Below are 54988 nucleotides of genomic sequence, written 5' to 3'. Positions count from 1 at the left end.
GTGACCTCGTCGATGTCGAACTTGATGATACCGTCGGTGAGTTCCAGTCGGACCATCTCGTCGCCGATCTCCGCGTCGTGGAGGTGGAGTTCGAGGGGTTGGTCGAATTCGCTTACGGCGACCATCAGTTCGCCGTTCTTTTCGAGCATCGCTTGCAAATCGTTTGCGTTCATACATCCATTGATACGGTAAGCACCCCGAAAAAGATTGTGTCCTCGGTGATCGAAACCCCGTCTGTCCGGCGTGCAGTCTGGCATCTGGTATGGTTGGGCTGGCCCAAATTGGCATGCCACGGCACTGTCACGTCTGCAAGCAATCAGAGGAATCGAGCCATCCAATGCCGTGGAATCTTTATATCGGTCACGGCAACCAGGGCATATGCCCCGCCGCTCCCGACTGACGCGTCTCTCCTGGCTCCTGGTCGGGATCGCGGCCGTCGCCATCGCGATCCGGCTGGTGGGACTTGGTGCCCGCGTGGCCCATCAGGACGAGGCACGGGTAGCCAGCTGGATCCTGCACTACATGGCCGTCGACGCCTGGGAGTACCGAGCCATCATTCACGGTCCGTTTCTTCCCCACGTCAATGGATTCGTCTTCAATCTGCTCGGGCCCTCGGACTTCTCGATGCGGCTGGTGGTCGCCATCGTCGGCGGCCTCTTGCCACTCTCGGCCTGGCTCCTCCGGGATCGGCTCACCCGGCTCGAAGTGCTTTTCGTCGGTGCCCTGCTCGCGCTCAACCCGATTCTCATCTACTACTCCCGATTCATGCGAAACGACGTTCTCCTCGGGGCCGTTGCCTTCCTGGCGTTTGCACTTGTCGTCCGGTCGATCGACACCGGCCACTCCCGGTATCTCGTCGCGGCCGGGATCGCCTTTGGATTCGCGATGACGACGAAGGAAAACGCCCTTCTCTATCCCGTAACCTGGGCCGGGGCGCTCGTCTTACTCTTGGACCACCGACTGTTCCTCGCTCGCTACCAGGAGCGTGACTGGTACCCCGTACTCAAACAGTCCCTTTGGCGGGCGATCAGCGCCCTCTGGCGGGTCAAATACGCCATTCTCGCCGGCGTTGTAGCCGGTGCAACGATCGTCGTCGCGTTTTACGCGCCGAAACCGGAGCTGTATCAGGCCCTGGGGGACCCCACGCAACTACCGTCCGTCCTTGACGCGGCAACGATTGGGACCTGGGAGAAGTTCACGGGCCTCTGGGGCGACACCGGCATGCAGGAACACTCCACTGTGGCCTTCCTGGGACACCTATTGTTGGTGCTTGCCGTCGGTGGATTGACCACTGTGATCTTCGGGGTCCTCGGCTTTTTGGCCGACCGGTACCGGAAGGGAGGGGCTCGGGACCTCGTCGCACTTGCCTTTTATTGGGGGATGGCAAGTCTCGTCGGCTATCCGATCGTCTCGGACATCAAAGCCGGCTGGACCGGTGTCCACGTGCTTATTCCCCTGACAATCCCGGCCGCGGTTGGACTCGCTGTGGTCTTCCGACGGGCGAAACGGGCCCTCCGTCGGGACGAAACGCGAACTGCAGCCGTTGCCATGATCCTGCTTCTGGGGGCTGGCCTTGTGACCGTGGGGGGCGGCGTCGCGGTCAACGCCGTCTATCCGGCTGATGACCGAAATCCAGTCGTTCAGTACGCCCAACCCGCCGGAGACATGAAACCAACTCTCGCCGAAATCGAGAGGGCCTCAGGGGAACAGGAGGGCATCGATGTGTTGTTCTACGGGGAAGAGTTCTACACCGAAGGCGAACTCGAGGAACCAGCCACACTGGACATCGACAGTGGGGGGTACGGTGGCTGGTTCGATCGGTTGCCCCTCCCGTGGTATCTCGAACAGTACGACGCCAGAGTCGGAAGCACCCTCGATGCAGATGACGTCGAACAGATGGACGCCCCCGTGGTCATCACAATCCAGGCGGACGCCTCCGACATCCGTCACAAACTCGATAACTACCGGGAGGTCACACACCAGGGATATCTGCACAGCCGACCGGTCGTGTTCTACATCCGGGAATAGGGTCGACGACCTTTTCTGTGGGGGTCGGGTAGTTCTGTAAGATGGAAAACCGGCAACTTGATGTCGTCGAAGTTCTGCTCACTGGAGTCTGTTATGACCGGAACGCGGAACTCGACGAGAACGACCTCCCCCCGGCAATCCGAACGGCTCTTTGGACCGGGGACGGGGTCAGTCGCCCCCCGAAACCTGACGAAGACGCCCTCGCGGAGGCGGTAGGCGTCGATGACCCCTGGGCCGAGATTTCCGGGTTGATGTTCACCGACCGTGACACCTTCTCCGGCACGATCTCCGTGACTGATGAGGAGATGCTCGAGGACTGGTACCTGGAGCGCGCAGATCGCGTGCGGTTCCAGAACAACCCGACCCTGGCCTACGAGTACCAGGACCATGCGGACCTGGCTCTGGATTACGAACAGGCCCGGGACGAGAACCGACCGGTGCACGCCGACCCCCAGTATATCGAGTCCCAACTTGACTCCTACTTCGACGAGGACGACGAGGAAATGCTCGACCTCGTGGAGGTGCGGGCCCCGGCGGAGATCGAAATCACGCTCGACCAGCTCGTGCTCACCCAGGACCAGTCCACCGAAGTTCGCAAAGTGGCCAAGGCGATCGAACACCGGGACTATCTCGCTGAGATCGGACTTCGAGAGATCGGGAAATTGCTCTTCGTCGGGCCGCCGGGGACGGGCAAGACCTCCGTCGCACGGGGGCTGGCCCACCAACTCGATCTGCCGTTCGTGGAGGTCAAACTCTCGATGATCACGAGCCAGTATCTCGGCGAGACGGCCAAGAACGTCGAGAAGGTCTTCGAGGTCGCAAAGCGACTCTCACCCTGTATTCTCTTCATCGACGAGTTCGACTTCGTGGCAAAAACACGGACCAGTGACGAACACGCCGCGATCAAACGGGCGGTGAACACACTGCTCAAGTCGATCGACGAAGTGAGCCTGATTCGTGACGACGTCCTCCTGATCGGCGCGACCAACCACCCGGACGAACTCGATACGGCCGCGTGGCGACGGTTCGACGAGATCCTGCACTTCCCCCGGCCGGACGAAACGATGCGAAAGGGCATCCTCGATCTCGTCGTCTCGGACATCGAAATCGAGGACTTCGATCCGGACGAGATCGCCGCCGAAACGAGCGGTTTGACCGGCAGCGATCTTCGATTAGTCCTCAGGGAAGCAGTGCTTTCCGCGCTCGTGTCCGACCGAACCACCCTGACACAGGAAGACCTTCTCGACGCAGTCGAGGACTTCGAAGAGCGGGATCACATGCGCAACCTCGAAACTATCGAGGAGGCGCTGGAAGGCGAAGGCGAACACGAACACGATCACGACCACGCCCCGACCCCATAGATGCGAGTGACTCTCCTGGGGACGGGAGACACGACTGGGACCCCTGTCCCGCGGTGTGACTGTCCGACCTGCACCCGATCCAGGGAAACCGGGCAGGAGCGCTCGCGGTTCTCTGTGCACGTGGAAAACGAGCGAACCGGCGAGAGTCTCTTGATCGATGCGAGTCCGGATTTCCGTGCCCAGTTTCTCGAGACGAGCGTGCCGTTGCCCGACGAGGCGGTGATTAGCCACGTTCACTTCGATCACCTCGACGGGTTGGGGAACGTCTACCGCCTCCTGCAGGAACTCCCGGTCCATGCGGCCAACGAAACAGATCCGGAAACGCGACAATCCGTCGCCGGAACCGTCTCCAGTCGGTATGGCTATCTCGACCAGCTAACGGTGCATCCGGAGACCCCGTTCGATCGATTCGAAGCGGCCGGGTTTTCGGTCACCCTCGTCCCGGTCGAACATCCGCCCCTTGTGAGCTATGGGCTTCGAATCGAGGGGGAGAACGCCATCCTCGCCCTTACCGGGGACACGAGTTTCGCGATTCCCGAGCGATCCAGGGCAGTGTTGCGGGGGGCTGATCTCCTGCTCGCCGAAGCGATCGTGCCGGCGGCGATGTGCGAGAAACATCCTCTGGGCGGGCGACACAAGAACGCAGACGGAGTGCCCCGCTCCTTCGGGACCAAACACATGACCCGGGAAGGCGCCCTGGAGATGGCCGAGGAACTCGATGCCGAGCAGGTCAAACTCGTTCACCTCTCGCATCGCTATCCTGCCGACGAGGCGTTCGGCCCGAAACTCGGGGTCGATGGGGACGTTTTCACACTGTGACTCCACGAATCAAACGAATGGGGTATCAGCATGCGTTTATGAGCGTCGTCCCTCTGTCGCTCCAAGACAGATGAATCGAGGCGAGAAAATTGGGGTCCTGTACATCGGATCTAACCCGACCACCGCAATAGCGGTCGCCGACAAGGTAGCGGTCGAAACCGGGGGCTCACAGTCACCCCAGTTACTGGCTCGGACACGGCCACAGAAGCACTCTCCAGAGAAGAACGACGGGCCAGGTCTCCCGAAAATGGAGCGAAACGTCCTGACGGGCCAGGACGAAATCACGCCACTCTATCACGGGAGCGGGCTCGGGTTGTGGTTGGTCAATCTCGTCGTCCGCCGGTCGGACGGCCAGATAACCGTCTTGGAGCCGGCAGCCGGCGGGACCCGAGTCACGATAGAACTGCCAGTCGCGAATTGATCTGACGGGTAAACCTCGACATCGTGACACCGCCAGAGCGCGGGGAAAACGTGATACAGACTTACAAGTCTGCCACCCCTCATTTAACCCGGTAATGGGAACTGCAGGCAGCAATCAGGACGATGGCTCCCTTGTCTACGTAAGTGCCGACCCTAGCCAGGCCGAGCAGTTCGCCCAAAAAATCGAAGCGGTGACCGGAATGACCGTCCTGACGCGTTCAACGGTCACCGGCGGTCTTGAAGCGCTTGCCACTCGGCCCGACCTTGCTTGTATCGTCAGTGACTACGATTTGCCCGATATCGACGGGATCGCATTCCTCCAGGCAGTTCGAGTCCAGTTTCCCGATTTTCCCTTCATCCTGTTCACAAGCGAAGGGAACGAACGGGTCGCCAGCAAGGCGATCACGGCACGGGTCACGGAGTATCTCATCAAAGAGCACTTTCAGGACCACTGGTCGGAGCTCGGAACACTGATCGCACAGTCGATCGGAACCCATCACACCCAACGGTCCATCACCGATCCGGAGGCCAGGGCAAAAGTCATTCTCGAAGCCGCACTGGACCCGATGGTGATCGTCCAGAACGAAACGTTCAGATATGCGAACGAAACCGCCCTCGAGTTATTCGAAGTGGACACGTTCTACGAGTTCGAGCGACGGTCAGTCGCCGAAATCGTCGCCCCGGACTCCGCAGCGATCACCACCGAAACCATCGAAGCGGTCCAAAGTGGAGCGCGTCGAGTCGAGCGGTTAGAGCAAACGATCGTCGGCCAGCAGGGGCGCAAAACTCCCGTCGAACTGACCGCGGTCTCGGTCGAATGGAACAACGCCCCGGCAGTCCTCCTGATCTTCCGCGACATCAGCGAGTTGCGAGCGAACCAATACGAACTGCGTCGCTTTCGGCGAGCGGTCGAAGCCGCTGGGCACGCGATTTACGTGACCGATGTAGACGGAACTATCGAGTACGCGAACCCGGCTTTCGAAGCCGTGACCGGCTACGAACCTGCAGAGGCCATCGGTAAAACCCCCCGCATTCTCAACTCGGGTGAGATGCCAGCGGCCTACTTCGAGAACCTGTGGGACACGATATTGGCCGGGGAGATCTGGGAAGAGAGCCTGATCAACCGACGGAAAGACGGTGAGTTGTATCACGCACACCAGACGATCGCGCCGATTACCGACCGGGACGGGACTCTCACGGCCTTTGTCGCCATTCAGACCGACATTTCCGAGCGAGAGCGTCTCCGGGAACGGCTCGAGGAATCGAAGGAACGCTACCAATCGCTGTTCAAGTCGATTCGGGATGCGATCCTCGTGTTTGATATGGATCGCCGGATCATCAACTGCAATCAGGGATTCACAGACCGCTTCGGGTACGAACTGTCCGAAATCGAAGGCGACCATGCAAAGTCCGTGTATGCGGGCGAGGCGGACTACGACGAGTTTCGTGAGGCGGTGAAGGGCCACATCGATGATCCGGATTTCACCCACACGGTCACCTATGAGAAGCAATCCGGCCAGACCTTCCCCGGGGAAACGAACGTGTTCTATCTCAGAAACGCCGACGACGAAATCGTCGGGTTCATCAGCATCATCCGGGACGTCTCGGACCGGCGCACTCGGCTCCACCAGTTGCAGATGATCGACCGGGTGCTCCAACACAATTTTCACAACGACATGAACGTCATCCAGGGGAACGCCGAACTGCTCAAAGACGCGGCCACGGAGGAGGATGTGGCACGTGCCTCACGGATTATCGAAACCGGTGATCAACTCTTGGAGACAGTCGAGAAAGAACGGCAGGTTACGAAGTTCCTCGCGGATCCGCCGGCCCGCAGCACAGTCGAGATCGGCTCTGTCATCACCCGGATCAAATCAGAGATCGAGTCACGCTATTCGAACGCGACCATCCGGTCGTCTCTGCAAGAGTCGGTCCGTGTCACTGCCAGTGCGGCCATCGGAACGGCAATCAAAGAGTTGCTCACAAATGCGATCAGTCATGCCGACGAAGAGACTCCGACAGCAACTGTTGCTGTGTGGGCAACTGACGAGACAGTAATCGTTGAAGTGACCGATTCGAATCCCACCATTCCCGAGATGGAACGGACAGTGCTCACCGGCGAGAAGCCAATCAGTGCGTTGTACCACGGCAGCGGGTTGGGATTGTGGCTCGTCAGTCTCGTCGTGGAGGACTCGAACGGCGTTCTCGAATTCGAGGAGAACGAACCACGGGGGAACATCATTCGTATCCGGCTCCCGCGGGCTGAAGTCGACTGACGGGAGCGTGCAGACCGTCCACCCCCGACCGACGTTAGGGGTCTCGAAACCGGTCCAGAAACGCCTGATAGCGGGCGGTTCCGGGTGGATCAGGCTCCCATGGCGTTCGCCGGGCACGTTCCGTCTCGCGGCCCAATTCGGGTTCCGGAGCGGATTCAAATCCCGGACAGTCCAAGCCACACTCCGCGGCCGGTTCGACAAGCCGGTCGGCCCACGAACAGCCAGGGAGGCCATCGGTCCCGGCAGCGGTCCAGGACTCGAATTTCGTACACCCTGGGGGCTCGAAGGTTCGCCATCCTTTCCCGTAGGCTCGTTCGGCGATGCGACGGCGCTGGCGGGTTTTTCCCACGGCAGAGACGTACTCGACGTCGTACTGGCCAGGCTGTTCCCGGCGAATCTCGAACCCCGGTCGTTCCGAATCGAGCACCGCAGGTTCGCGAACGACCTCGATTGCGGGCTCATCCGGGTGGACTCGCCAGATGCCGACCGGATCCGGAAGCCGGTGGCGGTGGGCGCGGGTGACGTGTGACGCCGTCGCGAGAATCACGGCGTCGAGTACCTGGAGGCTCACGTCGCGGCGAAGTTGGGCGGCGAGGTCCCCCGGTGTCCTCAGGTCGGGTTTGTTCTCGATCCCGACAAGTCCTGAGAACCAGTCCGGATACCGGGTCGCTTGCCGGGCCATTGTCTGGCCGCCCCGGCGAGAAATCTCGAAAAAATCCACCTCGGCTGCTCGCTCGGCCACCCGACTGGCGATCTCCGGCGGTGCGTCGATCGCCTTTGCAACCGACCGGCGTGACCCAACCTCGATGTCACTTTCAATAGCGAGTGGCGGGATCGTGCCCGGCGACAGGTCTACCCGCCGGTCGAACTCCGGACCCGGAGCCACGTAGACCAGATCCATAATGCGGGCCCCCGAACCCACGACGCTCGTACCCAGCTGACGGGCCAGGAGCCCGTTGGCCCCTATCTCGCGCAGCCCCGGCAGTCCGTCCCGTTCGAGGTGGGCCGAGAGCCGCAGTTCGAAATCGTATTCGCGCACACGTCCCGTAGCAAGTAGTGGGGTAAAAGCCGTTCCCACGGAGTAGCGAAACGCGGTTCTCCAGGCGCGTTATCAGTTCGTGTTGATCCCAAGCGGTTTGTACAACAAACACTGTCGCGTGTAGCCCGTCCAGAGGAAGACGAGGCCCACGACCACTAACAGCGCGCCGAGGATCGGCCCGAGCGCCTGGCCGAGGAGTGAGACGGCACCGATGATCGTCAAGAGCATACCCAAACCGATGCGAAGACTTTGATCCGTTCCACCGACGTTTGTTTCCATACCCCTCGATACCTGGGCAACGGACTTACCCCTTTTGCCATGACCACACCGGGACAGTTCCCGGCGCTGCTCGTGAATCGAGCCCGGAACAGCAGGTTTATCAGTCGTTCCTCGCGAAAACCGGACAAGATTACTTCGTGACCATGGAAGCTGACAACCGACAACCGGAGGTGAACATCGGACTCGTCGGGCACGTGGACCACGGGAAGACCACCCTGGTTCGGGCCCTCTCGGGCGAGTGGACGGACCAACACTCCGAGGAGCTCAAACGAGGCATCTCGATCAGACTCGGGTATGCAGATACGACGCTGCGTCGCTGCCCCGACGGTGACGGATCCGAGGCCTACACGGTCGCGGAGACCTGCCCGGAGCACGACGTCGAGACCGAGGTACTTCGAACAGTCTCGTTCGTGGACGCGCCGGGCCACGAAACCCTGATGGCGACGATGCTCTCAGGGGCCGCACTCATGGACGGAGCCGTTCTGGTCGTTTCGGCAACCGAGACCGTTCCACAACCCCAGACGGAGGAGCACCTAATGGCCCTAGACAGTATCGGCATCGAGAACATCGTCATCGCCCAGAACAAGATCGACCTTGTGGACGGGGAGACGGCCCGCGAAAACTACCAGCAGATCACGGAGTTCGTCGAAGGGACCGTGGCCGAAGGCGCCCCGATCGTCCCGATCAGTGCCGAACAGGAGATCAATATCGATCTCATTATCGAAGCGCTCCAAGAAACCATCCCCACGCCGGACCGTGATCCGGATGCGGATCCACGGATGTACGTCGCCCGGAGTTTCGACATCAACCGACCGGGGACCGAATGGGGCGAACTCAGCGGCGGGGTCATCGGCGGCAGTCTCGTGGAGGGCATCCTCGGTACGGACATGGAACTGGAGATCCGTCCTGGGCGGGAAGTCGAGGAGGGTGGCCAGACCGAATGGCGACCCGTGATCTCCACGGTTCGTTCGATCCAGTCCGGAGAGGAACTCGTCGATTCGGCCGCCCCCGGTGGCCTGCTCGGTGTCGGCACTGGCCTCGATCCAAGCCTCACCAAAGGTGACTCGCTCGCAGGCCAGGTCGCCGGCGAACCCGGGACCCTCCCACCGGTCTGGGAAGAGTTCGAGATGGACATCGATCTCCTCGACCGACTCGTCGGTGCCGAGGAGGACACGGACGTAGAGCCGATCAGCACGGGCGAACCGCTCATGCTCACGATCGGCACGGCAACGACCGTCGGGGCTGTAACGAGCGCCCGCGGCGGCGAAGCCGAAGTGAACCTCAAGCGACCGGTCTGTGCCCCCGATGAGGCCACGATCGCGATCAACCGGCGGGTCGGCACCCGCTGGCGGCTGATCGGAATCGGAACGTTGCGGGGATGAGAGTCGCGATGGACGCGAACGCGTTGATGATGCCGGTCGAAGCCGACGTTCGTGTCTTCGAGGAACTCGATCGGTTGCTCGGTGAGTACACGCCACTTGTCCCCGACGTGGTACTCACCGAACTCGACAAACTGGCCGATTCGAACGGCCAGGCCCAAAACGCGGCCCAGGTCGGACTGGACTTGGCCGAACGCTGTGAATTGATCCAGTCCCCAGAATCGTACGCCGACGACGCGTTGGTCGCCCTCGGATCAGCGGGCAACGTCGACGCCGTCGTGACGAACGACGCTCCGCTCCGCGATCGCCTCCTCGAGGCGGGCGTTCAGGTAATCCATTTAAGGGGGCAGAATCAATTAACCCGTACTCAACCATAGATGTACAAGCGAGTTAGACTCACAGATACGGTCGAAGTGCCTCCCGAGACACTCGACGACGTCACCCCCGATCTCATCAAGCGACTCCTGCAGGACAAACTGGAGGGGCGAATAGACGAAGACGTTGGCTCTATCGTCACGGTCCCCACGGTTCACGACATCGGAGAAGGGGCAGTCATCCCGAACCGACCCGGCGTGTACTACGAAGCCGAGTTCGATGTACTGACCTTCGACCCGTCGATGCAGGAAGTCGTCGACGGCGAGATCGTCGAGGTCGTCTCCTTCGGCGCCTTCGTCGGAATCGGACCCGTCGACGGCCTGCTTCACGTCTCGCAGATTTCCGACGAGTACCTGGCCTTCGACGAGGAAAACCAGATGCTCGCCTCCAAGGAATCCAACAACACCCTTGGCGTGGGTGACGCCGTCCGAGGGCGCATCGTCACGAAATCGATCGACGAGCGGAACCCCCGGGAGTCCAAGATCGGCCTCACAGCGAAACAGCCGGGATTGGGCAAACACGGGTGGCTCCGCGAGATCCGCCAGCAAGAGGCGGCGTCTGCGGAGGGCGAATAGATGGCCTCGAAGCGGCTCTCCTGCCGGGAGTGCCATCACATCGTCGAACCCGACCAGAACGCCTGCCCGTACTGTGGCTCGTCGAGTCTCACAGAGGACTGGGCCGGCTACGTGGTCATCACCCATCCCGAAGAAAGCGAGATATCCGAGAAAATGGAAGTCACCGAGGGTGGCGAGTACGCGTTGAAGGTCCGCTAACTGTGCCGACCGTCGTGGCCCGCCTCCCGGCCGCGGAACGGGATGCCTTCACGGAGCCACTCGGCGAGCTATACCAAACCCCCGAGCCGTTGCTCTCGGCCACTAGCGAGCCAGTCATCGCGGTCGGTGACGTCGTCCTCGCGCATCTCGGCCGGGAGAGTCACACCCCGGCCGTGTCTATCGTGGACGGACGGACGGAACGTGGGGACGTTTCGGACTGGGTATTGGACGAACGGCCGGACGCGGCAACCGAGTACACCGTCAAGAATCGCGCGGGGACCATTACCGCAGAGTTGGTCGAGGCGATCGAGTCGGCGCTCGAAGACTCCGAGCCCGCCCGGATTATCGTTGACGGTGAGGAGGATCTGGCCGTCCTCCCGGTAATCCTCCTCGCGCCCACCGGCGCAACAGTCGTGTATGGGCAGCCCAGCGAGGGGATGGTCGCGGTTCAGGTCGACGACGAGACGCGAGCAACCGGCCGGTCACTGCTCGCTCGAATGGACCGAGATCCGGAGTTTTGGGAGTTTCTCGGCTAAATACGGCCCGCCCTTCGAAATCCTTTTACAGATTTCGGGCTGACATAGTGATAACTGACCATGGACATCGAAATACTCGACGAGGAGGAAAACTCCCTGCTCCACCGGACTGACGTGACCTTCGAGGTCGTTCACGACGACGCATCGCCGTCCCGACTCTCCGTGCGGGACAGTCTCGCCGCCACGCTCGACCAGGACGCCGACCAGGTCGTCGTCCACAAACTCGACACCAAGTTCGGCATGCGCAAGACGATCGGCTACGCGAAAGTCTACGAAACCGCAGCGGACGCAGCCGAGATCGAAGAAGAGTACATGCTCGATCGGAACAAGATCGGCGAGGAGACCGAGGAAGAGGTGGCTGAGTGATGGCCCGAGGTGACTACTACGAGGACGGCGAACTCTCCAAAGACCGCTGTCCGCGCTGTGAGGACGCCTTCCTCGCCGACCACAGTGATCGACAGCACTGTGGCCGGTGTGGATACACCGAGTGGAAGTGACGCGGGTCCTCGGCATCGAAGGGACGGCCTGGGCTGCGAGCGCCGCCGTCTACGAGGAGTCGACGGCGGAACTTTTCATCGAAACCGACGCGTATCAACCCGAGAGCGGCGGCATCCATCCTCGTGAAGCCGCCGAGCACATGCGAACCGCGATCCCCGCAGTCGTCGAAACCGCCCTCGAAGCGGCTCAGGGCCCGATCGACGCCGTGGCGTTCTCCCGTGGGCCCGGTCTTGGGCCGTGTCTTCGGATCGTGGGGACGGCCGCCCGCACCCTTGCGGGGCGGCTCGACGTGCCGCTCGTCGGCGTCAACCACATGATCGCCCATCTGGAGATCGGCCGCCAGCGTTCGGGGTTTGACTCACCGATCTGCCTCAACGCGAGCGGGGCGAACGCACACGTCCTGGGGTTCAGGAACGATCGCTACCGCGTGCTGGGGGAAACGATGGACACCGGCGTGGGCAACGCCATCGACAAGTTCACCCGGCATGTCGGCTGGACCCACCCGGGTGGGCCGAAAGTCGAGCGAGCGGCCCAGGATGGCGAGTACGTCGACCTGCCCTACGTCGTCAAAGGGATGGACTTCTCCTTTTCGGGCATCATGAGCGCCGCGAAAGACGCCTTTGACGACGGGGTCCCTGTCGAGGACGTGAGCTACGCCCTCCAGGAGAACATCTTCGCGATGCTCACCGAGGTCGCCGAACGGGCGCTTTCACTCACCGGTCGTGACGAACTCGTGCTCGGTGGCGGGGTGGGACAGAACAAGCGACTCCGGGAGATGCTCGAGGAGATGACCAGCCAGCGAGACGCAGAATTGTACGCGCCCCAGCCGGAACTCTTGCGGGACAATGCGGGGATGATCGCAGCCCTCGGCGCGACCATGCTGGAGGCAGGAGACACGCTCCCGATTGCAGAGTCACCCATCAACCCGGATTTCCGGCCGGACCAAGTGCCAGTTACCTGGCGCAGCGGCTCGGTCGAGACGAGCGCACCCGCGACGGCCGAGTTCGCGGGCGCGGAAGCTGTCGTGGAGTTCGACGGCGATCGAGTCCGAAAGATCCGGCAGCCCAAAACCTACCGGCATCCCACCCTCGACGAGCGACTCCGTCGCGAACGGACCATTCAAGAGGTCCGGTTAACCCACGAGGCCCGGTCACTTGGCGTTCCGACCCCGCTCATTCGAGACGTGGATCTGGCCGAGACGACCATCGATTTCGAACGGGTCGGAGACACCGACCTCCGGGATGCCCTGGACCCCGATCGGGTGGCCACAGTCGGTGCGTATCTCGCGAAGATCCACGGGGCTGGATTCGTCCACGGCGATCCGACCGTTCGCAACGTTCGCATTCGAACGGACAGTGACGGGCCAGAAACGGTCCTCATCGACTTTGGGTTGGGGTACACGACCGATGACGTCGAGGATTACGCGATGGACCTGCACGTCTTCGAACAATCACTGGCCGGGACAGCGGATAATCCTGTCACACTGTCCGCGGCCGCCGAGGAACGCTACACCGAGACAGGTGACGAGGCCGTGCTCGAACGATTGCGTGAGATCGAGGGGCGCGGTCGGTACCAGTGAGATCCCCAGGGGGCGAGCAGGGGAGCTGTCCCAGGCCGGGATTTCCCACGCACTGCGGGGCTGACAGTGGTGACCGCAAAGCGGTCCAGTGACCGGCCTGGCACGGGGCTACATACTCCGGGTTGGCCCGGTCATCGGGGATAAATATCAGGGCGGCGCCGGAGCCCAAAAGCCCCACAACGGTTTAGGCTCATGCACACCTACACTGACCCATGAGCCAAGACGCATCCGGGCGGATATTCGGAATCCCGTACAACTTCGAGCGCCCGAGTCTCAAGCGCCTCCTCTCCTCGTACTGGCAGCCGGGCGAGGACATGGTCGTCGAGACGCCCTTCGGGGTCGGCTACTCGCTCAACCTCGCGAACTGGCGGTCCTGGCTGGTTCTGGGGCTTGCCGCGGTGATGGTTTATCAGGAAAAGGAGGGAGGCGAGACGAGCGAAGCGGAGGAGGAACCTGTCGACGTTATCATCGAAGAGTAGCGCCCCGATCGGGAGGTGAAACCGGGAGCCATTTCTCGCCGGCCGCCCAGCAGTGTGTATGCTCCGTTTCGTAACGACCAACGCCGAGAAAGCCGCCGAGGCGAATGACCATCTCGGTGATACAACTGTCGAGCAGGTGGAGTATGACTACGACGAGGTGCAGGCCGACGATGTTGCAGACATCGCTGTGAGAGGCGCCAAAGAGGCCTTTGGGGCAATCGATGGGACCGATCCGGTCATCGTCGACGACACCGGATTTTACATCCACGGACTGGACGGCTTCCCCGGCCCGTATGCCGCCTACGTGGACGAAAAACTCGGCATCGAACGGGTCTGGGAGGTGGCCGCAGATCTTGAGGATAAAGGCGCCGCCTTCAACTGTGCGGTTGCCTACGCCGACGAGGGGACCGTCGAAGTGTTCGAGGGGAGTGTCGAGGGTCGCCTCGTCCCACCGCGAGGAGACGGCGGGTTCGGCTACGACCCGATCTTCGAATACGATGGACAGACCTTCGCGGAACTCTCGATGGCAGCGAAAAACGAGACCTCACATCGCGCTCGGGCGCTGTCGAAACTCGCCTCGTGGCTCGAAAACGGGGACTGATTACGTCACGTTCCTCACGAGTTCGAGCAGTTCGTCACGATAGGCCGTGGGAGTCAAGCCAAGGTCCACGTCTATCGTGACCGAAATCGCATCGCTCAAATCGGTGTCGGTGACCCGAGAGAAGTTTTCGGCCGGATAGGCCCCGCCGGCGACGAGGTAGTTCCCGTCTACGGCCCAGACAGCAAGAACCGCGTCGACCGCCAGGTCGGTCCCTTCGAGCGTGAGGGTCGTATCCTCACGAACCGGGAACTCGATGTCCTGAACCGGAAAGACCCCCGAGAGTTCGGTCAGATCGGCTGTCTTGTCACCGGAGAGGTCGAGGGACCCGGTTTCGGTTTGCTCGATGTCGGTGATCCCGGCCGCCTCCATCCTGGACCTGAGTTCCGCGATGGCGTTGTCTCGGATCCGGTTTTTGACCTCCGTCTGAACGGGGCCAAGTTCATCCACGGATGGGGCCATGTCGACTCGGGTGGCCGAAAACAAGGCAAGATCCGTGTCAAGTGTGTCGAGGGTATCTGTTTGGACCTGTTCGCGAAGCGCGGCGTCAGCGTAGGTCACGGAGGAGGCGACGGCCTCGACGGTGACGACGGAGTACTCCTCCTCGAAGACGGTCTCGTCTTTGGTTTCGCTCCGCTGTTCCCAGCCACCCTCCTGCAGGGTCGTCTCCGGGACATTCGGCAGCGCGACTGACCCAACAGCCGTTTGACATCCCGCCAGGGACCCGAGAGCTCCCACCCCGAGTGCAGCAATGAACGATCGGCGTTGCATATCACGGGACTAGCGGGCAAGCGGCTTATGGACCGCGACAGTTGACCCGGATTTGCCCGAATTGGGGATCAATAGACGAGTTCGCCCGAGATGAACCGCTCCGTTCTGGGATTCGAAGGGTGGGTGAACACGGTCTCTGTCGGCCCGATTTCCGTGATCGAATCACCGAGTAACACCCCAACTCGATCGGCCACCCGACGGGCCTGGTGCATGTCGTGGGTGGCGATTGCCACGCCGATCCCCCTATCGCGAGCCTCCTCGATCGCGTCCTCGATGAGTGCCGTATTCCGCGGATCAAGGTCCGAGGTTGGCTCGTCAAGAAGGAGGACATCCGGATCATAGGCCATCGCGCGGGCGAAGGACACCCGCTGGGCCTCTCCCCCGGAGAGGTCTGCGGCCGGTTCGTGAATCCGGTCTCGGAGGCCAACAACGTCTAAGGCGTCGTAGACCACGTCTGCAGCGCCGTTCGTTTCGACCACCGATCGGAGTTCGTCCCGCACCCGGTCCATCCAGGACCGTCGCACGCGAAGTCCGTACTCGACGTTTCTGGCCACCGTCGTGTCAAACAGTGTCGCCTTCTGAAAGACCATCCCGATCCGGCGACGCAGTTCAAGTCGGGTCGCCTCGTCGGCGTCCCAGGCTGACTGGCCATTGAGGAGGAGGTGGCCGGAATCGGGGCGGTCCCGTACCGCAAGCAACCGAAGCAGCGTCGTCTTGCCCACCCCAGAGGGGCCGATTATCGCGACGACCTCCCCGGCCTCGACTTCGATAGAAAGGTCCTGGAGGACCGGGTCAGTCTCGTGAGCAAACGAGAGGTTCCGGGCGGCGAGCATCATCGCAACCCCTCCTGGCCGCCCAGGCGAATGACGATCCCATTGACGACTAAGACCAACACGATGAGCACCGCTCCGAGCACGATGGCTGTGTCGTAGCGGCCCTGTCGCGCTTCGAGCCGGATCGCAGTCGTCAGGGTCCGCGTCCGAGAGACCCCATCCGCACCGGCAATATTGCCACCGACAATGAGCACCGAGCCGATTTCACTGATAGCGCGGCCGAACCCGGCCAGGATGGCTGTTGCGATTCCGTTACGGGCCTCCTTGAGGGTGAGCAGCGCCACGTCGATTTTCGTTCCACCGAGCACGTGACCCGCGTCCCGGACCCGGGTTTCCACGCTCGTAATCGAAGCGAGGCTGATCGCGGTGATCGGTGGGGTCGCAAGCACGAACTGGGACATGATCATCGCCTCTTTGGTGAACACCAGATCCAGCCCCCCGAGCGGCCCCTGATTCGAGAGCAGGAGCAACACGAGAAGGCCCACGACGACACTCGGAAAGCCCATACCGGTATTGATAACTGACGTGAAAAACTGCTTGCCCCTGAACTCCGTGAACCCCATCACGAAGGCGACCGGGAGGCTCACGAGCGTACTCACCACCACGGCAATAATACTCACGTACAATGAGACCCGGATGATACTGGTGACGTACAACGTCTCGAAGGGGAATTCGAGCAGCAGCGGGAGGGTGGACGTTAGTGCGGCCATTTGGTGTCAGTCCTCGGAGCCAGAGGGGCGCCATCCGTCGGGAACGTATTGCTGGAAGTTCGGATCTGCAGAGAGTGCTTCGGGGTAGAACAACTGCTCACCGTTCACCTCGTAGTTTTCGATGGTTTTCTGGGCGGCGGGACTCGTGAGATAGCCGATATAGGCCATCGCCAGGTCGTAATTGACGGTGTCGTGCACGGCCGGATTCACGGCGATGACGCCGTACGGGTTTGAGAGCAGTTCCGGTCCACCTTCTATGGGCCCCTGAACGAGAATCGTCAGGTCGATATCGGCTTTCATCGAGAGGTAGGTTCCCCGGTCCGCGAGTGTATACCCGTCCTGCTGGGTCGCCATGGTCAGGACACTTCCCATCCCCTGTCCGGTTTCGAGATACCACTCCCCGCCTGGGTCGATCGTTGCCGCGTCCCAAAGTGCCAGTTCCTTCGTGTAAGTGCCTGAATTGTCACCCCGGGAGAAAAACGTGGCTCCAGAGTCAGCGACCGCCGCAAACGCCTCGGTGGCCGACTCCATGCCTTCGATTCCTGCCGGATCGGCGCGCGGACCGACGATGACGAAGTCATTAAACATCAGGTCCCGACGGTTTACCCCATATCCGTTTTGCATGAACTCGTCCTCGAGCGAGCGAGCATGGACCATCACGACGTCGGAATCACCGGCACGAGCGGTCTCTAGTGCCGCGCCCGTTCCCTGAGCAACAGCGTCGACCGTGACTCCGTACATCGCCCCGAACGGTGCGTTCAGTTCGTCCAGCAGTCCCGTATCGTAGGTGCTGGTTGTCGTCGTCAGCGTCAGGGTTTCGCCGGCAACCCCGGCTTCCTCACCTGAGCTACTTGCTTCGGCCGTACCATCCGCCTCTAAGCCACGCATCGACGCACAACCTGCGAGTCCGACCACTGCCCCAGCCCCGAGGGTGGCCAGGAACTCTCGTCTCCGTTGTGCCCTCATAGACATATTGGGGTTATGCCGAAAGTGACATAATAGTTTTCCTCGGTGGGTCCGAAGGTGTGGTATGGACCCGAGTTTCGAGGCGCAGTTGCGGGAGGGTGATGTCGTTTTCACCGAGCGGGACGCAACCCTCCTCGAAGCGATTCGCGAACACGGGTCGCTCAACCGTGCGGCAGAGGCACTGGGACGATCGTATTCGCGCTCACAGAAGCGATTGGGGGCCCTCGAAGCGGCGTTCGGGACGTTGGTCGAACGGACCCGAGGGGGCCCCGGAGGCGGTGGGAGCCAGGTGACAGAGGAAGGCAAAGCCCTGCTCAATCGCTTCGAGCGGTTGGAGACGGGGTATGCTGCCGTTGCGTCGGTCACCGAGACTGTCATCGAAGGGACAGTCATCGATCGTGAAGGGGAAATCGCTGAGATCGAGACCGCTGCCGGTCCGATTCGAGCCCTCGTGCCACCAGGGAGCGAGCAGGTGCAGGTGGGAATTCGCGCGGACGCCGTCACGCTACACGACCCGGCTGAGGCCCCACCCACGGTTGGGACCAGTGCCCGAAATCGGTTCGACGGATCCGTGGAGTCGGTCACACCAGGGGAAAACGTCGGCCAAGTAGCCGTCGACATCGGCGCCGAGACACCGCTTCGGGCACTCGTCACTGCGAGGAGTCGGGACAGACTCGGACTGGAACCAGGTCGGGACGTGGTTGTGACGTTCAAGGCAACCTCGGCGCAGTGTACGGAATCGGCCGGTGCGGCGGCTGTCGAGTGAAATGGCCCATCCAACACCCACTGTTCGGGGCCTGTCTATTGCTATCTATATAGAGAACATAGTAGGGCCTTTAGTACCGGGTTGGTTTAGGTTCGGATAATGGATCGTGACGGCGACGGACCGTCGCTAGATCGACGTAACTTCTTGGCGGGGGTGGGCTCAGCCGGGGCCGCACTTGTTGCTGGGTGTACCAGTCGGGCCAAGAAAGACCAGTTCGAACTGGAGGGAGACATCGAGATCTCCGGGTCCTCGACGGTGTTCCCGCTGGCCGAGGCCGTGGCCGAACAGTTCATGATCAATTACCCAGAGGTGAACATCTCGGTCAAATCGACAGGGTCCGGGGGTGGATTCGAGAACCACTTCTGCCCGGGTGCTTCCCAGTTCAACAACGCCAGCCGCGCGATCACGGACGGCGAGCGCGATCTGTGTGGCGAAAACGGTGTCGAACCGATCGAACTCACCGTTGCGACGGACGCCCTGACTGTCGTGGCTAACAACAACGCCAACTGGCTCGACTGCCTGACCGTCAACGAGTTGCGCCAGGTGTGGAGTCGCGATGGCCCCGAGACGTGGGCCGCCATCAATGAGGACTGGCCGGACGAACCGATCAAACGGTTCGGCCCAGCTGATACCTCGGGCACCTTCGATTACTTCCGCGAGGCGGTGCTGGGCGAGGAACATGACCACGCAAAGGACTACGAACCGACCGAGAAGGACAACTTGATCGTCCAGGGTGTACAGGGCAGCGAGTTCGCGACAGGCTATTTCGGGTTTTCATACTATTATAACAACCCGGACAGTGTGACTGCCGTCCCTATCGACGACGGGGACGGCTGTGTGGAGCCGTCTGTCAAAACTGCAAAAAACGGGGAATATACGCCACTCTCCCGGCCGCTTTTTACCTACGTCGCAAAAGACGCCCTCGCCGAAGAGCACGTTGCCGAGTTCGCCCGGTTCTACATCGAACAGAGTGGCAACCAGGAACTGGTCGCCGACCGAGTCGGATACGTCCCAAACACCGAAGCTGCCGTGCAATCACAACTCGAGACCCTCGAGGCAGCCCTCGAGGAGGTCAGCTGAATCGAAACACCATGATTTTCATTTCCCCTCCCTAACCCACCACAATGACAGAGTATTTTGAGGAGCCAGACCTCTCCGGAAACAGGGGCTTTCAGTCCCTTCGCGAAGGCTTCTACAAGGCCCTATTTTTCTCCTTTGCAGCCGCGACTGTCCTCACCACTATCGGGATCTTTCTCACGCTGTTCGTCGATGCACTGGGCTTTTTCAGGTCGTATTCGTTGGTCGCGTTCCTCACCGGTCTGGACTGGAGCCCCAGCCTGGAACCGGTTTCCTTTGGCGTCTTGCCCCTCGTATTCGGAACTCTCACAGTCACCTTCACGGCCGCAGTCATCGCAATCCCTGTGGGAACACTCACTGCAGTGTACCTAAGCGAGTACGCGGCGGCGCGCACACGGGCCGTTCTCAAACCGCTCCTCGAGATATTGGCCGGCGTTCCAACGGTGGTCTATGGCTTTTTCGCGCTGGTGTATGTCACACCTGTCATCGACTTTTTCTTCCCCGGTGTCTCAACGTTCAACGTCCTTTCGGCCTCTCTCATGGTTGGTATCATGACGATCCCAATGGTGTCATCGATCTCGGAAGACGCCATGTCGGCCGTGCCGGACTCGCTTCGCCAGGCCGGCTACGGGATGGGCGCGACAAAGTACGAAGTCACAACCGACATCATCGTGCCGGCCGCGACCTCCGGGATCGTCTCATCGTACATTCTCGCCATCTCTCGGGCGATCGGGGAGACCATGATCGTCACGGTGGCGATGGGCATGCAAGCGTCCATTCCAGCAGTAAAAACGGCTGACGTGTTCGGGCTGGGCATCCCCTTCGTCCATCCGGGGGAGGTCTTTCTCGGCTCCGGGCAGACGATGACCGCCGCAATGGTACAGATCGCCAACAGCGACCTCGCCGGCGGAACCATCGCGTACGAGAGCCTCTTCGCGATCGGGCTCACGCTCTTCGCGATCACGCTGTTGATGAACATCGTTTCGAACGTCATCTCGGAACGCTACCGGGAGGAATACTGAGATGAGCGAGCACAATCCAGACACCGCGTTCGCCGGGGTCAGCCGGCTCCGTGGCCGCATTTTCGGCAGCCTCGCGAAGGCAGCTTCCTGGGTCGGGGTCGTCGTCCTCGCCTGGCTGCTATTCATGGTGGTCGTCGACGCGTTCGGCCTCACCGCTGCGAGCACGGACTGGTATCTCGGCGCACTCGTGGGCTTCGGAGCACCGCTCGCGACGTACAGCGCCTATCTCTATTGGAAGCGGCCTGATCTCCGATGGATAGCGGTCCGAGCGACGGTAATCCCGCCCGCCGGGTTGATCTTTGCCGGGGCCATTTTCGTGCTCTTTCTCGTCTTCGAGCCGTTTTTCTGGTTCCTGTACTACACGATCGCCGTACTCCCCGCCGTCGCGGTCTATGGGCACTTCGCCACCCGGGACGACACGCGAGCACCGCTGGCTGCAGGCTTTGTCGGTGTGGTTGGATTAGTCATCGGCTATTTCGTCGAACCGCTGATCCTGATCATGCCACTTCCCTGGATCATGCTCGTCTGGGTGCTGGTCGTGCCAGCAGGGGCCCTGATCGCGTATCGGCAAGCTCCGGAGGACCGACAACAGCAAGTCACAATTCTGGGCACCGGGGTGGCCGGCGGTGTTCTCGCGAGTTATCTCGGACCGGCACTGATCGGGGTGACACCGGATACGGCCGTCATCCTGTATGCGGCTACCTTGCTTCCAGTTGCCTGGTACAACGGCGCCGTTCTGGCAAATGACCGCAGTGCCTGGCCGGGACTGCTCGGCCCGGTTGTCGCTCTCGGGGCCATCGGAGGGGGTATCGTTCTCGGCGGCCTCGTCGGCACGACTGGGCCCGAACCGGTCCTCGATTGGCAGTTCCTCACGAGCGCCCCGTCGACCCTCCCCGCAAATGCGGGGCTGTTCCCGGCGATCGTCGGCTCCGTGTTCATCATCGCCATCGTGGCCATCGTTTCCTTCGTCGTCGGGGTCGGGGCCGCGATCTACCTGGAGGAATACGCCCCCCAGACCGGTGTTGGAGGCACCATCACCCGGATCATCAGAGTGAATATCGCAAACCTGGCTGGCGTCCCATCTGTCGTCTATGGACTGCTCGGTCTCGGTCTGTTCGTGAACCTCATCGGGATGGGATTGGGCATCGTTCTCGTGGCCGGTCTCACACTCTCGCTTTTGATCCTCCCGATCGTGATCATCTCCGCGCAGGAGGCGATCCGGTCGGTCCCGGAAGAAGTTCGGGAGGCCTCCTATGGGATGGGTGCCACCCGGTGGCAGACGATTCGGGAGGTGGTGCTCCCCAGGGCAGTTCCCGGGGTCCTCACCGGAACGATCCTGGCCTTGAGCCGGGCGATCGGTGAGACGGCACCGCTCCTGATGATCGGGGCGGCGACGACGGTCTTCCGGCCGCCGACGGGCTTTGCCAGCCAGGTATCGGCGATGCCACTCCAGGTCTTCTACTGGTCGTTCCACCAAAAATCGGCCTTCAGGGAACTCATCGCCCCGGCCGGAGTCGTCACGCTGCTCGTGGTAATGCTCTCGATGAACGTCCTCGCGATCTACCTTCGGAACAGATATGAACAGCAGGCCTAACGTGGATTCACAAACGATGGAGGAATCGACGACTGGTGACTGGTCGGAAACCGGACTGGACGAGTCCGACGGCGGCGACCGGGACATCGAACAGATCCCCGAGGCGGAAACCATCATCGAGGCCCGGAACCTCGACGTGTACTACGGGGAAGAGCGGGCACTAAACGACGTGTCCATGTCCATTCCCGAGCAGAAGGTCACCGCCATTATCGGTCCCTCCGGCTGTGGAAAATCCACCTTCCTGCGCTCGATCAACCGGATGAACGACCTGATCGACATCGCCAACGTCACCGGCGAACTCTGTTTCAAAGGGAAGAACGTCTACGACGAGGACGTGGACGCCGTGGCCCTCCGCCGACAGGTCGGGATGGTCTTCCAGGCCCCCAACCCGTTCCCCAAGAGCATCTACGACAACGTCGCCTACGGACCGCGTATCCAGAACGACACCGAAAACCTCGATGAGCAGGTCGAACAGGCGCTTCGCCAGGCTGCCCTCTGGGACGAGGTCAAAGACCGCCTCGACGAGCGTGGCACCGACCTCTCGGGCGGCCAGCAACAGCGGCTCTGTATCGCCCGCGCCATCGCGGTCGACCCGGAAGTCGTCCTCATGGACGAGCCCGCAAGTGCGCTGGACCCGGTCGCGACTTCCAAGATCGAGGACCTCATCGATGAACTCTCCGAGGACTACACCGTCGTGATCGTCACCCACAACATGCAGCAGGCCGCCCGGATCTCCGATAAGACTGCGGTCTTCCTGACCGGCGGCCACCTCGTCGAATACGGGGAGACCGACCGGATCTTCCAGAACCCGCGAAACGAACGGGTCGAGGATTACATCTCCGGGAAGTTCGGATAACGCGGTCCAAGGCGGCACTGTTTTTGTTTCGTCGGCATAACCCCTCGAAAACCCGCTCAATTGGGCCTAATTCCAGTGAACTCTGGACAACGGCTGCCTGGGTACTTGGGTATGGGCACCCTATTCAGGATCACGATGAGTTCCCCAAAGACGGACCCGAGCGATTCCAACGGTGCAGACACACAAACTACCATCCCCCGCCGGCGCGTCCTTGCCCTCGGGGCCGGCATTGGCGTCAGCCTCTTGGCAGGCTGTGCAGGTGATACGGGAACCGAGCCAGAAACTGGCGAGTTCCGACTTCTCGTGAGCGACCAGCCCGCGGACATCGGCGACTTCGACCGACTGGACGTGTCCTTCGATCATGCGCGAATCTTCGAAGCTGGATCGGAGACGACGACGGAGGCACCGGCGGAAAATACGACAACCACCCAAGATGGCGAATCGACCCAGACACCAACCGAATCCGGGACACCAGCGGACACGACCCCAGTAAGTGAACGTGTACAGAAGGCCGACGGGTACTTCATCATCGATCTCGACGGCGAAACGGTCGATCTTACCACCGTTCTTGGCGAGGATGCGACGCCGGTCTTTGACGGTGAACTCGAACCGGGCACCTACACCAAAGTCGAACTCCACGTTGCGGACGTCGAAGGCGTCGTAGACGGCGAGGAAGTCGCCGTCAAGGTGCCAAGCGAGAAGCTCCAGATCACTAACACCTTCGAAGTCACCACCGGGGAGCCAGTCGAGTTCGTCTTCGACATCAACGTCGTCAAGAAAGGTCCCACCAACGGTTACAACCTCCTGCCCGTGATTTCCGAAAGTGGGGTTGCGGGGCAAGACGTCGAGTACGAGGAAGTGCCGCGAGCCGAAACTGAGACAGAAACCGGCGAATAAGCCCAGTCTCGGCCGGGAGACGGGCAAGTCGTCCCGGGCGCCACCTGAGGAGGGCGCACATTCATCGGACACAGGTGAGGCCCTCCCCGGCCCACAAGATTATTCGGCCCGGCAAACTACGGATTCTATGGACCACAGTACGCCCGGAATCCACCACATCACGGCCATCGCGGCCGATCCGGGAGCGAACCTGCAGTTTTACACGGACACCCTCGGCCTCCGGCTGGTCAAACAGAGTGTCAATCAGGACGACGTGTCGGTCTATCACCTTTTCTACGGCGACCGGAACGGATCCCCCGGAACAAGCATGACGTTTTTCCCGTATCCCGGGGCCACAAAAGGACAACCCGGTACCGGCCAGGTCACCACCGTGCAGTTCATGATTCCGAAGCCCGCGGTGGATTATTGGGTCGATCGGCTGGATGAAGCGGGAGTCGAACGGGAGGCCTCGATGAATCGGTTCGACGAAACTGTCATCCCGTTCCGTGATCCCGATGGGCTGGCTCTCGAACTGGTCGCGACCGAGGCTCCAGATGGAGTCCCGCCTGAAGGCCCGGTTCCACCGGAACACGCGATCCGTGGTTTTCATGGGGCAAAACTCTCCATCGCGGACGACCGCGGGATGCCAGGCCTCATCGAAGCGATGGGGTTTACGGAAACCCAGCAGAGAGACGACCGAATACGCTACGAGTCCACAGGCGAGTTGGGGGCCGTCCTCGATCTCAAGTTGCGGTCAGACGCCGCTCGTGGTCGTCAGGGCGCTGGCACCGTGCATCACATCGCATTCCGCACGACTGAGGCAGAACAAGCAGCGTGGCGGACCTGGCTCCAGGACCGAGGGTTGAGACCCACAGAAATCATCGATCGGAAATGGTTCAAGTCGGTGTACGTCCGGACCGGTGCCGGCATTCTCTTCGAGTTCGCCACGGAGGAACCGGGCTATACCGTCGATGAGGATCTCGCTGACCTCGGCTCCGGCCTGGTGCTCCCCGACTGGCTCGCGGACCGGCGCGAAGAGATCGAAGCAGGACTGCCGGATCTCGGATTTCCGGAGCGGTCACAATGACAGACGAACCGGCGGGACCCCACCAAGACCAACCGATCGTCGAGGCCGGGACTGAACTGTCGACGGCCGATGCAACGCTCATCCTCGTACATGGTCGGGGCGCAACTGCTCGCAGCATCACCCAATTCGGTCGCCAGGTCCACCACGAAGGGGTCGCTCTCCTTGCTCCACAAGCAGCGAACAGCGAATGGTACCCAAACTCGTTTTTGGCTCCGATCGAGTCCAACGAGCCCGGTCGCAGTTCAGGGCTCCAGGCAATCGATACCGCCGTGACACTGGCCAGAGAGGAAGGCATCCCCTCCGAACGGATCATGCTCGCTGGCTTCTCTCAGGGCGCCTGTCTGGCGAGTGAGTATCTTGTCACTTGGCCAAAAAGATTCGGTGGACTGGCGGGGTTAAGTGGTGGCTTGCTGGGCGAGACAGTCGATACCGCGGACTACGACGGCGACCTTGCCGACACCCCGGTCTTCCTCGGCTGTAGCGACGTGGACCCGCATATCCCGGCCGACCGCGTCCGAGAGACCGCAGCCGTCTTCGAGTCCATGGACGCGGACGTCGATATGCGGCTCTACGATGGGATGGCCCATACCATCAATCAGGAAGAAATGCGGTTTGTTTCGGACCTCGTCGCTGGTTTGGTAGACTAAGCCAATCCGCTCTCACTTCTGCCCTCTGCTCACCTGTCCGCGACCCGCCTGCGGTGAATGGCTGAGCCGGCTTCAAACCCGGAGCCGTCGGCGGGTCCAAGCCACACTCCTTTTACATCGGCTCGGTAACAAACAGGTATGGAAGACGAAAGGAACCAAGTGAAACTGCCAAACTGGGCAAAGAGCTAGCTATGTATCGTACTGGACATTATGGCGCTGCGTTGCTCACCTACGCACCGGTGGGCTTTCTGTTGGTGGCGGCTGGGTACGAGAAACTGGCAATTATCGGGGGTGGGATCGTCCTCGGTGGGTCAATGGTGCCTGACTGGGACCAGCTGGTTCCCTTCATCTCCCATCGTGGTATCACCCACACGTTCTGGTTCGCCCTGCTCGTCGGCCTGCTACTGGGAGCTGGGGGATGGGTTATCGGCAGTGAGTTCGGTGCACAGGTCCAGGGCCCCCTCGGAGTCTTCGGGTTCGTCATCGGAACCGTGATGATCGGGGCCCATCTGTTCGCTGATGCGCTCACGCCGATGGGTATCCGACCGTTCGCGCCCCTTGGCTCCGGATCATGTACGGTCGGGCTGACACGGGCCGCAAACCCGATCGGAAACGGACTGCTGTTAGTTCTTGGCGTTCTCGTCGCCGGTGGGGCCTTGGCTGCTGGACGGGAGTTCTCACTCGCCATGCTCTGATCGGCCCCGTAGCCGGTCGTCGTTCCATTCGTTCGTGGTTCCAACCCGCTCTGGGTCCTCGGCCACCACAACGGATTCAGCGCCTGTTTCGATCTCATCGAGGACCGCCTCGAGAAATTCTCCCCAATCCAGGATAAGCACGTTGTACTCGAGGAGATCGCAATTGCGGTCGGTCAGGCGTCCCAGTGCGCGATTTCGACGAAAACGAAGAGAGCCTAGGGCGGAATTTGAATCCGCGCTCTCGTCCTTACCAAGGACGCGCTTTACCGCTAAGCTACCCAGGCAGGCAGTCGATGAGAGGGACCCATCCCCTTTGGGGGTTTCGATTAGCGTCGATCAGGTATCAGTCGCGGACGGGGTTCGCATCGGTTCTTCGCCGGTCGCATGCCCCCCAACTCGATTCATCGCCTCCTCGATGCCATCCGGGAGTCCTTCCGGTGCCGCCGGGAGCGGTGGTGCGCCATGCGAGTGGGCGAGGCCAACCACGTACTGCCGAAGCGACAACGGTGTTTCACTCCCCGTAGCAGTCGCCCCAGCGATAACAGCGAGTTCGAAGACATTAGCTTCGAGCGAGCGGGCGGTCGTACCGCCGGACCTCAGTTCGGTTTGTTCCGTGCCAAACTCCCGGACCGTCTCGACGGCTTTGTCAGCGGCTTCAGTATGTGAAAGGAGGTGAAAGCCCTCTGCGACGAGGACATCCGCGGCCAGAACGTCCAGGTCGTCCTCCACAGTCGGGTCAGGTCCTTCCCAAGGCTCGTCGTGCACCAGGGCGCGAGTGAGCCGGAGGCCATCGTAAATCAACTGGACGCCGGCGGCGCGGTTCGACAAGGTCGGCTCCTCCGCGTCGCCACTCACGACCGAGGCACTCAAAAGAGCGAGCACACCGGGTATCATCGATGCCCTGAGGAGATGGGCGTTCATCGCGTGCTTGAGACGGGCCGGGGTGATGCCCCTGATCGCCTCGGTCACCGCGGTGCGCGCCTGCGCGACCTCATCCATCGTACCAGGATTAGGGTGGGGAAGGGCAAAGACCTTTGGAAAGCACCAAACTGGACCCGTGATTTCGTGGTTGTACGGAGAACAGGACAGCGTGTCACGACCGGGCCACTTGCGGCTAAAACAGTGGCTCAGGCTGGCTGGGCGGATTTCGTTTGTGCTCGCTCCGGACGACCATTTCGGCCACTCGTTCGACGACATCCCGTTCGACATCAAGCAGCCTGGCCGTCGCACCCGGGGAGAGTTCGCCATCCACATGGACAGCAAGAATCGCATCAAGCGTGTCGTAGTCGATCCCCAGTTCATCCTCGTCGGTTTGCCCGGCCCAGAGCCCCGCCGTCGGGGTTTTCGTTACCAGCTCCTCGATGACGCCACGATGGCGAGCGACCTGGCGGACTTGCTGTTTGTAAAGCCGGCCGATGGGATGGCAGTCCACTGCTCCGTCGCCGTACTTGGTAAAGTAGCCGACCAGCGATTCGGTGCGGTTCCCGGTTCCGACTACCAGTCCGTTCTCGTGATTCGCGACGAGATAGGCCAGGACCGCCCGAACCCTGGCCCGAGTGTTTCCGACCGCGATGTGGTCGGATTCGGCTTCTGGTATGGCATCGACGAACTGCCTGACGAAGGGTTGAATCCCGATAACGTCGTACTCGATGCCCAAATCGAGTGCGACCCGTTCGGCATCGCTCATGTTGTCCGCCCGGCTCACTTGCCCCGGCAGCACCAGCCCGTGAACTGCATCGACGCCCAGGGCGTCGACCGCTAGGTGGGCTGTCGTGGTGCTGTCGATTCCACCGGAGAGGCCGATAATCGCCCGTTCGGCACCAGCCTCACTCATGGTGTCGGAAATGAAGTCGGTGATCGACCCGACCACGGGGTCGAGTTCGTCCGGGGCAAACCGGAGGTCGAAGGGGTCGATGGTGTCCGGAACTGTCATGGTTCGTCCTTCGGTTGGGAGGGGTAAAAGCCATTCCCGCGGGGCAAACGCTACGTTTTTGTGCGTTCCTCGGAAACACGGAACCGAGCGCCGGTGGTCCAGTGGTAGGACATGAGCTTCCCAAGCTCATAGCCCGGGTTCGATTCCCGGCCGGCGCACTTCTCACATCGTGAACCAACCGCGACCGGCGACAGTCGTGTCGCAGTTGTGAACTGGCTATGAAGTCGCCCCGCCGGGAATCGAAGTACAGAAGACGAGAGGAACGAGCGTCTTCAGGTGGTTCGAATCCCGGCCAGCGCAGTGAGCGAACACCCTGAGCGAACGAGCGGGCCCGGATTCGAATCACGCGAGACGAACGACGTGAGTCTCGCCATCGGGTTCGAATCCCGGCCGACGCATACTGACAAAACGTATAATTCTCCCCCTCTAAGCGTCTCTTCTTCCAAAATAAAGATGACGGTTATTACCGTGATGAACGATTCATCCCATATTCCCAGACCAACAGCACCAATTCTAATTGCTGGGTTTTGGGTTCGGATATGTAAAAAATACGAAACCCTGTTGATGGTGCCAAACTGGGACGACCCTCAGGGCAGGAGTCGCCGGAGGAGGGCCGACAGGGCGTTCTGGGGCACGTCACCGGGGGTCCAGACATATTGCTCGATGGCGACCAATCCCACCCCGACAGCGACGCCCGTGAGGCCGACGAGTAATCGCCCGTCGTGGAGCAACTGGACGCCAAACAGCCCGATCGGCACCGCAAACGCTAACGTGGCGGCGATTGCGACCAGGTCCAAGGCCCCCAGTCGGACCATAACTTTCCTCCGCGACACCCCCGTTTTTGGGTTTCGATCTCGCCCCGTATTTTCCGCGACGCTCATCTGTTGCAGTGAATACTTCCCTGTGAGTAGTGTTCCTAACAGGTCTCAAAACGGTCAGCAGAGAGAGGGTGTACTCAGCAAGCGACCGAAATTTATCCATAGCAATTGGATCGAATACCGCGTTGGAACTTCTTGGGACGGTTTCGGGGATCGAGATTGGGACAGGCACTTCGAATATATATGAATAGAGACACCGCCTACAAGAGCAGGGCGACTGTGAACAGTAATATAGTCACTTTCAGCAAATTAGCGAAGACACCACGTATCTTCGGGATGTCATTATCTGGTGGCAGGTTTGAGTAAATAAATTGGCATAAATTATTTGCGAATTGATGCATACTATTTACCCGATCAGTAATGAAACTCCAAACTCCTTTCGAGGAGGTGAGTTCGGACGCAGAGAGACTTATGGTACTATATCTCAGTGAGGTAGGATCGGCAACGACCAAGCAGATCAAATCCAAATTCGGGTGGCAACGAATCAAGACGATTACCGTCTTGCGGAATTTAGAACACCGAGGAATTCTCACAAAACTCGAAGCATCGAGTCGAGAACGCTACGCTCTCAAACCTTGCTGAAATCGCGCCTTGAGTTCAGCACTGTCCGGAAGGACCTATTTAGAAAATAAGCAAACCGGGGTAATTCGTTTAGTCCATGAGGTCATCACTCGGTCGCAATAGGTTTCTCTCTGTTACTCGGAAATTAGTTGCTTTGTCGCTGTGTGACGGTCGTGTCTTTCAGACCTCGTTTTCGCTCCGTCCGTGTGTATACTGATGACGCTGTCTTCGGCCTCGGCCTCTTGTGGGCACGGTGAACAGTCAGTAGGCTCTGCGGTCGCAGTCCTCGGTGGCACACTCGCTGCCGTTCGTTTCCGTTACCCCTGAGAGTGCCGTCAGAGAGGTCCGCCCCCACCAAGGTCCGCTATCGAGAGAGCCGGTTCCGGGAGCCTTGCCCGCGAAAGGTCCAGAGATCAAGCTCGTGGACGGGAGGCTCGAAAACTAGCCAAGGAAACCCCACGGTCTCAGCCGCTAGCTGTCGTCGTGTTTTGGACGTCCGCGGCCGAACGCATTACTATCGAAAGTCGCCAGGAGTTCCGATGTCCGTGACGTTATACTTGTGAAACAGTAGTATGCAACTACACATGTCCGAATCGCTCGCCGAACAGGAATGTGTCGCGTGCAACTCGGAAGACGAACCGCTCATAGGAGACGAGTACGCGGAGTACCTTGAGGAAATTGACGAGGACGTCTGGGCCGTCATCGACGAACACCATCTTGAGGGGGCCTACGACTTCGAAGATTTCCGTGGGGCCCTCGATTTTACCAAAGAGATCGGGGAACTCGCGGAGGAGGAGTGGCACCATCCGGATATCCATCTGCAGTGGGGTACAGTCACAGTCGAGATGTGGACCCACAAGATAGACGGACTGCACAAAACTGACTTCGTGATGGCGGCCCGAATGGATCGGATATACGACCGCCTCGTTGCAAATTGACCGCCTCACTGTCCCAAAGAGCAGGGCTGAGGCCCCTTTTCTTCCTGTCATTCCGAAGGCCCCGGACTATGTTATTAGCAACCGGTGCCAAGTTCCAATGGGCGTTCAAGGATCTCACGGAGCGAGCCGTTCTTGTCGCTGATTTCGGTAACCTCCTCGATTTTCAAAAGGAATTATGACCCTCTGTTGATCGATACGCGCTATGTATTCAGCCGTCAACTGAGAGCATCATTACTTCTTGACAGAGATCCTGGCTTTACTTCGCTCAAAAATCGGATAAATAGAGTCGGCAGAGAGAACGACGACCCAAATTGCCTGAAATCGGCCAATATAAATCCTGTAAGCCAATTATAGCGAAAATATTAAGCCCTCCCAAGAAAACGACGAACGAATCGCACAATACTCACGCCCCTTCGATGTCCCGTGATACCTACAAAAGTGCCAACCCGCTAGCGACCCCCCTTCCCACTAGCAACAGGAGGGTACCAATTCGAACATTCGGCCACTCACAACTCGCCGCCTCCTTTCGGGTCGCCAGCCAGCGTGTACTCCCCGGAGTTGTCACGCGGCTCGTAGTCCAGCACGTCCCGCGCCCGGTCGATGGAGTAGAACTTCCGGTCGTTGTCCGAAATCCCGTAGACGATCTCGAAGTCGTATTCGGCCTGGATCGCTCGGTCGAAGAGGTGCGCACAGTCACGATGTGAGAGCCACATGGCCTGCCCACGTTCGTAGTTCCGAGGCGGATGCTCCTTCGTGAGATTGCCGATCCGGACGTTGAGCACCGAGAGCCCGTACTCGTCGTGGTAATACCGGCCCAGGATTTCCCCTGTCGCCTTGCTCACCCCATAGAGATTACTGGGTCGGGGGAGTTCCGACCCATCAATTTGGAACTCGTCCTCAGCCTGGTACAGGTCCGGTTCGCGGTCGGTTTCGTAGTGGCCGACGGCGTGATTCGAAGAGGCGAAGATGACCTTCTCGACGCCCACCTCGACGGCGACTTCGAAAATCGTCTGCGTTCCATCGATGTTGTTCCGCAGGACGCTCTCCCACGGGGCGTCCGTCCGCGGGTCCCCAGCCAGGTGGACGACGACTTCGGCCCCCTCCATCGCCTCTTCCAGGGTTTCCCGGTCGGTGATGTCTCCGATGAAGAGCGGATGGTCGACGGAGTCGGCCGGTGGTTCGCGGTCGAGGAGCCGGAAATCGTACTGTTCGCCGATGCCCTCCCGGATCGCCGTGCCGACTCGGCCGGCCGCGCCCGTCAACAGGACCGGTTCGTCCATTCATTCATTGAGTCGGCAAGCGGGAATAAGTAGGATGTGGTTCGACCCGAACTGCTTTGTCGCTGTCCGCACTCCTCCCAGGCATGCCAACCGACGGGGAACAGGCGAGTTTCGAACTTGGGATCAAGTTCGGAGCCCTCTTTCACCAGTTCATCGGGACACCGGTCAGCGAATCGAGTGCGAAGAGCCTGGAGACAGCGATCGAGGAGTCGATCGAGAACCAGCCCCACTGTGAATCGGTCGCGGTGACAATCGACCGCGAAGTCCTCGCCGGGGACGTCGGACCCTACGGGTATACTGGGCTGGCAGGCCGCCATCTGAACGTCGACGTGGTCGTCTCGAAAGACGGGCGTCGGGCAGAGGGGTCGATGCAAATGGTCGATGGATATCCGCTGATGACACTCGACGCGGTCGAGTGAGCGGTCTGCGGGAGACACTTCCACGAGTTACTCCTCAGGCGCGTTATTTATGTGGGACGGTCCTCACAGGCCGATCAGCAAGGGTGGAAAGAAGAGTTTCCAGTGCGGTCGTGGCTTGCTCAAGTAGGTTCTCACCCTCTTCAGCCGTTGCCCTGGTCGGGTCACCGACAGTGCCGTTTTCCGTGAACTCGGCCGAATCGTGGGCCACATTCGTCCCCGAAACCCACTCACCCCAGCGGTCGGTCCCACCGTCGCGGCCTGCGTCGAGTCGATCAGTCTCGACGAGTTCGGGTTGGGTGTGGAGCAAGAACGAGGTTTCGAGGGGTCCTGCATGTCCCATGTCGAAGGCCCCATCGACGGCCTCGAACCAGGTGAACGGGACGACGAGCGCATCTTCTGCTCGGGAGAGCCGAGCAGCGACTTCACCGATGGCCCGAACGTTTCCCCCGTGGCCGTTGACCAGGACGATTCGGTTCCAGCCGTGATGCAGGAGCGATTCGGCAACCTCGCGGACGTAGGAGCGGAACGTATCCGGACTGACCCAAAGGGTCCCGGTAAACTGACGGTGCTCTTCGGAGACACCGACGGGCATTGGGGGCGTTACCATCACCTCCCGATCAACTCGGTCTGCGGTTTCGCTGGCGACAGCCTCGGCAGCCAGAAAATCAGTTCCGAGTGGGCCGTGGGGACCGTGCTGCTCGGTACTTCCGACGGGAATGAACGCTATATCGGTCTCGGCCGCGTCGGCGTCGGTCCAGGTGCTCGCGTGAAGGTCCATGTGCAGGGGCGGGGGGCCGAGGCCTAAAATACCCCCGTTCGTGGAACTTTCGGAGCTCGATTGGTGGCTTAGTCTTCCAGGACCGGTTCGCCGTCGATCAACCGCTCGCGAGCCCGTTCCACGAAGGTCTCCGGCAAGTCCTCGATTTCCCCGGCTTGCACTCCCCAGAGGTTCGCATAGAGCCCGTCCGCTTCGAGGAGCTCCTCGTGGGTCCCTTTCTCGACAATTTTGCCTTCGTCGAGCACGACGATTGTGTCCGCGTCTTTGACCGTCGAAAGGCGATGGGCGATCGCGAAGGTCGTCCGGTTTTCGGTGAGTTCCTGCAAACTCCGCTGGATGAGCATCTCGGTCTCGGTATCGACGTCGGAGGTCGCCTCGTCGAGGATCAGAATCTCGGGGTCCGCGAGGATCGCCCGGGCAATTGCAACCCGCTGGCGCTGTCCACCCGAGAGTTTGACCCCCCGCTCACCCACTTTGGTGTCATAGCCATCAGGCAGTTCTTCGATGAACTTGTGGGCCCGGGCAGCCTTCGCCGCCTCGATGATCTCGCCCTCCGTGGCGTCTTGGGAACCGTAACTGATGTTCTCCATGACCGTCCCGTAGAACAGGAACGTGTCCTGACTCACGTACCCGATGTGTTCTCGCAGACCTGACCGGGAGACCTCCCGCACGTCCTGGCCGTCGATACGGATGGCACCCTCATCGACGTCGTACATCCGGAGAAGCAACTTGAGTGCGGTCGATTTGCCTGCCCCTGTGGGACCGACGAGCGCCACCGTGTCGCCGGTTCCGGCCCGGAAGGAGAGTGCCTCGACGATGGACTCCTCCTCGTAACCGAAGGTAACCGAGTCGAAGACGACCTCCCCGTCAGTGACCTCGAGTGCTGGGGCCTCCGGATCGTCGGGGATCTTACTCGGCTCGTCCATCAGCCCGAAGATCCGTTCAGCCGAGGCCCGCGCACGCTGGTACATGTTGATGATCTGTCCGAACTGGGCCATCGGCCAGATGAACCGCTGGGTGAGGAGGATGAACGTGACAAAACTCCCCACCTGAAGGGTCCCCGAGAACGGGCCCGGTGCGGCGCCTCGGAAGACCCACAGGCCGCCCACTGTGAAGGTGATCACGAAGCCGATGCCCGCCAGCAGCCGCAGGCCGGGGAAGAAGGTGATCCGAGTCCGAATGGCGTCCCAGTTGGCGTCGTAGTACTCCATCGAGACGTCCTCGACCCGCTCGGATTCGTAGACTTCGGTGTTTGCACTTTTGATGACCGAAATCCCACCGAGGTTGTTCTCCAGTCGGGAGTTCAACGTCCCGACGGAGGAGCGAACAGTCGCGTATTTCGGCTGGATCAGCTGGACGAAGACGTACGTAAACCCCGCGATCAGCGGGACCGGCAGCAACGCGACGAGCGCGAGTTGCCAGTTGAGGGCAAAGAGCACGCCGCCGATGCCCAGCACCATCACCCCGAGCCGCAACGCGCCGTTCATCCCTTCGTTCAGGAACCGCTCCAGTCGATTCACGTCGTTCGAGAGGATCGACATCAACTCTCCCGTCTGTTTGTCGGCGAAAAACCCCATGTCCAACCGCTGCATTTCGTCGTACGTATCGGTCCGCACGTCGTGCTGGATCTTTTGTGCGAACGAGTTCCAGCCCCAGTTGCGCATCCAGTGGAAGATCGCCGCGCTGCCGAAGCTCAGCCCGATGACCCCAACCGTGAACCAGAATTTCCCTTCCGGAGTGACCGGAAGCCAGGCTTCCGGAAGCCACGAGAACGGTAGTCGGGCGTCAAATGGAACGTCGTCGCGGAACACGGAGTCGATCGCAATCCCGAGTAACACCGGTGGAAGGAGGTCCAACAGTCGGGCGAAAATACTCGTGACCACGCCCACCAGGAAGTACGAGACATACCCGCGACCGTAGCCGATGAACAGCCGCCCCATCGGGTTTGACGCCTGTTCCCGGACGTCCTCGAAGGGGTCGTCATCGCCGGCGGGGTGGGCCATGTTTTTATCTGGGGCTGGGTTCGTTCAAAAACATTGGTGAATCCCCGTGTTCCGCCCAATCGTCTCCAAACTTTCTCCTTGTTTCGCTCAATCGTCTTCAATGACTCGCGAAATCCTCACCAACCGTTTCCAACCTCGCATCAACGGGGCAATCCTTGCACTTCATCTCCGACGCTGACGTTGTGCGTGTCGGTATACCCTTGGTTTACTTCGATCACCCACCTGGCCTGGGCGCTGAAGTGGCGGTCAGCATCCGCCGCCGCATGATAGATCGCGGTGATCTGCCCGTCCTCGCCCACGAAAATGATGTCAAGCGGGAAGGACATGTTCCGCATCACGAAGGCCCGGGTCCCTTCGTCCTCGTAAACAAAAACCATCCCCTCGTTCGGGTCCAGCGATTCGGTGTCGCTCAAACCGGTGCGCCGCTCGGTCCAGGTATCCGCGATCGGCCCGGTAATCTGGCCTAACTCGACTCCGTCCGACCCCACGAAGGTGACGGTTACCGAATCCGTGCTGTTCACACCCGTCTCACCGTACCTGCTAACATCGCTCAGTGGCCCACCCACCACCAGCCCGAAGACCAAGACGAGGACTGCAAAAAACAGGAGTTGGGACCATCGACGCTTCATCAATTACACCTTCGAGCGCGAGTCCCTATGATCGTTAGCCTTGGATCCATGTCAGCGACGAAGGAGGGCAATCGAGGCTCCGGAAACGACCCCGACCGCGACCACGTGACCCAGTACAGCCGCCTGGAGTATCGGATGGCCGGAGAGAACCGGGACGATGAGCAGTTGCAGTGAGGCAAAAACGATCGTTATGGCGTCCAGTCGAGCGAACCGGCGGCGGGTCTCTTTCGGAAGGTCTTCACCGAATCGAACGGAGCGCCAGAACCCGGTTACACAGGCCCACCACCCGACCCCAATTCGGTAGGCCACGTCCCAACCGATGAACAGGAGGACTGCACTGAACAGAAGCGGCGGTTGGCTGCCCAGAAGATCCGTGACAAGTTGTGGCCCCTGGCCCTGCGGGTCATACACAAACGCGTAAACGATCAGGAGGACGAACGAGACGAGCCCGAGGACGATTTCGATCCGCGAACCATGTAACAGTTCTAGATATGCCCGAGGCTCGGTCCCCGTTCGAAAGCCCTTGGAGAGCCGGAGCATGAACACGCTCCCTGCAACGGAGACGACGACCCCGATCGTTCCGGCAAGTGCGGCTTTCGGAAGTCCGTGATACCACCCAAGAAGCAACACGACAAGTTCGAAGCCCAGGAACTGGACAGCGACGGCGACTCGGCGGGATGTGTTGACGCCTGGGACGCTTCTGACGATGCTTTCGTAGACCCATTCACGCTCCCCCGGAGGACGGTCGTGGTTCATTCCGCAGCGATGGCCTTTTCGACGGCATCGTCGAACGGTGTGCGTTCCATCGGGAGCAGTTCCTCTGCAAGGTGGTCCCGCACCACGACCGGATTCTTGAGTCCCTCGATCAGCGGATGGGAGATGTGTTTCGGGGTGTCAGTAACCAGGTCGATCCAGTAGACCGAGATTTTTGGGGAGAGGACCGGGACAGGGATGATGTACAGTCGCTGCCCCATCGTCGCAGCGGTCCGTTCCATCATTTCCTGGTAGGAGAGGACTTCTGGGCCGCCGATTTCGAGTGTTTCGCCCCTAGTTTCGGGGGTTTCGATGGCACGGCGGAGGTATTCAGTGACGTCGTCGATGCCGATTGGCTGGGACGGCGTCCGGACCCATTGGGGCGTGATCATTACCGGAAGGCGGGAGACCATCTGGCGAACCATCTCGAAACTCGCGCTCCCGGCCCCGACGATGATGGCAGCTCGGAAACTCGTCAGGTCGTACGACCCGGTTCGAAGGACTTCTTCGACTTCCCGTCGCGAGCGCAGGTGCGGTGAAAGGTCGGGGCCAGTTTCGCCTAACCCACCGAGGTAGATCACGCGGTCGACCCCGGCTTCACTGGCTGCGTCGGCGAAATTCTGTGCCGCCCGTTTGTCCCGTTCCTCGAACTCATCACCGATACCAAGCGAATGGATGAGATAGAACGCGACGTCGACATCCTCGAAAACACCACCGAGTGTGTCCGGTTCAAGGACGTCGCCTTCTCGGACTTCGATCCGAGAATCGAGTCGTTCTTGGCCCGCCTCACGGTCTCGTGTCAATGCCCGGACGTCGTAGTCGTGTTCGAGGAGGTCAGTTACCAAATACCCCCCGACGAATCCGGTCGCGCCGGTGACGAGAATGCTCATACTCTACGAAGGGGGCCAATGCTGATAACGGTACTCATGGTGGGTACTGGTCTGTCGGGACAGCAGACCGGAAGTGGTTATTGTTCGGTGGTCAAACCACTCCGACAGGTAATGAAGGGGACCGCCGTCGCCCATCCGATCCAGGGCCTGTTGAAATATCACGGGTTTCGGGACCCGGAGCTGAACGTGCCGGCCCACGACTCGATTTCGGTCTGTACGGCGCCCTCACGGACCACGACCACGGTCGAGTTCGGTCACGATCAGGATTCGGTCACGGTCGACGGCGAACCGATCGATAAGGAGGGCGCTGATCGTGTCGGGGAGGTGCTCGGTCTCGTTCGGGACCAGGCAGGAATCGATTCAGGAGCCCGAGTGGTCTCGGAGAACACCTTCGAGTCCAACGTCGGACTTGGTGCGTCCGCATCGGCATATGCCGCGCTGGCCACGGCTGGGGCTTCAGCAGCGGGCCTCGAACCCAGTCGGGACGAACTTTCCCGACTCGCCAGACGGGGAGCGGCGTCGGCGGCCAGAAGTGTTGTGGGTGGGTTCGCTCATCTCCGAACGGCATCTGCACCACAGGATAGTGTCGCTGCCCCCATTCCAGCCGGGTTCGACGACGACGTTCGCATCGTGATCGCCTCGCTTCCGGAGCGGAAGTACACGTCCCGGGCCCATGCGACCACACCGGACTCCCCGTACTACGAGGCCCGGTTGGCAGGGGTACACGGGACCGCTTCGGACCTCCGGCGGGCCATTCGACAGGGTGAGTTCGATGGGACGTTTGCCATCGCCGAACGGGAGTCGATCGAACTGTTGGGGGTCACGATGACCGGCCCCGAAAACTGGCTCTACTGGCGCCCCGAGACCCTTGCGGTACTGGAAACGGCCCGAGAGCTGCGGGACCGTGGCGTGTCGGTCTATTTCTCCGCGGACACCGGGGCGACGGCCTATCTCAACACCACGGCTGCGCACGTCGAGACCGTTCGCCAGGCCATCGAAGCACAGGGAATTTCGACCCGAGTCTGGCAGGTCGGTGGTGGCGTCGAAGCCTCGACCAAACACCTGTTCTGAGGGCTACTGAGATCCGAGGTGGGCCCACAACCCGGTAACCGCTTTTAGTTCGAGATGTGTCTCGAGGAGGGCTGCTGCACGTTCGTAGGGTGACCCAGCACGGTCCGATTGCTCCGGAGCCGACTCTTGGGCCCGTTCGAAGAGTGTCCCTACGAATGCGTCCCTGACCGACTGGTTCTCGAAGAGGCCGTGGAGATATGTGCCAAGGACCGCTTCCTGGTGCGCACTTGTCTCTTCGAGCGGGTGGGCCACAGGCTTCAGAAATCTCGCATCCCCCATGTGTATCTCGTACCCCGAAGCGGTCCCGTCGGCATCAACAATTGGGCCAGAACCCTCCACCTCACATGTGGTCCGGGAAACCGCTTTTTCGGCCGAGAAGGTCGTGCTCACTGGGAGTACTCCGAGTCCCGGCACAGTTCCCTCAACGGCCGTGCTCTCGATCCCCGCGTTTTCGATCCGATCCCCAAGCATCTGGTAGCCGCCACAGATCCCCACGACGGGGCCGTCGAAGGCCCGAATCTTCGGGCCAAAGTCCGCGTCTCGGAGGGCGAGCAGGTCGTCGACGGTGTTTTTCGACCCCGGGAGCACGACCGCGTCGTACTCCGCCAATTCGGTTGTGAGCGGAATGTAGTGCACTCGAACGCCGGGTTCTGCGGCCAACGGTTCGAGGTCGGTAAAATTCGAAATGAACGGGATGCGTGGCACGGCCACATGGACGGATCTGGTCTCTGAGATGCCATCCTCACCCCCGAAGACAGTGTGTTCACCCTCGGCCGGGAGCGAGACGCTATCCTCCTCGGGAAGCCCTGGATCTTCGGCCGGCAGCACACCGAGGATCGGGACCCCTGTCATCGACTCGAACTCTTCGATCCCTGGTTCGAGGACTGCCTTCGATCCGCGGAACTTGTTGATGACGATGCCGGCCACCTGGTTCCGGACATCAGCCGGCATCAGTTCGAGGGTCCCGTAGAGACTCGCGAAGACGCCGCCCCGTTCGATGTCGCCGACCAGAACGATCTCGGCATCGGCGAAACGCGCCGTCTCGATGTTGGCCAGGTCCCGATCCAGCAGGTTGATTTCCGCGATGCTACCAGCGCCTTCCGCAATGAGAACGTCGTATTCAGCCTCGAGTCGTCGGTGGGACGCGATCGCGGCCTCGCGGGCGGTCTCCCAGTGCACGTCGTAGTAGGTGCCAGGTTCGAAGTGTTCGGTGGCCTGCCCGTGAATGACCAACTGACTCTCGCCGTTGCCCCGAGGTTTGAGGAGCACGGGATTCATGTCCGTTGTGGGAGTTGCGTCCGCGGCGCGCGCCTGAACGTATTGAGAGACACCGATTTCGCCCCATTCGGCCCCAACATCGTGGTCCTTCGCCTCTGCGTCCCGGTCCGGAGAGACAACCACTCGGGCATTATTGCTCATGTTCTGGGCCTTGAACGGGGCGACGGCCACGTCCTGATTTGCCAGCAACCGGGCGATTCCCGCCGTCACAACTGATTTTCCGACGTGACTGGCCGTTCCAGCGACGAGAATCGTTGTTGCCCTGGTTGTTCCGTCACGTGCGCTGGTCATGGGTCGAATGGCGTCGCAATTCGGCTGGTCACGATTCCGGTGTCGGCCTCCGGGACGGACACTGGCGGCTCCGAGTCCGCAAATCGGGACGCGAAACTCCGCGTGAGCGCCTCTCGAACTGCGGTCCGGGTGGCGTCACCGACGTCGGTTGCACTGCCTGCAAACGAAACCGCCTGCCCCGCCGGATCGGTACCGACGGCGACGGCGTCTGACGTGGTTCCTGTAAACCCAGTTAGTTGCTGGAGCGTGGCCGTCTTCGCTTCGACGGTGACTCCCAGTAGTGTCCCCAGGGTCCCGTCTCCAAGGGCTCTTTCCGTCCCCACTATGAGGTTGACTGTCCCCGTCGCAGGGGCCTCCCCGGGTACCAATCCCTCTGGATCAGTTCCATCCGGGTCAAGGGGCAGTGCGGCCGGGTTCGAGAGGCCGACGGTAGCGACTGCCCGAACGCCATCGATCGTTGCGCCGGCGGCGTGTTGCATGTCGACTCCGGTCAACAGCGCCGGTCCATCGGTCTCGAAACCGGCGGCGTCGCGTCGTTCGTTCGAATAGGTGGCCAGGTCAGTCCGATCCCACCCCTCCGGAACCGAAATGTTGTAGACCGTCTTACTGTCAGTGTACCCTCCGCTCCAGCCAGTGAGCAACCATCGTGCACCCGAGGACTGGACCTGCAGAACGTCGTCCTGAATCGTCGTCTCAAACACGTTCGAGCACCTCCTCAAGTCGGCGGTTCTCCGACGGCCGCCGGACGGCAACCCGCACGTGAGAATCGAGCCCTCTGAAGGTTCGGGCGTCTCGGAGGATTACCTCTCGCTCACGGGCCCGCTCGAGCAGTTCGGTTACGGAGCCATCCACTTCGAGCAGCAGGAAGGGGGCGTCTGATTCGTGGACCGAGAACCGCGATTCGAGTCTGGCCCGCATTTGGCCCCGCTCTCGGGAGACGCGCTCTCTGGTTTCTTGAATGAACTCCGACGCTCGCATTGCCTGGGCACCCACCTGCATCGCCGGGACGCCGATGTTCCAGGTTATTCGGGCTCGATCGAGTCGTTCTAGGAGGTCCCCTTTCGCGACGGCGAACCCGGCGCGGAGTCCTGGGAGGCCAAAGAGTTTCGTCAGCGACCGGGCGACAATCACGCCCTCCGTCCCGGCAATTGTCGGTTTTTCTGAGAAGCCGAGGAAGGCCTCGTCGACGAGGACGGTGGTGTCCCCAGCCTGGCTTCGCTCCACAAAGTCACGGAGGGCATCTGGGTCGGCGGCCTCGCCAGTTGGGTTATTGGGATTACAGACGATCGCGAGTGCGTGGGAGTCAGGATCGGTCTCGAGCAGTTCGTCGTGGGGGACGAACTCCGGCTCGGCGCCCTGCAGTCGGACTTCCCTGGCGTACTCACCGAAACTCGGGGACGGAACGAGTACCGTGTCCCCGGGGCCGACCGTCACCGATAATGCGAGTCTGACCGCGGCCAATCCGCCCGGTGTGGGCACGATTTGACCGGGTTCGACGTCGACGTATTCGCTTGCCGCCAGCCGATAGCCCGGGGCGGTATCCGATGGGTAGGCTTTCGAGTCTTCGAACGCCGACTCATAAACAGCCTGCACGCTTGGTGGGGTTTTAGGGTTGATGTTGGCACTAAAATCGATCCCGGAAGCGTTCGGCTCGCTCCCGTGGGGGACCCGCTCCACGCGACCGACGCTATCTCGGTCCATTGCTCCCCGCTAACACAGTTGCGATCCAGGCATCTCTGGGTCGATTCACGTTGACAGCGAATTTGGGGTCGGTGGTCATGAGTGTGTCTTCGGGTTCGGGGTCGCCGACGACGTTGACGCCGGTCGGGGTCACGATGGTCCCTTGGTACTCACTCGTCGAGTCAATGGACACGCCGAGTTCGGTTTTGCGCTCGACAGGGACCGCGACCATGGCGGAGCCAGTGTCGTATGCATCAAGGACCCAGTCGATCGCCGGCCCATCGAGTAGCGGAAGGTCCGCACCGAGAGTGAGAACCGGCTGCTCGACCTGCTCGAGGGCCAGGGACAGGTCGGCGACGTACCCATCACCGGTGCCCTCGATGACCGGGATATCGACGTGAGCGCGTGTCTCTGGCACTTGAGGGGACCCGACCGCAGAGACCTGGTCGACGGTACTGGCTTCCAGGGCGTCGATAACACGATCGATCATCGGTTGTCCCGCGATTTCGTACTGTGGCTTCTCGCCCTCGAACTCGAGCCTGGAGCCCTGCCCGCCACACATCACCAGAGCGTCCATGCGATCACCCCCGCGAGGAGCGCCGCGAGCCTGGCGATTTCGTTGGTGGCGCCCAGTACGTCACCATTGATGCCTCCGAGTCGGTCGCGGGCCCACCGTTCGACCACCACGCCAGTCGTTACTCCGACGGTCACGGCAACCGCACCGGCAGGATGCGGGAGCGTCAGGAGGGCTGCTGGGAGAGCAAGCAAGACGCCAAGCGGGAGCGTCCAGATGGTTGCATTGCTCGAAAGTGCGGAGCCCAATCCCTCGTGACTGGCCGTCCCGCGGGCCAGGACTGTGACCATCCCGAGTTTGGCCCCGACTTCGGCGGCGACGACGGTGCCGAGGACTCGTGGGGCGGAGCCGGAAAGCGTGAAGCCCACGGCGAACAGGCCCAGGAGTACCACGCCGAGGGCCAGGACGGCTCCGACCCCGATTGCACTGTCTTTCATCGCCGCACGGGCGGCTTCCGGGTTGCCGTGGGTCGCGACGCCATCGGCCACATCAAGCAACCCGTCGAAATTGTTGATACCTGCGAAGAGTCCGACGCCGAGTACGAAGGTGAACCCGACGATAGCATCGGGGAGTCCGAACACGAGCGGGAGCGAGAGGAGTGCACCAAGGACGTAGCCCACCGGCACCATCACGACAGGGCAGGTGGCGAAGGCCTCCCAGGCAGCCTTCGAATGCCCAACTGGCAGGGTCGTCAAGAACCCGAGTGCTCCTCGAAATGCACTTAGAACCATGCGATCACCCCGGCCAGAACGAAGGCGAGGATGCCCGCCCGGGTGCCGACCTGGACGGCCTCGTGAGCGCGGTCGAGTGAGGGGAACGATGCGGTCGGATTGAGATCGTAAGCGTCGGGTTTTCGAAGTCGGATATCGAGTGTGGCCGCCATGGCCGCCATCGGCCACCCCGAATTCGGCGACTGGGGCTCACCGACCCACGCTTGAGCGCGGGAGAGGGCCAACGGATCGACTGCAGCGACGGCGATGAGGGCCGCGCTGAGCCGCGCGGGGACCCACTCGACGACGTCGTCAAGCCGTGCACTGGCAGTTCCAAGTGGACGATCAGGATAGCCCAGCATCGAATCGAGCGTGTTCACACCCTTCACCCAGGCTGCGGTTCCCACCGCGACTGGGAGCGACACGAGGCTGCCGATGGCAAACGCCAGTAACGGGCCGACGAGCCCGTCTGCGAGGTTTTCGGCCAGGCTTTCGACGGCCGCACTCCGGAGTTCAGCCGGTGAGAGTGATTCAGTGTTTCTGCCGACGAGCCCGATAACGTCCTGTTTTGCCTGTTCCGGATCAGTTTCTGTCGCGTCGATCACGCGGCTCGTCAATCCAGTGAGCATATCGAGACTCAGCATCGTGAAGAGGATGAGGCCGCCAAAGAGACCGGCCAGAAGTGGGTTCACGTGGCCGAGCAGCCAGACCGAGCCGCCTGCCAGAACGGCGAATGCCAGCGGTAGCAGGACGGCAATGACCGTCCCGACGATACCGGGTCGCGAGAAGTTGTGGTCGAGGGCCCCGATAACCTGACCAAGTTGGGCGACTGGATGCACCGACTCGGGGGGTTCCCCCACCACGGCGTCCAGTACAAACGCGACGCCGACCGCGAGGGCACCTATCGGAGCCATTTCGTTTTCGGGGTTTTCATTCGGGGTATATCAGTCGGCCGGTCGATCACCGGAAACCCGGTCGGTTCTCAGGTCAATCTCGACGGGTAAGGAACACGGTCCCCACGAGTGCGAGGAGCGCGGTGATCATACCAAATCCGGGCGCGTCCGTCGCTGTCGTTGTGACCGTGGTGTCCTCGCTGAGACTCGCTGCGGCCGACTCGTAGGCATCAGGATGCCATTCGCTTGCGAAGTCCTCGACGACCTGGATAGTTCGGGGCGCAGGCTGGTTCAAGTAGTTCGCGTTGACGGTGATGATCTGGTCGTTTTGCACGGCGTCGGTGTTGTTGTACGCCGGTGCGTTGGGCACCACTTCCGGTGCTTCGTTGCTCACGACGAGGTATTCTGGACTTTCGTTGGCGACGACTTCGCGGCTAATTTGCGCGTAGCCTTCGATCCCAGCTTCAGCAGCGATGTTCGTCCCGCCGGCCGTTTCAATGACGCCGTTGATGAATGTCCCACTACCGGCCGTGAACTCGCCACCGAGCAGGTACAGCACGGTCGGGCGATCCTCACCTTCGACGGCCGTTCGGACGATTTCGAGCGAGTTTTCCATTTCATCGGCACGTGCGTCAGCACCCTCACAACTATTAGTGATTTGACCTGTTAGTCTGGTCTTCTCGACGATGTCCTCCATCGACGTCGCGGCGTCGAAGTTGTAAACGGTGAGACCCGCCTCGCGGAGTTGCGTTACTTTATCGTCGTTAATGATATCGGGAGCCAGTACGAGATCGGGCTCTTCGGCGATCACCGTTTCCGTGCTCACGAACCCTTCCTCGCCGGAAACGATCGTCTTGTCATCGGCGCCTTCGAGGTATGTGCCCCGGTCGGAGATCCCAACTACTTGCTCCTGTGCGCCGATCTCCCACATCGTCTGGGCCGCGCTCGGGGCGAGCGTGACGACCGATTCGGGTGGTTCTTCGATCTCTACCTCTTCCCCCGTCGCATCGGTGACCGTGAGCGGGAACGAACAGTCAGTCGTCTCGCTCTGTGCGGTGACACTCCCCATGACGCCGACAGCTCCGGTTGTCACCAATACCAGGGCCATGGCCACGGCGAGTAGTTTTCGTGATGAAGGCATGAATGAACCAACCGCGCATTACAACTTAAATTTGTCTACGTCAAGATTGGTTGTGTTATGCCGCCAGAATAGGGGTCGTTCTGTTGTATATGAAGAAACCCGGCCCGTTTGGGGCGGATAGCTATAATATATTTGGAAATATAGGGGTTTTAATATTCATACGTCGGGATATTCACATGTCATGGTGGTGCAAAACGAACTCCGTGAAGCGATGGAGGCGGGCCGGCACGAACTCGTCGAGTTCCTTGCCACGTATCAGGCAGTACCGAAGGTCGATGAGGATGTCGAGGTTTCCAGTCTCCTCGGCGGCCGCACGAACACTGAGTTCAAACTTGCCGAGCCGGGTGATGTAGAAACGACGGACCGGCAGACACGACAGGAGGTCCTCGAAGCTCTCGGCGTCGAGGACGAGGAGGACCTCCCGCCGGTTCAGGAGGAGATCAAATCGCACGAGGCTTGGGGCGAGAAGGTCTAGAAACCCAACAGCCGAACCCATTTTGACCGTTCCGGGTGAGACGAATCGAGGAGCTGAGCGCGTATAATTGCTCGAGTGGGCCACTAGTGTCGGATGGACCAAGGTGGGGCAAAGCGAACTCGGTGGGTCGATTGGCGGGACCTGCAGCGACAATCGAACTCCTCGTTCGGACTGATACCGCCCCGGTCCTCGACGAAGATGCTGGGTTTCCGGATCTGCCTGGTGCTCGAACGAAGCCGGCGTTCAAGTTCGTCGAACGGGGTGTGGTTGGTCACGCCCCGTTTTCCGGCTCAGCTTCGAGGGTTACCCGCTCACCGAGCCAGTCGACGGCTCGCTCGACGGCCGTCTCAGTGTCTCCGGTAATGCGAACCCGGTTTCGATCAGCCCGTTCTCCAGGATAGCTACCGGCCCGGACCGCGAATCGGTCCTCGACAGTTCCGAGGTGGGTCGCCAGGACTCCTTCCGGTGCGTCAGTGTATCTTGTTTCGACACGAACGTCGCCCTCGAACTCACCAGCGACCTGCTCGAACGTTCCTTTCAATTCGCTTGGTACCCCCGGGAGCACGTACACGTTTTCCACGGCACAGCCCTGAGCTAACCCCTCGGGGTTCTTGATGACACGGCCGCCGGCGATCGTCTCGGCAACTCGGTCGACGTCGAGGCCCAGGTCGTACTTCTCAGCGAGGTCCGGATGGCTTTCGACGAAGGCCTTGGAGGAGGCTTTTGCGGCCTCCCGCGCGTCCGGGTCTATTTCGAGGTCCCGGTCGAGGCCTTCGGCCACCGCTTTCATTGTCAGGTCATCTGGCGTTCCTCCTAGTCCACCGGTAACGATCACGCGGTCGAACCGCGCTGCCCGTTGTGCCACCCGATCGGCGATCAATTCCCGGTTGTCGCCGATCGTCAGGATTTCTTTGACGTGGCCACCCAGCCGGGTGATCTGACGGGCCAACCAGGCCGCATTCGTGTTCTCGGTTTCGCCGGCGAGGAGTTCGTCGCCGACAGTGATGATGCCCACGTCCATGGATGTCCTGCGAACCGGCCACGGGTTAAGCTTGTCCAGACCTTGGCCGTCGATTAACCCCGACTTTGAGAGATGCGAAGGCGTTCTATTCGCCGACCTGCATTGGGGGTATGGACAGACGACCGGTTCTTTTTGCGACCGGGACGGCCGTTGGTACCGGACTTGCCGTCTGTCTCGGTGACGGCGTTCCGATCCGACCGGCTTCCGGGACGGACCGGCCACTTGCCGTCGACTGCGCGGACGTCTCTCGGCCTGAACCGGCGTCTCCGGAGGCGACAAATGCGATCCAGCCAATCGCCTCTCCGGATCCTCCATCGTGGCCACTGGACGAGGCGAAGGTCCGAGCGTTCGTCGCGGCGTTCGATCGTGCCTATCGGCGCAATCGAGAGATCGACGCTGCAGAGCCGTATCTCGTCGAGTACGGGTTCCGGCTCACCGGCGAACGTGTGGCGGAATTGGCGGTCGGTGGGTATCTCGTCCGGCTCGAATACGTCTTTTCCGGGACGGTCGCCGAGGGGGTTGCGTACGACTCGGCCACCACAGGCCCCGTATGCCATCGACTCCTCGGGTGCAATACGTGCATCCACAACCGAGGATGGCGCTCCGAGTGAGGAATCGTCCTGGCCAGATCCCCGGGAGTCGGGGGCCCAGTCGCCTGCTTCGATGGCGGTGACAGTGGAGAGCCCAGCTGAAACGCTTCCCCCGCCAAAACGGCTCTTCCACGCCGCAGCCCGAACGGGCGTCCCAGGTCTCCGGTACGTTAAAGCGAGCGGTTCTCCAACACCGGCGTATGCACTACAGCGAGGCGGCGTCGTACCTCCTCGATCTGCGGCGGTTCCGGACCGACCTCGGAACTGACGATACCCGACGGTTCCTCAAGGGGGCCGGCTCACCCCACAAGGGACCAGATTTCGTGCAGGTCGCGGGATCGAACGGCAAGGGCAGCACGGCCCGGATGCTAGATTCGATCCTTCGGGAGGCCGGACTCAGCGTCGGATTGTACACCTCTCCAGAACTCGATCAGTTCCGCGAACGGATCCAGGTCAACGGGCGCCAGATCCCGAAGAACGTGGTGACCGAGTTTGTCACGTCCCATCGGGAGTCGATTGACAGCGGCGCCGCCCGCTCGGAGCCATTGACCCACTTCGAGGCGGTGACGGCGCTCGCGATCTGGTATTTCGACCGGCGTGACGTCGACATCGGTATTCTCGAAGTAGGAATCGGCGGCCGATACGACTCGACGAGCGTGATTTCGCCAGTCACGAGTGCCGTGACGAACGTCTCCCTGGAACATACCGACGTTCTCGGCGACACGGTCGAAGAGATTGCCAGGGATAAAGTCCACGTCGCGCCCGAGGAAGGCCCCCTCGTGACTGCTGCTGACAACGTTTACGAGACGCTGCGGGAGCAGACGGCCCTTGTGACAGTCGGGGACGATGGAAGCGATATCGAAGTCGAATCGCGTGGCCGGAACGGACTCCGTTCCCAGTCAATCGCGTTTCGAGGCGCCGGCTGGGATCTCGAAGCCGACATCCCACATCTTGGCGGGCATCAGGCTCGCAATGCCGGCGTCGCTGTGGGATTGGCCGGTCAAATAACAGATCTCGACAGTGGGACGATCGCCCGAGGCCTTCGCAAAGCCGAGTGGCCCGGCCGGTTCGAGGTGATGGAGCGGGAGCCGACAGTGCTCTTAGATGGCGCTCACAATCCGGACGCAAGTCGTCAGCTCGGCCACCTCCTCCGGGATCTGGAGTACGAGAATTTGTATCTCGTCTTCGGGGCGATGCACGACAAAGACCAGCCGGGGATGATCGAGGCGCTTCCGCGCCCCGATCACGTCTTCACCTGTCATCCGGACACGAAGCGAGCCGAGGACGAACAGGTCCTCGCTAAGGCCTTCGAGGCGGCCGGTGTGGGGTCAGTGACGCCGGTCGAATCCGTTCTCGACAGCGTCGATCGGGCGATCGAACGGGCGGAACCGGATGACCTGGTGGTCGTCGCCGGATCGCTTTATACCGTGGCCGACGCCCGACAGCGTTGGACACGAACTGTTATCCCGACAGACGCCCGTTTGGCGCCGGAAGCGGACGGCACGGTCCCAGTGGCGGAACTCGACGCGGCGTGGCTCCCCGGTGACTCAGAAGCACGGCGACACACCACTCTTCGAACTCGCCTCCCACGGGCCTGCGCCCGGGTGGTCAAAAGCGAGATGGAACGCCTGGGCGGCACGTGCCACATTTCGGCGCTGGTCGAGGCGGCCCGCTTTGTCGACGTGTTGCTTGCTGGCACTCGGAAAACGGTTACCGAACTCGCCGACGCGCTCGAATCCCGCCAGAACTGCCCGACACTTCCGGGGGGCCTCCGCGAGGCACTCGAACCAACCCCAATTGACTTGCCGGGGGCCAATCCCGACCGAACCCCGGCTCTCATGGGAATTCTTAACATTACCCCGGATTCGTTCCACGACGGCGGCGAGTACAACGAGGTGACTCAGGCGGTCGAGCGAGCCGAGCGATTGGTCGAAGAAGGGGCCGACATCATCGACGTCGGCGGCGAAAGCACCCGGCCAGGGGCCGATCCCGTGGAAATCCAGCAGGAGATCGGGCGGATCGTCCCCGTGCTCGAGGGCTTGCAGGATCTCGAGGTTCCGATCTCCGTGGATACCCGCAAAGCCGAGGTCGCAGAAGCGGCCCTCGAGGCCGGCGCGGACATCATCAACGATCAGGACGGCCTCGAGGATCCGGCGATGCGGGCCGTCGTTGCGGAGCATGATGTGCCAGTCATCTTGATGCATAGCATCAACACGCCGGTCCAGCCCGATGCCGAAATTCCCTACGACGACGTCGTCGCCGACGTCATCAGCGACCTTCACGAGCGGGTCCGCCTGGCCGAACGGGCCGGGATTGATCGCGATCGGCTCATTCTTGATCCTGGGATCGGCTTCGGGAAAACGGCGGCGGAGAACTTTGAACTCCTCGACCGGCTCCACGAACTGACCGGCCTGGGGCTCCCGATCCTGTTCGCACACTCCCACAAGTCACTTTTTGCCGGAATTGGCTATGCGGATGGGGATCGACTCATGCCGACCGTGGCCGCTTCCGCGATGGCGGCCGAGCGAGGTGCCGCGGCGCTCCGAGTGCATGACGTGGCTGAGAACCTGGCGGCCGTCAAAGCGACTCGCGCGACTCGTCGGTAGGCACTCATTCCGCACTTTCGCCCAAATCTTCCGATTTGAACGGTGGTGCCAGTCGGCCCTGCCGGTGTACTCAGCCGGTTTGCCTGCGCCTTGACCACCGCAGTACGGTGATGCAGATGATCTGGCTGAGGATATGGCTGGGGTGACCAGGGATATTTTCATGATTCACTCATTGAGGCTCGAGTGCACGCCCCGAACCAGCGGTGGACATTTATATAGCTGGGATGGGGTTTTTGACGGTATGGGACCGGGTGACGATCAGGAGCGGGAGTCGGATGATGCCCTCGAGCGCCTGTTCTATCACACGGATCGGGTCACGTTCGTGCATTGGGGGGAGTTTACTGGCGCGAAGACGGCGACCGGTCTCGTCGGGGTTTTAGCGGTTCTTTCCTTCGTTGTCGGGCTCTCCCATATCAGCCAACCGGCACAGTCGTTGGAAGGCCCCCTCGCCACTGTCCTTCCCCTCCCGCCTGCCATTCAATTCGTCGGCGTTCTCTTCGCGTTCGTCTTCGCTGTACTGACTGCCGCCCTTCGACGCCGAAAGCGTCTTGGCTTGCTCGTGACAATCGTGGTCCTCCCACTCGTGGCGGTTCTGCCCCTGGTTTCCTTCCAAAATACCGATATTCCCCTCCTGCTCGTGTTGTTGATTACCCTGCCGCTTTTACTGCTCAATCGTGAGAAATTCGACCAGCCCATTGAAGTGACGCCGCTGCAGATCGCATCCCTCTCCTCGGTGGTGCTTGTGGGGGTCTATGGCACTGTCGGGGCCTACACGTTACGCAATGAATACGTCACCCTGGAAACCTGGGGCGATGCCGTCTACTACGTGATCGTCACCGTTGCGACGGTGGGATACGGGGATATGACGCCGACGACGCCGACGGCAAAATGGTTCTCCTTGTCGGTCATCATCTTCGGAACAGGTGCGTTTACCGTGGCGATCGGCTCGTTGATTGTCCCGGCGATCGAGTCACGCATGGCCTCGGCCTTTGGAAAAATGACAGGATCAGAACTCAAACTCTTCGAGGACCACATCATCGTCCTTGGATACAGCGACGTGACGGAATCGCTCTTAGAGGAACTGGAAGGGGATGTCGACGTGGGATTGGTCACTGAGGATGAAGACGTCGCGAGGGAATACGGTGAAGAAGTGACGATTCTCCAGGCCGATCCGACCGACGAATCGTCGATAAGAGACGCGAACATCGAAGCGGCAAAGGGCGTCGTGGTTGCGACGGAAGACGACGCGGACAACGTCCTCGCCGTCCTGACGGCCAGGCGAGTGGATCCGGATATTCGGATCGTGGCCACTGGGAACGAGGCGGGGCATCTCGACAAATTAGAGGCCGTCGGAGCCGACGAGGTCGTCAGCCCACAGGCAATCGGCGGTCGGCTATTGGGTCAATCAGTGCTTGGCAAATCCTCACCGGAGTCACTGTTCGAACGGATCGACGAAAACATGGAGTGAGACCGGGAGAGTATTCACTCGCCTTTGGGACGGTTTCGGCCAACCTACGGGCGGTTTCGTCGGTACTTCTTTGGTACCCCGTACCTTGATTTCGACCATGGCAATTCACCAAACTAGCCCTTTGGAACGCGGTCTGGCCAAAGTGCTGGTTCCAATTTTTCTGGTGTCTGGAGCAATCGTCATCTCGGCGTTTTTCTTCCCCAACATCGTCGGCTCACTGATGGCCGGCAAGGTCTGGCTTGTCGTCTCACTCGTCTTTTTCGGATCAGGCCTCGGGTACGTGGCTGTCCTCCCTGGGAAAATCGACGAGGAAAGTGAACTGACGGGGGCTGATTATTTATTGAAGGTTCGACGGCTCTCGTTTCGCGACACGATTCAGGGATTTTTCCATAATCAGGATAAGTGGTCCTTCGCGGTCGTTATCGGTGTTTTCACCCTGTTTTTCGGGCTTCAGGTCTTCATCCCGGACCAGGCGTTAACCGCTGTGACTACGGTACAAGCCTTCTTGCTGAACGAGTTAGGCCTGCTCTTTTTGGGGATCATGCTCCTCTCGGTCGTGTTCGCCGGCTATCTGCTGTTGGGTCCCTGGGGGGAGATCATCTTGGGCGGCCCCGATGCGACACCGGCCTACACCTATCCGACGTATTTCACCCTCTTCTTTACGGCCGGAATCGCGGCCGGGATCATCTTCTGGGGCCCTGCAGAGGCGCTCTTTCACTACCAAACGCCCCCGCCGTTTTTCGACGTCGCCCCGCAATCGGAGGCTGCGATACAATCAGCATTGACGTACTCCCTGTTTCACTGGGGTATTTCAGCGTGGACCGCCTACGTCGTCATCGGTCTCCCGATTGCGTATTTCGTCTACGAAAAAGGGGCTCCATTACGGGTCTCGACGATTCTGACCCCGTTTCTCGGAGTCGATGGACTGGATTCGATCTGGGGTAAGTTCGTCGACGTCATGGCTATTTTCGCGACGATTGGTGGGATTGCCACCTCGGTGGCCCTCGTGAGCCAACAGTTTCTCACCGGTATCACCTATCAGTGGGGGGTCGAAATGGGTGATATGGGCCCGATTCTTTTCGTCGGGGGTCTGTCGACGATCTTTATTCTCTCGGCCTCGACCGGCGTCAATCGGGGAATCAGGCGGATCGCGGGGATCAATATTCTCCTCTTTTTCGTTTTCGCCGGTATGTTGGCTGTGGTCGGGCCGTTCACGTCCGTCGTGGAGCAGGGCTCTGCCGCGCTGGGCAGTTATGCGATCAATTTCGTTCCCCTGAGCCTATACAGTGGCCCGGAGTGGGTCTCGAACTGGACCGTCTGGAACTGGGTCTGGTGGTTCTCCTGGGCCCCATTTGCGGGCCTTTTCCTTGCCGCGCTTTCGAAAGGGAGACGGATCAGGACGGTCGTGTTTACGGGCGTTGTTGCTACCTCCGCCGCGGCAATCGTGTGGTTCCTGCTGTTCGGTGGGACGGCGTTGCACGTTCAACATCTGGGCCAAGCGAACATCCTCGGCACTATCGGGGAATGGGGAGGGTCGGAAGCTGTGGCAGCGTTCCCGATTCTTTCGGCGCTCCCGCTCAGTCAACTGATGATCTTCGTCTTTCTCGCGCTCATCGTCGTGTTCATCTCGACCTCGGCGGACACGTCAACCCTCATTGTCGCGATTTTGGCCAGTCGCCCAGGCGTCGCGCCGACTCGGTGGGCGATCGGCTTTTGGGGCGTTTTCCAGGGTGGGGTCGCTATCGCGGTGCTCCTCGTGGGTGGCGCATCGAGTCTCCAATCGCTTGCGGTCTTTACGGGCGGTCCGTTTGCAGTCCTCACGGTCGTGGCGATGGTCGGATTGAGCCGAACGCTGTACCGGGAGGAAGGTGGCAACAAATCTCTCATCCGGGTCGTGCTGGATAAAGTACCGACAATTAGTGGCACCTTAGATAGCCAGTCCCTGAGAGAACAGGAGTAGAACGGTGTGTACCATCTACAATTAGTTTTATGAATGGCCGTACCTAACGAATAGGTGTAATGTATGATACCATACTAATCCCGACTGACGGGAGCACAAGCGCAATGCGCGGTGCCGAACACGGAGTCGACTTGGCGGCGGAACTTGATGCAACGGTTCACACGCTTTTTGTCATCGAAGAGGCCACCAATCCCTGGAATCGTGAATCCCTGGAGGGGCAAATGGATGACGCTGAGGCCTATGGGAAAAACCAAACCCAAGAGGTGGCCGACATGGGGGAGGAAGTAGGCGTGGAGGTCGTGCAAGAGACGGAGATTGGACCGAACATTCCCAAAGAAATTATGGAGTACGCTGATGAAGAGGACATAGACGCTATCGTCATGGGCTCTGCGTTCCGCGGATCCTTGGGCGGCTTGCTTGGAAGTACGGCCGAAAAGGTCGTACGGGTCACTGACCTCCCCGTGATGGTAGTTAGCCAGAATCCGTAAGTCAAGGCGGTCGGAAGTGGCGGTTTTTTCACATCGTCTGTTCGCCCTTTCCAGGCGGAGATTCCGGCCTCACGGAGTGAGCGAGTAGGGTGGAGTAGTTTACAGTCTCGTCTCTCGATAGAAAATGACGAAAGTCAGGACGAAGAAGACGAGTCCGGCCGCCAACATTTCTCCGAGTACCAGGAGTAAGACAGCGATGAGGAAAAGCAGGATGATGAGCCCTGGCATACCTCGTTTGAGGGTGCGTTTGTCGATTGGACCGAGCATGTAGCGGGTTATTTTGGACCAAGGGTTAAAGTTTTGTGGCAGTTCGTCCCTTCACCGACTCGTCCCGGAACTGTTCGAGAAGATTTGCGAATCTCAGTCGGTGGGCTGTCCCTCAAGCGACAGACTTTCTTGGGTCCGTTTCGCATACCAGTATCATGACCGGAACATCGGTCCTGGCCGCTGGCATATGGGGTACGTTGATGACTCACGGCGGAACGGCGTTGGCACTACGGCCCCTCCAGAGCGGCCAGTTTCTCGAAGTTATGGACCAACCGTCCTGGATTCGAAGCGTGGCCGCCTTCGGTTTCGTTTTCGGTATCGGGGCCCTCATTTTGGTACGGAACCGGACGCTTATCTCCGATTCCGTAACCGCCACGATCGAACGGCCTGCTGTCGCGGTCTTTTACGGGTTCGGCGCCCACGCGATGCTGGGATTCTTCGGCTATTATCTGGGTGATCAGGTCGGGCAAAACGTTCTCCCGAGCGTTCCTGGGGCCGTGTCTGGCATCGTTATCGCGATCGCTGTTGCCGTGTTGCTTGGCGCGTGGGGATTTACCGTCATCGGGACTGCCGTCTCCGAATCACTGCTCGGCGCTGATGCCTGGGGCGGCCTGGCCATCGGTTCGGTAATTGCTGCCGTGGTGGCGTTTATTGACCCGTTCGCCGCCCTGGCGATCTGGGTTCTTCTCGTTTCGATGTCGACTGGCGGCCGAATTCGCTGGTGGGTCCATGCCTCCGAAGCTGAGGATGCATGAACGACACAACCAACGGCGGTTTCTAACCCGAGCGCAGCTATTGGGTCACGATTGGTCACTGTTCAGTGACGATTCGGACTGTCAATCCATACTTGGTCTCATGCGCTTCTCTCAGTGCGCAATTTCCGCCGATCGAATGCGTAGGCTATCGATTATCACGCCTCTGCAATGGGCAACACGCAAGGTCCGGTCACCCCTCCAGTCACCGTCCAAACCGCTGAACTGGTTCACTGTAGCCGTCGCTCCAACGAAGGAAGGTTCATCGGGCCAAATGCTCCGAACCCAGACTCCGCGAGGGGAAAATCCGTCATGGGTCCAG

The 54988-nt window shown here is 60.8% G+C and carries 59 protein-coding genes, 2 tRNA genes and 1 pseudogene (1 of these 62 cut by a window edge); 35 read left to right on the top strand and 27 right to left on the bottom strand.

The annotated features are described in order from the left end of the window. Positions 1-173 carry the 5' portion of a hypothetical protein gene (locus V5A26_RS02400; protein WP_332320780.1) on the bottom strand. Its footprint begins 49 nt before the window's first position, so 173 of the gene's 222 nt are visible here — the first part of the coding sequence; its start codon is at positions 171-173; its stop codon lies off the left edge, out of view. A gap of 205 nt (positions 174-378) precedes the next feature. Here V5A26_RS02400 and V5A26_RS02395 point away from each other — a divergent pair, with 205 nt between their 5' ends. From V5A26_RS02395 to V5A26_RS02375, 5 genes are all read left to right on the top strand, one after another. Then, a complete protein-coding gene (locus tag V5A26_RS02395; protein ID WP_332320779.1) occupies positions 379-2028 on the top strand; it encodes a flippase activity-associated protein Agl23 in 1650 nt (549 codons plus the stop codon). 41 nt (positions 2029-2069) lie between these two features. Next, on the top strand, positions 2070-3389 hold the full coding sequence (locus V5A26_RS02390) for an ATP-binding protein (RefSeq protein WP_332320778.1): 1320 nt from the start codon (positions 2070-2072) through the stop codon (positions 3387-3389). Further along, on the top strand, positions 3390-4208 hold the full coding sequence (locus V5A26_RS02385) for an MBL fold metallo-hydrolase (protein WP_332322198.1): 819 nt from the start codon (positions 3390-3392) through the stop codon (positions 4206-4208). Beyond that, positions 4108-4629: an ATP-binding protein gene (locus tag V5A26_RS02380; protein WP_332320776.1), complete on the top strand. Its 522-nt coding sequence runs from the start codon at positions 4108-4110 to the stop codon at positions 4627-4629. The genes V5A26_RS02385 and V5A26_RS02380 overlap by 101 nt, the downstream gene beginning before the upstream one ends. A gap of 94 nt (positions 4630-4723) precedes the next feature. Continuing rightward, positions 4724-6904, top strand: a complete 2181-nt coding sequence (locus V5A26_RS02375; protein WP_332322197.1) for a PAS domain S-box protein — start codon at positions 4724-4726, stop codon at positions 6902-6904. Positions 6905-6938: 34 nt separating this feature from the next. Here the strand turns inward: V5A26_RS02375 and V5A26_RS02370 are convergent, their stop codons facing one another. After that, complete coding sequence (locus V5A26_RS02370; protein ID WP_332320774.1) at positions 6939-7943, bottom strand: DUF5787 family protein; 1005 nt, start codon at positions 7941-7943, stop codon at positions 6939-6941. A gap of 72 nt (positions 7944-8015) precedes the next feature. Then, complete coding sequence (locus tag V5A26_RS02365) at positions 8016-8222, bottom strand: YgaP family membrane protein (RefSeq protein WP_332320773.1); 207 nt, start codon at positions 8220-8222, stop codon at positions 8016-8018. A 143-nt stretch (positions 8223-8365) separates the two neighbouring features. Between V5A26_RS02365 and V5A26_RS02360 the strand changes: the two genes are divergently transcribed. From V5A26_RS02360 to rdgB, 10 genes are all read left to right on the top strand, one after another. Beyond that, positions 8366-9604, top strand: coding sequence for a translation initiation factor IF-2 subunit gamma (locus V5A26_RS02360; protein WP_332320830.1), 1239 nt, complete (start codon positions 8366-8368; stop codon positions 9602-9604). Continuing rightward, positions 9601-9978, top strand: coding sequence for a PIN domain-containing protein (locus V5A26_RS02355; protein ID WP_442908738.1), 378 nt, complete (start codon positions 9601-9603; stop codon positions 9976-9978). Before V5A26_RS02360 ends, V5A26_RS02355 begins: the two co-directional genes overlap by 4 nt. After that, a complete protein-coding gene (locus V5A26_RS02350) occupies positions 9979-10551 on the top strand; it encodes a DNA-directed RNA polymerase (protein WP_332320771.1) in 573 nt (190 codons plus the stop codon). It abuts the gene before it with no gap. Next, positions 10552-10749, top strand: a complete 198-nt coding sequence (spt4, locus tag V5A26_RS02345) for a transcription elongation factor subunit Spt4 (protein WP_332320770.1) — start codon at positions 10552-10554, stop codon at positions 10747-10749. 2 nt (positions 10750-10751) lie between these two features. After that, a complete protein-coding gene (locus V5A26_RS02340; RefSeq protein ID WP_332322196.1) occupies positions 10752-11285 on the top strand; it encodes a GTP-dependent dephospho-CoA kinase family protein in 534 nt (177 codons plus the stop codon). 60 nt (positions 11286-11345) lie between these two features. Beyond that, the gene (locus tag V5A26_RS02335) at positions 11346-11651 is read left to right on the top strand and encodes a 30S ribosomal protein S24e (protein ID WP_332320768.1); all 306 of its coding nucleotides are present in this window, start codon (positions 11346-11348) and stop codon (positions 11649-11651) included. Beyond that, complete coding sequence (locus V5A26_RS02330; protein WP_332320767.1) at positions 11651-11782, top strand: 30S ribosomal protein S27ae; 132 nt, start codon at positions 11651-11653, stop codon at positions 11780-11782. The genes V5A26_RS02335 and V5A26_RS02330 overlap by 1 nt, the downstream gene beginning before the upstream one ends. After that, positions 11773-13362: a bifunctional N(6)-L-threonylcarbamoyladenine synthase/serine/threonine protein kinase gene (locus V5A26_RS02325; protein WP_442908737.1), complete on the top strand. Its 1590-nt coding sequence runs from the start codon at positions 11773-11775 to the stop codon at positions 13360-13362. The genes V5A26_RS02330 and V5A26_RS02325 overlap by 10 nt, the downstream gene beginning before the upstream one ends. Positions 13363-13574: 212 nt before the next feature. After that, entirely contained in the window at positions 13575-13841 is a 267-nt protein-coding gene (locus tag V5A26_RS02320) for a DUF5808 domain-containing protein (RefSeq protein WP_332320766.1), read from the top strand. A 58-nt stretch (positions 13842-13899) separates the two neighbouring features. Continuing rightward, positions 13900-14442, top strand: a complete 543-nt coding sequence (gene rdgB, locus V5A26_RS02315; protein WP_332320765.1) for an RdgB/HAM1 family non-canonical purine NTP pyrophosphatase — start codon at positions 13900-13902, stop codon at positions 14440-14442. Here rdgB and V5A26_RS02310 read toward each other — a convergent pair whose 3' ends face one another. The 4 genes from V5A26_RS02310 to V5A26_RS02295 form a co-directional block, all read right to left on the bottom strand. Continuing rightward, positions 14443-15210 carry a hypothetical protein gene (locus V5A26_RS02310; protein WP_332320764.1) on the bottom strand — a complete coding sequence of 256 codons (768 nt, stop codon included), beginning with the start codon at positions 15208-15210 and terminating at the stop codon, positions 14443-14445. It abuts the gene before it with no gap. 68 nt (positions 15211-15278) lie between these two features. Then, a complete protein-coding gene (locus tag V5A26_RS02305; RefSeq protein ID WP_442908739.1) occupies positions 15279-16043 on the bottom strand; it encodes an ABC transporter ATP-binding protein in 765 nt (254 codons plus the stop codon). Next, a complete protein-coding gene (locus V5A26_RS02300) occupies positions 16043-16753 on the bottom strand; it encodes an ABC transporter permease (protein ID WP_332320762.1) in 711 nt (236 codons plus the stop codon). The genes V5A26_RS02305 and V5A26_RS02300 overlap by 1 nt, the downstream gene beginning before the upstream one ends. A gap of 6 nt (positions 16754-16759) precedes the next feature. After that, the gene (locus V5A26_RS02295; RefSeq protein WP_332320761.1) at positions 16760-17725 is read right to left on the bottom strand and encodes a substrate-binding domain-containing protein; all 966 of its coding nucleotides are present in this window, start codon (positions 17723-17725) and stop codon (positions 16760-16762) included. 58 nt (positions 17726-17783) lie between these two features. Here V5A26_RS02295 and V5A26_RS02290 point away from each other — a divergent pair, with 58 nt between their 5' ends. The 9 genes and pseudogenes from V5A26_RS02290 (at position 17784) to V5A26_RS02250 (ending at position 26339) form a co-directional block, all read left to right on the top strand. Further along, positions 17784-18485, top strand: coding sequence for a TOBE domain-containing protein (locus V5A26_RS02290; RefSeq protein WP_332320760.1), 702 nt, complete (start codon positions 17784-17786; stop codon positions 18483-18485). 99 nt (positions 18486-18584) lie between these two features. Then, positions 18585-19565 (top strand): PstS family phosphate ABC transporter substrate-binding protein, encoded by a 981-nt coding sequence (locus V5A26_RS02285; protein WP_332320759.1) that lies wholly within the window; start codon positions 18585-18587, stop codon positions 19563-19565. Positions 19566-19609: 44 nt separating this feature from the next. Beyond that, positions 19610-20584 (top strand): phosphate ABC transporter permease subunit PstC, encoded by a 975-nt coding sequence (pstC, locus tag V5A26_RS02280; protein WP_332320758.1) that lies wholly within the window; start codon positions 19610-19612, stop codon positions 20582-20584. 1 nt (position 20585) lies between these two features. Continuing rightward, positions 20586-22178, top strand: a complete 1593-nt coding sequence (gene pstA, locus V5A26_RS02275; protein WP_332320757.1) for a phosphate ABC transporter permease PstA — start codon at positions 20586-20588, stop codon at positions 22176-22178. Then, positions 22162-23034: a phosphate ABC transporter ATP-binding protein PstB gene (gene pstB / locus V5A26_RS02270; RefSeq protein ID WP_332322195.1), complete on the top strand. Its 873-nt coding sequence runs from the start codon at positions 22162-22164 to the stop codon at positions 23032-23034. Before pstA ends, pstB begins: the two co-directional genes overlap by 17 nt. Before the next feature lie 282 nt (positions 23035-23316). Then, positions 23317-23895: pseudogene (locus V5A26_RS02265) on the top strand (DUF4382 domain-containing protein); the annotation flags it as partial. A 163-nt stretch (positions 23896-24058) separates the two neighbouring features. After that, positions 24059-24997, top strand: coding sequence for a ring-cleaving dioxygenase (locus V5A26_RS02260; protein WP_332320754.1), 939 nt, complete (start codon positions 24059-24061; stop codon positions 24995-24997). Then, positions 24994-25644 carry an alpha/beta hydrolase gene (locus V5A26_RS02255; RefSeq protein WP_332320753.1) on the top strand — a complete coding sequence of 217 codons (651 nt, stop codon included), beginning with the start codon at positions 24994-24996 and terminating at the stop codon, positions 25642-25644. Before V5A26_RS02260 ends, V5A26_RS02255 begins: the two co-directional genes overlap by 4 nt. 191 nt (positions 25645-25835) lie before the next feature. Further along, positions 25836-26339 carry a metal-dependent hydrolase gene (locus tag V5A26_RS02250; RefSeq protein WP_332320752.1) on the top strand — a complete coding sequence of 168 codons (504 nt, stop codon included), beginning with the start codon at positions 25836-25838 and terminating at the stop codon, positions 26337-26339. Here the strand turns inward: V5A26_RS02250 and V5A26_RS02245 are convergent. From V5A26_RS02245 to V5A26_RS02230, 4 genes are all read right to left on the bottom strand, one after another. Further along, the gene (locus tag V5A26_RS02245; RefSeq protein WP_332320751.1) at positions 26322-26480 is read right to left on the bottom strand and encodes a hypothetical protein; all 159 of its coding nucleotides are present in this window, start codon (positions 26478-26480) and stop codon (positions 26322-26324) included. The genes V5A26_RS02250 and V5A26_RS02245 overlap by 18 nt on opposite strands. Positions 26481-26551: 71 nt before the next feature. Further along, positions 26552-26623, bottom strand: a tRNA-Thr gene (locus V5A26_RS02240). A 52-nt stretch (positions 26624-26675) separates the two neighbouring features. After that, a complete protein-coding gene (locus V5A26_RS02235; RefSeq protein WP_332320750.1) occupies positions 26676-27338 on the bottom strand; it encodes a DUF7114 family protein in 663 nt (220 codons plus the stop codon). A gap of 115 nt (positions 27339-27453) precedes the next feature. Then, entirely contained in the window at positions 27454-28272 is an 819-nt protein-coding gene (locus V5A26_RS02230) for an NAD+ synthase (RefSeq protein WP_332320749.1), read from the bottom strand. 87 nt (positions 28273-28359) lie between these two features. Between V5A26_RS02230 and V5A26_RS02225 the strand changes: the two genes are divergently transcribed. Then, positions 28360-28430 (top strand) — tRNA-Gly (locus tag V5A26_RS02225). A 429-nt stretch (positions 28431-28859) separates the two neighbouring features. On the opposite strand, the gene V5A26_RS02220 is transcribed toward V5A26_RS02225, so the two are convergent. Then, positions 28860-29087 carry a DUF7533 family protein gene (locus V5A26_RS02220; RefSeq protein WP_332320748.1) on the bottom strand — a complete coding sequence of 76 codons (228 nt, stop codon included), beginning with the start codon at positions 29085-29087 and terminating at the stop codon, positions 28860-28862. A gap of 1208 nt (positions 29088-30295) precedes the next feature. Between V5A26_RS02220 and V5A26_RS02215 the strand changes: the two genes are divergently transcribed. After that, positions 30296-30649 (top strand): 4a-hydroxytetrahydrobiopterin dehydratase, encoded by a 354-nt coding sequence (locus tag V5A26_RS02215; protein WP_332320747.1) that lies wholly within the window; start codon positions 30296-30298, stop codon positions 30647-30649. Between the two features lie 506 nt (positions 30650-31155). Here the strand turns inward: V5A26_RS02215 and azf are convergent. Then, a complete protein-coding gene (gene azf, locus V5A26_RS02210; RefSeq protein WP_332320746.1) occupies positions 31156-31929 on the bottom strand; it encodes an NAD-dependent glucose-6-phosphate dehydrogenase Azf in 774 nt (257 codons plus the stop codon). 83 nt (positions 31930-32012) lie between these two features. Here azf and V5A26_RS02205 point away from each other — a divergent pair, with 83 nt between their 5' ends. Beyond that, positions 32013-32348, top strand: a complete 336-nt coding sequence (locus V5A26_RS02205; protein WP_332320745.1) for a dihydroneopterin aldolase family protein — start codon at positions 32013-32015, stop codon at positions 32346-32348. A 43-nt stretch (positions 32349-32391) separates the two neighbouring features. Here V5A26_RS02205 and V5A26_RS02200 read toward each other — a convergent pair whose 3' ends face one another. From V5A26_RS02200 to V5A26_RS02180, 5 genes are all read right to left on the bottom strand, one after another. Then, a complete protein-coding gene (locus V5A26_RS02200; protein ID WP_332320744.1) occupies positions 32392-33126 on the bottom strand; it encodes a creatininase family protein in 735 nt (244 codons plus the stop codon). Between the two features lie 68 nt (positions 33127-33194). Continuing rightward, positions 33195-35129, bottom strand: coding sequence for an ABC transporter ATP-binding protein (locus V5A26_RS02195; protein ID WP_332320743.1), 1935 nt, complete (start codon positions 35127-35129; stop codon positions 33195-33197). A 140-nt stretch (positions 35130-35269) separates the two neighbouring features. Continuing rightward, positions 35270-35758 carry a DUF192 domain-containing protein gene (locus V5A26_RS02190; protein WP_332320742.1) on the bottom strand — a complete coding sequence of 163 codons (489 nt, stop codon included), beginning with the start codon at positions 35756-35758 and terminating at the stop codon, positions 35270-35272. Between the two features lie 51 nt (positions 35759-35809). Then, positions 35810-36514, bottom strand: coding sequence for a DUF7530 family protein (locus tag V5A26_RS02185; RefSeq protein ID WP_332320741.1), 705 nt, complete (start codon positions 36512-36514; stop codon positions 35810-35812). Next, positions 36511-37401 (bottom strand): NAD(P)H-binding protein, encoded by an 891-nt coding sequence (locus V5A26_RS02180; RefSeq protein WP_332320740.1) that lies wholly within the window; start codon positions 37399-37401, stop codon positions 36511-36513. The genes V5A26_RS02185 and V5A26_RS02180 overlap by 4 nt, the downstream gene beginning before the upstream one ends. Positions 37402-37512: 111 nt before the next feature. Between V5A26_RS02180 and V5A26_RS02175 the strand changes: the two genes are divergently transcribed. After that, entirely contained in the window at positions 37513-38472 is a 960-nt protein-coding gene (locus tag V5A26_RS02175; RefSeq protein ID WP_332320739.1) for a GHMP family kinase ATP-binding protein, read from the top strand. 3 nt (positions 38473-38475) lie between these two features. On the opposite strand, the gene V5A26_RS02170 is transcribed toward V5A26_RS02175, so the two are convergent. The 7 genes from V5A26_RS02170 to V5A26_RS02140 form a co-directional block, all read right to left on the bottom strand. Then, entirely contained in the window at positions 38476-40041 is a 1566-nt protein-coding gene (locus V5A26_RS02170) for a cobyric acid synthase (protein ID WP_332320738.1), read from the bottom strand. Then, positions 40038-40742, bottom strand: coding sequence for an adenosylcobinamide amidohydrolase (locus V5A26_RS02165; protein ID WP_332320737.1), 705 nt, complete (start codon positions 40740-40742; stop codon positions 40038-40040). Before V5A26_RS02165 ends, V5A26_RS02170 begins: the two co-directional genes overlap by 4 nt. Then, positions 40735-41742, bottom strand: a complete 1008-nt coding sequence (locus V5A26_RS02160) for a threonine-phosphate decarboxylase (RefSeq protein ID WP_332320736.1) — start codon at positions 41740-41742, stop codon at positions 40735-40737. Before V5A26_RS02160 ends, V5A26_RS02165 begins: the two co-directional genes overlap by 8 nt. Beyond that, positions 41729-42298, bottom strand: a complete 570-nt coding sequence (locus tag V5A26_RS02155) for an NTP transferase domain-containing protein (RefSeq protein WP_332320735.1) — start codon at positions 42296-42298, stop codon at positions 41729-41731. The genes V5A26_RS02160 and V5A26_RS02155 overlap by 14 nt, the downstream gene beginning before the upstream one ends. Further along, on the bottom strand, positions 42283-43026 hold the full coding sequence (gene cobS / locus V5A26_RS02150) for an adenosylcobinamide-GDP ribazoletransferase (RefSeq protein WP_332320734.1): 744 nt from the start codon (positions 43024-43026) through the stop codon (positions 42283-42285). The genes V5A26_RS02155 and cobS overlap by 16 nt, the downstream gene beginning before the upstream one ends. Further along, the gene (cbiB, locus tag V5A26_RS02145; protein ID WP_332320733.1) at positions 43017-43919 is read right to left on the bottom strand and encodes an adenosylcobinamide-phosphate synthase CbiB; all 903 of its coding nucleotides are present in this window, start codon (positions 43917-43919) and stop codon (positions 43017-43019) included. The genes cobS and cbiB overlap by 10 nt, the downstream gene beginning before the upstream one ends. A 73-nt stretch (positions 43920-43992) precedes the next feature. Beyond that, positions 43993-45039, bottom strand: coding sequence for a PGF-CTERM-anchored ABC transporter substrate-binding protein (locus V5A26_RS02140; protein WP_332322194.1), 1047 nt, complete (start codon positions 45037-45039; stop codon positions 43993-43995). A gap of 181 nt (positions 45040-45220) precedes the next feature. On the opposite strand from V5A26_RS02140, the gene V5A26_RS02135 reads away from it, so the two are divergent. After that, positions 45221-45514 carry a hypothetical protein gene (locus V5A26_RS02135; protein ID WP_332321383.1) on the top strand — a complete coding sequence of 98 codons (294 nt, stop codon included), beginning with the start codon at positions 45221-45223 and terminating at the stop codon, positions 45512-45514. A 271-nt stretch (positions 45515-45785) separates the two neighbouring features. On the opposite strand, the gene V5A26_RS02130 is transcribed toward V5A26_RS02135, so the two are convergent. Then, positions 45786-46535 carry a competence/damage-inducible protein A gene (locus tag V5A26_RS02130; RefSeq protein ID WP_332321382.1) on the bottom strand — a complete coding sequence of 250 codons (750 nt, stop codon included), beginning with the start codon at positions 46533-46535 and terminating at the stop codon, positions 45786-45788. A 110-nt stretch (positions 46536-46645) separates the two neighbouring features. Between V5A26_RS02130 and V5A26_RS02125 the strand changes: the two genes are divergently transcribed. The 5 genes from V5A26_RS02125 (at position 46646) to V5A26_RS02105 (ending at position 53647) form a co-directional block, all read left to right on the top strand. Then, on the top strand, positions 46646-47146 hold the full coding sequence (locus tag V5A26_RS02125; protein ID WP_332321381.1) for a hypothetical protein: 501 nt from the start codon (positions 46646-46648) through the stop codon (positions 47144-47146). A gap of 179 nt (positions 47147-47325) precedes the next feature. Beyond that, complete coding sequence (folP, locus tag V5A26_RS02120; protein ID WP_332321380.1) at positions 47326-49731, top strand: dihydropteroate synthase; 2406 nt, start codon at positions 47326-47328, stop codon at positions 49729-49731. A 241-nt stretch (positions 49732-49972) separates the two neighbouring features. Next, the gene (locus tag V5A26_RS02115; RefSeq protein ID WP_332321379.1) at positions 49973-51199 is read left to right on the top strand and encodes an NAD-binding protein; all 1227 of its coding nucleotides are present in this window, start codon (positions 49973-49975) and stop codon (positions 51197-51199) included. 97 nt (positions 51200-51296) lie between these two features. Next, positions 51297-53159, top strand: coding sequence for a BCCT family transporter (locus V5A26_RS02110; RefSeq protein WP_332321378.1), 1863 nt, complete (start codon positions 51297-51299; stop codon positions 53157-53159). Positions 53160-53218: 59 nt separating this feature from the next. After that, positions 53219-53647 (top strand): universal stress protein, encoded by a 429-nt coding sequence (locus V5A26_RS02105; RefSeq protein ID WP_332321377.1) that lies wholly within the window; start codon positions 53219-53221, stop codon positions 53645-53647. 99 nt (positions 53648-53746) lie between these two features. Here the strand turns inward: V5A26_RS02105 and V5A26_RS02100 are convergent, their stop codons facing one another. Continuing rightward, entirely contained in the window at positions 53747-53914 is a 168-nt protein-coding gene (locus V5A26_RS02100; protein WP_332321376.1) for a hypothetical protein, read from the bottom strand. A 155-nt stretch (positions 53915-54069) separates the two neighbouring features. Here V5A26_RS02100 and V5A26_RS02095 point away from each other — a divergent pair, with 155 nt between their 5' ends. Next, positions 54070-54669, top strand: coding sequence for a hypothetical protein (locus V5A26_RS02095; RefSeq protein WP_332321375.1), 600 nt, complete (start codon positions 54070-54072; stop codon positions 54667-54669). Positions 54670-54988: the final 319 nt, after the last annotated feature.

The organism is Halodesulfurarchaeum sp. (genome assembly GCF_036626455.1).
GTDB lineage: Archaea > Halobacteriota > Halobacteria > Halobacteriales > Halobacteriaceae > Halodesulfurarchaeum.
This window is presented reverse-complemented; position numbering and strand designations above follow the sequence as displayed.

Excerpts from the sequence above, each read along its gene's own strand:
- V5A26_RS02395 (WP_332320779.1), top strand. The coding sequence starts at position 379 with ATGCCCCGCCGCTCCCGACTGACGCGTCTCTCCTGGCTCCTGGTCGGG.
- V5A26_RS02390 (WP_332320778.1), top strand. The coding sequence starts at position 2,070 with ATGGAAAACCGGCAACTTGATGTCGTCGAAGTTCTGCTCACTGGAGTC.
- V5A26_RS02385 (WP_332322198.1), top strand. The coding sequence starts at position 3,390 with ATGCGAGTGACTCTCCTGGGGACGGGAGACACGACTGGGACCCCTGTC.
- V5A26_RS02380 (WP_332320776.1), top strand. The coding sequence starts at position 4,108 with ATGCCGAGCAGGTCAAACTCGTTCACCTCTCGCATCGCTATCCTGCCG.
- V5A26_RS02375 (WP_332322197.1), top strand. The coding sequence starts at position 4,724 with ATGGGAACTGCAGGCAGCAATCAGGACGATGGCTCCCTTGTCTACGTA.
- V5A26_RS02365 (WP_332320773.1), bottom strand. The coding sequence starts at position 8,222 with ATGGAAACAAACGTCGGTGGAACGGATCAAAGTCTTCGCATCGGTTTG.
- V5A26_RS02360 (WP_332320830.1), top strand. The coding sequence starts at position 8,366 with ATGGAAGCTGACAACCGACAACCGGAGGTGAACATCGGACTCGTCGGG.
- V5A26_RS02355 (WP_442908738.1), top strand. The coding sequence starts at position 9,601 with ATGAGAGTCGCGATGGACGCGAACGCGTTGATGATGCCGGTCGAAGCC.
- V5A26_RS02350 (WP_332320771.1), top strand. The coding sequence starts at position 9,979 with ATGTACAAGCGAGTTAGACTCACAGATACGGTCGAAGTGCCTCCCGAG.
- spt4 (WP_332320770.1), top strand. The coding sequence starts at position 10,552 with ATGGCCTCGAAGCGGCTCTCCTGCCGGGAGTGCCATCACATCGTCGAA.
- V5A26_RS02335 (WP_332320768.1), top strand. The coding sequence starts at position 11,346 with ATGGACATCGAAATACTCGACGAGGAGGAAAACTCCCTGCTCCACCGG.
- V5A26_RS02330 (WP_332320767.1), top strand. The coding sequence starts at position 11,651 with ATGGCCCGAGGTGACTACTACGAGGACGGCGAACTCTCCAAAGACCGC.
- V5A26_RS02320 (WP_332320766.1), top strand. The coding sequence starts at position 13,575 with ATGAGCCAAGACGCATCCGGGCGGATATTCGGAATCCCGTACAACTTC.
- rdgB (WP_332320765.1), top strand. The coding sequence starts at position 13,900 with ATGCTCCGTTTCGTAACGACCAACGCCGAGAAAGCCGCCGAGGCGAAT.
- V5A26_RS02310 (WP_332320764.1), bottom strand. The coding sequence starts at position 15,210 with ATGCAACGCCGATCGTTCATTGCTGCACTCGGGGTGGGAGCTCTCGGG.
- V5A26_RS02305 (WP_442908739.1), bottom strand. The coding sequence starts at position 16,043 with ATGCTCGCCGCCCGGAACCTCTCGTTTGCTCACGAGACTGACCCGGTC.
- V5A26_RS02300 (WP_332320762.1), bottom strand. The coding sequence starts at position 16,753 with ATGGCCGCACTAACGTCCACCCTCCCGCTGCTGCTCGAATTCCCCTTC.
- V5A26_RS02295 (WP_332320761.1), bottom strand. The coding sequence starts at position 17,725 with ATGTCTATGAGGGCACAACGGAGACGAGAGTTCCTGGCCACCCTCGGG.
- V5A26_RS02290 (WP_332320760.1), top strand. The coding sequence starts at position 17,784 with ATGGACCCGAGTTTCGAGGCGCAGTTGCGGGAGGGTGATGTCGTTTTC.
- V5A26_RS02285 (WP_332320759.1), top strand. The coding sequence starts at position 18,585 with ATGGATCGTGACGGCGACGGACCGTCGCTAGATCGACGTAACTTCTTG.
- pstC (WP_332320758.1), top strand. The coding sequence starts at position 19,610 with ATGACAGAGTATTTTGAGGAGCCAGACCTCTCCGGAAACAGGGGCTTT.
- pstA (WP_332320757.1), top strand. The coding sequence starts at position 20,586 with ATGAGCGAGCACAATCCAGACACCGCGTTCGCCGGGGTCAGCCGGCTC.
- pstB (WP_332322195.1), top strand. The coding sequence starts at position 22,162 with ATGAACAGCAGGCCTAACGTGGATTCACAAACGATGGAGGAATCGACG.
- V5A26_RS02260 (WP_332320754.1), top strand. The coding sequence starts at position 24,059 with ATGGACCACAGTACGCCCGGAATCCACCACATCACGGCCATCGCGGCC.
- V5A26_RS02255 (WP_332320753.1), top strand. The coding sequence starts at position 24,994 with ATGACAGACGAACCGGCGGGACCCCACCAAGACCAACCGATCGTCGAG.
- V5A26_RS02250 (WP_332320752.1), top strand. The coding sequence starts at position 25,836 with ATGTATCGTACTGGACATTATGGCGCTGCGTTGCTCACCTACGCACCG.
- V5A26_RS02235 (WP_332320750.1), bottom strand. The coding sequence starts at position 27,338 with ATGGATGAGGTCGCGCAGGCGCGCACCGCGGTGACCGAGGCGATCAGG.
- V5A26_RS02230 (WP_332320749.1), bottom strand. The coding sequence starts at position 28,272 with ATGACAGTTCCGGACACCATCGACCCCTTCGACCTCCGGTTTGCCCCG.
- V5A26_RS02220 (WP_332320748.1), bottom strand. The coding sequence starts at position 29,087 with ATGGTCCGACTGGGGGCCTTGGACCTGGTCGCAATCGCCGCCACGTTA.
- V5A26_RS02215 (WP_332320747.1), top strand. The coding sequence starts at position 30,296 with ATGTCCGAATCGCTCGCCGAACAGGAATGTGTCGCGTGCAACTCGGAA.
- azf (WP_332320746.1), bottom strand. The coding sequence starts at position 31,929 with ATGGACGAACCGGTCCTGTTGACGGGCGCGGCCGGCCGAGTCGGCACG.
- V5A26_RS02205 (WP_332320745.1), top strand. The coding sequence starts at position 32,013 with ATGCCAACCGACGGGGAACAGGCGAGTTTCGAACTTGGGATCAAGTTC.
- V5A26_RS02200 (WP_332320744.1), bottom strand. The coding sequence starts at position 33,126 with ATGGACCTTCACGCGAGCACCTGGACCGACGCCGACGCGGCCGAGACC.
- V5A26_RS02195 (WP_332320743.1), bottom strand. The coding sequence starts at position 35,129 with ATGGCCCACCCCGCCGGCGATGACGACCCCTTCGAGGACGTCCGGGAA.
- V5A26_RS02190 (WP_332320742.1), bottom strand. The coding sequence starts at position 35,758 with ATGAAGCGTCGATGGTCCCAACTCCTGTTTTTTGCAGTCCTCGTCTTG.
- V5A26_RS02185 (WP_332320741.1), bottom strand. The coding sequence starts at position 36,514 with ATGAACCACGACCGTCCTCCGGGGGAGCGTGAATGGGTCTACGAAAGC.
- V5A26_RS02180 (WP_332320740.1), bottom strand. The coding sequence starts at position 37,401 with ATGAGCATTCTCGTCACCGGCGCGACCGGATTCGTCGGGGGGTATTTG.
- V5A26_RS02175 (WP_332320739.1), top strand. The coding sequence starts at position 37,513 with ATGAAGGGGACCGCCGTCGCCCATCCGATCCAGGGCCTGTTGAAATAT.
- V5A26_RS02170 (WP_332320738.1), bottom strand. The coding sequence starts at position 40,041 with ATGACCAGCGCACGTGACGGAACAACCAGGGCAACAACGATTCTCGTC.
- V5A26_RS02160 (WP_332320736.1), bottom strand. The coding sequence starts at position 41,742 with ATGGACCGAGATAGCGTCGGTCGCGTGGAGCGGGTCCCCCACGGGAGC.
- V5A26_RS02155 (WP_332320735.1), bottom strand. The coding sequence starts at position 42,298 with ATGGACGCTCTGGTGATGTGTGGCGGGCAGGGCTCCAGGCTCGAGTTC.
- cobS (WP_332320734.1), bottom strand. The coding sequence starts at position 43,026 with ATGGTTCTAAGTGCATTTCGAGGAGCACTCGGGTTCTTGACGACCCTG.
- cbiB (WP_332320733.1), bottom strand. The coding sequence starts at position 43,919 with ATGGCTCCGATAGGTGCCCTCGCGGTCGGCGTCGCGTTTGTACTGGAC.
- V5A26_RS02140 (WP_332322194.1), bottom strand. The coding sequence starts at position 45,039 with ATGCCTTCATCACGAAAACTACTCGCCGTGGCCATGGCCCTGGTATTG.
- V5A26_RS02135 (WP_332321383.1), top strand. The coding sequence starts at position 45,221 with ATGGTGGTGCAAAACGAACTCCGTGAAGCGATGGAGGCGGGCCGGCAC.
- V5A26_RS02130 (WP_332321382.1), bottom strand. The coding sequence starts at position 46,535 with ATGGACGTGGGCATCATCACTGTCGGCGACGAACTCCTCGCCGGCGAA.
- V5A26_RS02125 (WP_332321381.1), top strand. The coding sequence starts at position 46,646 with ATGGACAGACGACCGGTTCTTTTTGCGACCGGGACGGCCGTTGGTACC.
- folP (WP_332321380.1), top strand. The coding sequence starts at position 47,326 with ATGCACTACAGCGAGGCGGCGTCGTACCTCCTCGATCTGCGGCGGTTC.
- V5A26_RS02115 (WP_332321379.1), top strand. The coding sequence starts at position 49,973 with ATGGGACCGGGTGACGATCAGGAGCGGGAGTCGGATGATGCCCTCGAG.
- V5A26_RS02110 (WP_332321378.1), top strand. The coding sequence starts at position 51,297 with ATGGCAATTCACCAAACTAGCCCTTTGGAACGCGGTCTGGCCAAAGTG.
- V5A26_RS02105 (WP_332321377.1), top strand. The coding sequence starts at position 53,219 with ATGTATGATACCATACTAATCCCGACTGACGGGAGCACAAGCGCAATG.
- V5A26_RS02100 (WP_332321376.1), bottom strand. The coding sequence starts at position 53,914 with ATGCTCGGTCCAATCGACAAACGCACCCTCAAACGAGGTATGCCAGGG.
- V5A26_RS02095 (WP_332321375.1), top strand. The coding sequence starts at position 54,070 with ATGACCGGAACATCGGTCCTGGCCGCTGGCATATGGGGTACGTTGATG.